Below are 57,671 nucleotides of genomic sequence, written 5' to 3'. Positions count from 1 at the left end.
CATCGCACAAAGCCTGGCCCCCTTCGGCAGCCTCGCACCGCGCAGCAAACCCGAGCAGGAGAAAAAGGATCACCTGAGCGAGTTGAGCCTCAGCGGCAGCAGCCAGCACTGCCATCTGCTGCTCACGCCGATCCTGCGCGAACTCGGCGATGCGACGGACAGCCGCTGGCTGACACTGATCGCGCCGCCCGCCTTCCTTTCACAGAACTTCCTGCGCAAGTGCGGCCTGAATCGCGAGCGCATCATCCTCCTGCAACCGCGCAATGCAGAAGGTGCGCTGGAACTGGCGTGCAAGGCACTGGCGTCCGGCTGCAGCCATACCGTCATCAGCTGGCTCGGCCACCTCGACGACGCGACACGCAGCAAGCTGCGCAACGCCGCCAGTCTGGGCGAAGCGCAGAGCCTGAATATTCGTCTGGGTTGTTGAGTGGCAAGCACAGGGACGTGCTGCCTGGCATGAAGCGATGGTGGAACCGCCGCGGCGCCGCAGCTGCGCTCAGTGCAGAACGCGTGGCTCGTCGTCATCGTGATCGAAATCGCCTTCCGTCATCCGACCCGCCATCTGAACACCCACATTGAACATCGCCTTGGCGATCTCCACGTGCTGCCCCTGCAGGAAGAGCTTGGCGTCGTCGGAAAAGTCGAGCGTGACCAACACCTCTTCGTCCTCGGCACGACGAAGCACGATGCGCCCGTCCGGTAGCTCGACGATTTCAAGAAAAGATGTAGGCATGGATCAGCTCCGCGTGAAAGGCGGCCATTGTAACAGCCGACCGGGATCGGGGCAGCCTTTGGCTTTCCAGACCACCCACGAGGGGGCGCTGCGGGACACATGTATCGAGCAATCCGTCCAAGAAAATGACGTGCCCCGGGCGGATCGGCAACGTAGCATGCGCTGAAAAAAGCGCGCGCATCTCTGCGCCGGGACAAGGAATCGTGCATGACCACCCGCACCTTGCTGCTCACCGCTCTGGCCATGCTGGCGTTCGCCGGCAATTCGATCCTCTGCCGGATCGCGCTACGGGACACCGCCATCGATCCGGCCAGCTTCACCGGCCTGCGGATCGCCGCCGGGGCGCTCACCCTCTGGCTGCTGTTGCGCTTCGACAGGACCGACCAACCACTAGGTGGTGACTGGATCAATGCCGCGGCGCTGTTCATCTACGCGGCCTGTTTTTCCTTCGCCTATATCGACCTCGACGCCGGCGCCGGCGCTCTGCTGCTGTTCGGTGCCGTGCAGCTGAGCATGCTTGCCTGGGGCTTGCTGAGAGGCGAGCGCTTCAGTGCCGGGCAGCTTGTCGGCTTGCTGCTGGCGGTGACCGGACTGGTGATCCTGTTACTTCCGGGGAGCAGCACCCCACCCCTGGGTGGCGCACTGCTGATGCTCCTGTCCGGCGTCGCCTGGGGCGTCTATTCGCTTCGCGGGCGAGGGACCGCCACACCGCTTGCAGCCACGGCGGGCAATTTTCTACGGGCGGTTCCGTTGGCCGCCTTGCTCTGCCTGCTCTTGCTGGGCCAGCAGACATGGGACTGGCCCGGCGTGATCTACGCGCTGCTGTCCGGGGCACTGACGTCCGGGGTCGGTTACGCTATCTGGTACGCCGCCCTGCCCGGCCTCGCGGCAATCCAGGCGGCCAGCGTGCAGCTCAGCGTTCCGCTACTCTCGGCTGTTGCCGGTGCCGTGCTGCTGGGCGAGGCGGTGACCACAACGCTTTTGCTGGCTGGTGCCGCGATTCTGGGTGGCATCGCCCTGGTGCTAAGCATCAGGCATCGCCGCTAGCACGGCGTTACCTGATCACCACTCGGTGAGCGACTCGCGGAAGCGCAGCGCCAGCCCCTTGAGGTTCTGCCGCCAGGCTTCCAGTTCGGCCCGGCTCAGCGGCGGAGTCTCATCCTCGACAGTAACCGCCTCGATCAGCGGCTGACGTGGGTCGGTCTTGACCTTGGCCGGGGCCCGTGGCGGCTGGGATAACTGACGGTAGGCGGCCAGCAACTGCCCAAGCCAGGTGCTCGGCTGCTCCGACAGTTCCAGCAGCTCGGCGAGCTCCGGACTCGGCGCCGCCTCTAGAACGCTGCGCGTCAGGAACGCCTCCACCACCGGCGCATCGGCGCCCGGCGAGCGATAGTAACCGGCGATCTCGTGGCACAGGCCGAGCAGCGCGCCGTACAGGTGAAACAGGCATGCCTCGCGCTCGGCCTGAATCAGCCCCTGGGAGTTCATCGAGGCAGTCTCTTCGGCCTTGCGCCAGCTTTCCAGCGAGAGGCCGGCAAAGAAGATCTTCTGGTTGGTACGGGTGTAGAGCTCGTGAGCCATGGCATGCTCTCCGGAAGAGAATGTGCAGAGAATGGACCTTCGACGAACGCTGCACCAGCGCGAACGACGAACAGACGGCGTGGCCGTGAGGCAATCAATCCGACCGACTCGCCTGGCGAGTCGGTCGAGTCGGGATCAGCGCTTGTCTTCGACCTGCCACTTGCCGCCGTCGTAGAACGCCTTCCAGCCGGTGGGCTTGCCGTCGACTTCGCTCTGCACGTACTGCTCCTTGGTCTTGCGGCTGAAGCGGATAACCGCCGGGCGGCCTTCCGGATCCTGCTGCGGCGCCTGGAGCAGGAAGTGGTACTTGGGATCGATCTCGTCCTTGTGCGGGATCAGCTCACGCACCAGCGGCGCGCGGGTCTCGCGGTTCTTCGGGAACTGGCTGGCAGCCAGGAACAACCCGGAAGCGCCGTCACGCAACACGTAGGTGTCATCGACCTTCTCGCACTTGAGCTCCGGCATCTTCACCGCATCCATCTTCGGCGGCGCCGGCTCGCCATTCTTCAGCAGCTTGCGGGTGTTCTTGCATTCGGCGTTGGTGCAGCCGAAGAACTTGCCGAAACGACCGGTCTTGAGCTGCATCTCGCTGCCGCACTTGTCGCATTCCAGGCTGGGCCCCTCGTACCCCTTGATGCGGTACTGCCCTTCCTCGATCTCGTAGCCGGAGCAGTCCGGGTTGTTGCCGCAGATGTGCAGCTTGTGCGTCTCGTCGAGCAGGTAGGCATCCATCGCGGTGCTGCAGATCGGGCAGCGATGCTTGCCCAGCAGCACGCGGGATTCGGACTCGCCCTCGTCATCGGCGGCGATCTCGTCACCCGGAATCAGGTTCACGGTGGACTTGCAGCGCTCTTTCGGCGGCAGGCTGTAGCCGGAACAACCGAGGAACACGCCGGTGGACGCGGTGCGGATCATCATCGGCCGGCCGCAGACCTTGCACGGGATGTCCGTCAGCGTCGGCTGGTTGGCACGCATGCCATTCTCGCTGGACTCGGCGACCTCGAGCTTCTTGCGGAAATCACCGTAGAACTCGTCCAGCACATGCTTCCAGTCGCGCTCGCCCTGGGCGACGTCGTCCAGATGCTCTTCCATGCCGGCGGTGAAGCCGTAGTCCATCAGGTTGTTGAAGCTCTCGGAGAGGCGTTCGGTGACGATGTCGCCCATCTTTTCCGAGTAGAAACGGCGATTGTGCAGCGAGACGTAGCCCCGATCCTGGATGGTGGAAATGATCGCCGCATAGGTGGATGGCCGGCCGATGCCGCGCTTCTCCATCTCCTTGACCAGGCTGGCTTCGGAATAGCGCGCCGGCGGCTTGGTGAAGTGCTGGCTCGGGTCGAGCTTGAGCAGCTTCATGGCGTCGCCCTTGCTCATTTCCGGCAGCACGTCGTCCTCACCAGCCTTGCTCTGCTGCGGCATGACCTTGGTGTAGCCGTCGAACTTCAGAATACGGCCCTTGGCGCGCAGCTCGAAATCACCGGCAGCCACCGTAACGCTGGTCGACAGGTACTGCGCCGGCGGCATCTGGCAGGCCACGAACTGGCGCCAGATCAGCTCGTACAGACGCTCGGCATCGCGCTCCATGCCGGACAGCTGGTTCGGCCGCAGGTTGACATCGGACGGGCGGATCGCCTCGTGCGCTTCCTGCGCGCCTTCCTTGCTCGAATACAGATTCGGCTTCTCGGGCAGGTACTTGTCGCCGAACTCGCCCTCGATGAAACCGCGCACCATGCTGATGGCATCAGCCGACAGATTGGTCGAATCGGTACGCATGTAGGTGATGTAACCGGCTTCGTACAAGCGCTGAGCCATCATCATGGTCTTCTTCACGCCGAAGCCGAGGCGATTGCTCGCTGCCTGCTGCAGGGTCGAGGTAATGAAAGGCGCCGAAGGCTTGCTGCTGGTCGGCTTGTCCTCGCGCTTGGCTACGCTGTAGCTGGCGCCCTTGAGCTGCTCCAGCGCAGCATTGGCCTGCGCCTCGTTCAGCGGCTTGAACGCCTCGCCCTTCTCGCGGGCGACTTCGAAGCGCACCTTGGCCTGCTGGGTAGTCGCCAGGTCGGCATGCACTTCCCAGTATTCTTCCGGAACGAACGCGCGGATTTCGCGCTCGCGCTCGACCACCAGCTTCACTGCCACCGACTGCACGCGACCGGCAGAGAGGCCGCGGGCGATCTTCGCCCAGAGCAGCGGCGAAACCATGTAGCCGACCACGCGATCGAGAAAGCGGCGCGCCTGCTGCGCGTTGACGCGATTCAGATCGAGCTCGCCCGGTTGGGAAAAGGCCTCCTGAATCGCCTTCTTGGTGATCTCGTTGAACACCACGCGCTTGTAGCGGCTGTCGTCGCCGCCAATCGACTCACGCAGGTGCCAGGCGATGGCCTCCCCCTCTCTATCCAAGTCGGTCGCGAGATAGATGGTGTCAGCTTCCTTGGCCAGGCGACGAAGTTCCTCGATGACCTTTTCCTTGCCGGGCAGGATCTCGTACTTGGCCTTCCAGCCATGCTCAGGGTCGACCCCCATGCGGGTAATGAGCTGACGCTTGGCCTTCTCCTTGGGCGACAGCGCTGGCGCCTCGGCCGCCGCAGCCTTGCCGCGCTTGACCGGCTCCTTGTTGGCCGAGCCGCTGGTGGGGAGGTCGCGGATGTGGCCGATACTCGACTTCACCACGTACTGGTTGCCCAAATACTTGTTGATTGTCTTGGCCTTGGCCGGTGATTCCACGATGACCAGCGATTTACCCATGGAGAGGAGAGTTCCTGAATCTAGAGGTGAACAGAGGCAATGCCTCCGGCAGTTTGAATACCCGTGCCGGCGGTAGACGGCAAGGCATCAGCGAACATTCGTGCGCGTTTTGCGAACGGGGCGACCTGACAGAACAATCGCCCTGCCCGGCTCCTTCTGGAGCGAATCAGAGCGGCGGTTCGATGCCATCAAGCGGACAGCAAGGTTTTCGCTCTGCCTGAAAAGCACCGCTATATATAGTGGCGATGGAGGTGAGGTCAAGCGTGGACCTGGTGGCCGGTGGCCAGCTCAACCGCCGAAAACACTCGTTTCGGCTTCGATCAATGCGAAACGCGGGACCGTTTCGCCGTTCACTTCGACGCTCTCGGTGAACATTGACAGCGGGCGTACCCAGAGTCCGCGCTCCCCATAAAGTGCCTGATAGAACACCACCGGCTCCTCCGTCTCGGAGTGCCGCGCAACAGCGAATACGCGATATTCCGGCCCCTTGTAATGGCGATAACGCCCCGGCTGCAACTGCATGCCTACCTCCACACAAATACAAAAAAGAAAAACCGGGGCACCAGGCCCCGGCTTCCATGCACCGGCTGACAATTCCTCCCGCCCAGTCGCGAGAATGGCTGTCAGCCTAGCGCAGTCATTTGCATCTGTCTGTTAGACGCGTTCGAAGACCGTACTGATCCCCTGGCCCAGACCGATACACATGGTAGCGATACCCAGCGTACCGTTGTTCTGCTTCATCACGTTCAGCAGGGTGCCGGAGATACGCGCACCGGAGCAGCCGAACGGGTGACCCAGGGCGATCGCGCCGCCGTGCAGGTTGACCTTCTCTTCCATCTTGTCGAGCAGCTTGAGGTCCTTGAGCACCGGCAGCGCCTGTGCAGCGAAGGCTTCGTTCAGCTCGACGTGGCTGATGTCGTCCATGGTCAGACCGGCGCGCTTGAGCACCTTCTGGGTGGACGGCACCGGGCCGTAGCCCATGATCGCCGGGTCAACGCCAGCCAGCGCCATGGCGCGAACCACCGCCATCGGCTGGATGCCGAGATCCTTGGCGCGCTGGGCGGACATGACGATCATGCAGGACGCACCGTCGGTGATCTGCGAGGACGTACCGGCGGTCACGGTGCCGCCCTTCGGGTTGAAGGCAGGCTTCAGCGCGGCCAGGCTTTCCAGCGTGGTATCCGGACGGATCGTCTCGTCGTAGTCGAAGACCTTGAGGAAGCCGTTCTCGTCGTGACCTTCCATCGGGATGATCTCGTCCTTGAACTTGCCCTCGACGGTAGCCTTGTGCGCCAGGCGGTGCGAGCGCTCACCGAACTGATCCTGGGCTTCACGGCTGATGCCGTGCATCTTGCCGAGCATCTCGGCGGTCAGGCCCATCATGCCCGAGGCCTTGGCCGCATGCAGCGACAGCTGCGGGTTCGGGTCGACGCCGTGCATCATGCTGACGTGGCCCATGTGCTCCACACCACCGATAACGAACACGTCGCCGTTGTTGGTCTGGATGGCCTGCACGGCAGTATGCAGGGCGCTCATGGACGAACCGCACAGGCGGCTCACGGTCTGGCCGGCGCTGGTGTGCGGAATGCGGGTCAGCAGCGAGGCCATGCGGGCGATGTTCCAGCCCTGCTCGAGGGTCTGGTTGACGCAGCCCCAGATCACGTCCTCGACCTCGGCCGGGTCGATCTTCGGATTGCGCGCCAGCAGGCCGTCGATCAGCAGTGCGGACATGGTCTCGGCGCGGGTGTTACGGTGCATGCCGCCCTTGGAGCGCCCCATCGGGGTGCGACCGAAGTCGACGATGACTGCATCTCTTGGATTCAGGCTCATGAATTCTCTCTCCCTCGATTAACCGTAGAAGCGCTGGCCGTTGGCGGCCATCTCACGCAGCTTCGCGGTCGGGTGGTACAGCGGGCCCAGGTCGGCGTACTTGTCGGCCATCGCGACGAACTCGGCGACGCCGATCGAATCGATGTAGCGCAGCGCACCACCACGGAAGGGTGGGAAGCCGATGCCATAGATCAGGCCCATGTCGGCTTCGGCAGCGGTCTCGACGATGCCGTCTTCCAGGCAACGCACGGTTTCCAGGCACAGCGGGATCATCATGTAGTTGATGATGTCCTCGTCGGACAGCTCGCGCGTCTCGGCAACGACCGGCTTGAGCAGCTCGTAGGCCTCAGGGTCGACCACCTTCTTCGGCTTGCCCTTCTTGTCCATCTCGTAGGCGTAGAAGCCCTTGCCATTCTTCTGGCCGAGGCGATTGGCGTCATACATGACATCGACGGCGGTACGGGTGTCGTCCTTCATGCGATCCGGGAAGCCTTCGGCCATCACGTCGCGGCCGTGGTGGCCGGTGTCCATGCCGACGACGTCCATCAGGTAGGCCGGGCCCATGGGCCAGCCGAACTTCTCCATCACCTTGTCGGCGCGGGCGAAATCGACGCCGTGGGCAATGGCGCGGGCGAAGCCGCCGAAGTACGGGAACAGCACGCGGTTGACCAGGAAGCCCGGGCAATCGTTGACCACGACCGGGCTCTTACCCATCTTCTTGGCGTAGGCGACGGTGGTAGCGATGGCGGTTTCGCTGGTCTTCTCGCCGCGGATCACCTCAACCAGAGGCATCATGTGCACAGGGTTGAAGAAGTGCATGCCGCAGAAGTTTTCCGGACGCTTGAGCGCCTGGGCCAGGTAGCTGATGGAGATGGTGGAGGTGTTGGAAGCGATGATCGCGTCTTCGCGAACGTGACCTTCCACCTCGGCCAGCACGGCGTGCTTGACCTTCGGGTTCTCGACCACGGCTTCGACGACGATGTCGACGTTGCCGAAATCACCGTAGGACATGGTCGGGCGGATCGCGTTGAGCGCCTGAGCCATCTTGTCAGCGGTCAGACGGCCCTTCTCGACACGCTTGCCGAGCAGCTTGGAGGCTTCGTCCAGGCCCATCTGGATACCCTCTTCACGGATATCCTTCATCAGGATCGGCGTGCCTTTTACAGCCGACTGGTAGGCGATGCCGCCACCCATGATGCCGGCGCCGAGTACGGCAGCGAGCTTCACGTCGCGCGCTTGCTTGTCGTAGGCCTTGGCCTTCTTTTTCAGCTCCTGATCGCTGAGGAACAGGCCAACCAGGCTCTGCGCAACCGAGGTCTTGGCCAGCTTGACGAAGCCTGCAGCCTCGACTTCGATGGCTTTGTCGCGGCCAAAGTTGGCGGCTTTCTGAATGGTCTTGATGGCTTCGACCGGGGCCGGATAGTTCGGACCGGCCTGCCCTGCGACGAACGCCTTGGTGGTCTCGAAGGCCATCATCTGCTCGATCGCATTGAGCTTGAGCTTGTCCAGCTTAGGCTGGCGTTTAGCCTTGTAGTCCAGCTCGCCCGAAATGGCGCGCTTGACCAGGTCCAGTGCAGCTTCCTGGAGCTTCTCCGGAGCGACGACTGCGTCGACCGCGTGCACCTTGAGGGCGTCTTCGGCACGGTTTTCCTTGCCGGAGGCGATCCACTCGACGGCGTTGTCCACACCGATCAGGCGCGGCAGACGCACGGTTCCGCCGAAGCCCGGGTAGATGCCCAGCTTGACTTCCGGCAGACCGACCTTGGCGGCTGTGGACATGACGCGATAGTCGGCAGCCATGCACATCTCGAAACCGCCACCCAGGGCGATGCCGTTGATGGCGACCACGGTGGGCACGCCCAGGTCTTCGAAGTCACTGAAGATCTTGTTCGCTTCGAGGTTGCCGGCAACCAGCTCTTCATCGGGCAACTTGAAGTTGTCGACGAACTCGGTGATATCGGCGCCGACGATGAACACGTCCTTGCCGCTGGTGACGATCACGCCCTTGACCGAAGCGTCGGCCTTGATGGCGTCGACAGCCTGGCGCAGATCGTTGAGAGTGAGGCGATTGAATTTATTGACGGACTCACCCTTGAGGTCGAAATTCAATTCGACGATGCCGCTCTCAAGAGCCTTAACCGTGATGGCTTTACCTTCGTAAATCATCAACTGATCTCCAGGTATGGAAGCTGAACGTTACGTGTCTCACGTCTTCGGCCCTGACTCGACCGCGCCTCGCGGCGAACGACACCCACCGACACGATAATCCGGGTGATCGGCATCTGCTCTGGCAAACGCTCGATTCATACGCCCGTTTGATTTGGGTCGGCACACCTTCGGGGAAAAGCGCAGCATTGTCAATCGGCTGCTTTGCCGAACCGAAAGGCACCCGCAAGCGGACATTTCGCGACTGCCCGGTCATCATCGACAACGCCGATCTGCCTGCATTCACCACAGCGATGAACGCGTCACCTAGTCGTTTCAAAAGCTGAAACCGGGCCGCACCAACCGGGTCAATCCTAGACGTAGTCGAGCAGGTACACTGCCGCAATTCGTTGCACGCCATGTACGGTCAACGCACCACCGAATCCGGAGTACTGCATGTCCCAAGCCCCCATCGCCCGCGCCGACACCGGCACCGACCCTTACCGCTGGCTGGAGAATCGCGACGCCGAGGACGTGCTGGCCTATCTCAAGGCGGAGAACGCCTACCTCGAGGAGCAGCTCGCCGATCAGGCCGAACTGCGTGAAGCCCTGTTTCAGGAGATCAAAGGGCGCATCCGCGAAACCGATCTATCGCTGCCCGCCCCCTGGGGGCCATGGCTGTACTACCAGCGCACCACCGCGGGCGATGAGTATCCGCGGCACTACCGCTGCCCGCGCCCGCTGGATGGTTCGCTGACCGTCGATGAGAGCGCCGAACAGCTGCTGCTCGACCCCAACGAGCTGGCCGGCGGCGGTTTTCTTTCGCTGGGTGCCTTCAGTGTCAGCCAGGACCACAGCAAGCTCGCCTACAGCCTCGACCGCGAGGGCGACGAGATCTACCGGCTGTACGTCAAGGACCTGGCCAGCGGCGCGGTCACCGAGCTGCCCTTCGACAACTGCGACGGCAGCATGACCTGGGCCAACGACAGCCAGACCCTGTTCTACGGCGAGCTGGACGACACCCACCGCCCGCACAAGATTTACCGCCACCGCCTTGGCGATACGGACAGCAGCGAGGTTTATCACGACCCGGACGGGCGCTTCTTCGTGCATTGCTACCGCGCCGGCTCCGAGCGCCAGCTGGTCATCCTCTCCCACAGCAAGACCACCAGCGAAGCCTGGGTGCTGTCGGCGGACCAGCCGGAGGGCAGTTGGACCTGTCTGGCACCGCGCCAGGAGGATCACGAGTACTTCCCCGATCATGGCCTGTACGAAGGCCAGTGGCGCTGGCTGATCCGCAGCAACCAGGCGGGCATCAACTTCGCCCTCTATTACGCCAGCGAGACCGAGCCGGGCCGCGAGCACTGGCAGGAGCTGGTCCCACATGACGACGCGGTGATGCTCGAGGATGTCAGCCTGAACGCCGAGGCGATCACCCTGACCCTGCGCGCAAGCGGCCTGCCGGTGATCGAGGTACGACCGCAGGGCGTCCAACCCTATCGCCTGCAATTGCCCGATGCGGCCTACAGCCTGCACGTGCAGAACTCGCTGGAATTCACCAGCACTGTGATCCGCCTGCGCTACGAGGCGCTGAATCGCCCGGCGCAGATCCGCCAGCTGACCCTGGCCGACGGCACGCAGGAGGTGCTCAAGGAGACCCCAGTGGAAGGCCCCTTCGATGCGGACGCCTATGAAAGTCGGCGCATCTGGGCCACCGCCCAGGACGGTACGCAGATTCCCATCAGCCTGGTCGGCCGCCGCGACAGCTTCGGCAAGCCCGCACCGCTCTACCTCTACGGTTACGGCGCCTACGGCCATAGCCTGGACCCCTGGTTCTCCCACGCGCGGCTGTCGCTGCTCGACCGCGGCTTCATCTTCGCCATCGCCCATGTGCGTGGCGGCGGCGATCTCGGCGAGGCCTGGTACCGCGCCGGCAAGCTGGAGCACAAGCCGAACACCTTCAGCGATTTCATCGCCTGTGCCGAGCAGCTGTTGGCCGACGGTTACACCACATCGCCGCGCCTGGCCATCAGCGGCGGCAGTGCCGGCGGCCTGCTGATCGGTGCCGTACTCAACCTGCGTCCGGAACTGTTCGGTGCGGCGATCGCCGAGGTGCCCTTCGTCGACGTGCTCAATACCATGCTCAATGCCGACCTGCCGCTGACCGTGACCGAGTACGACGAATGGGGCGACCCGAATCAGCCCGAGGTACACGAACGCATCCGCGCCTATGCGCCCTATGAGAACGTCCGGGCCCAGGCCTATCCGCCACTGCTCGCCGTGGCCGGCTACAACGACAGCCGCGTGCAGTACTGGGAGGCGGCCAAGTGGGTTGCCAAGCTGCGCGCCACCCGCACCGACGACAACCTGCTGCTACTCAAGACCGAGTTCGGCGCAGGTCACGGTGGCATGAGCGGTCGCTACCAGGCGCTCAAGGATGTGGCGCTGGAGTACGCCTTCGTGCTCAAGGTGTTCGGTATGGCCTGATCGGCCCATGCTCGCCGACCTGCGGTGGCGAACAGGCGGCTCCGGCAAGAGTCATTCATTGAGAATGTCTTCGTCGGAGCCCACCCATGAACAATTCTTCCAAGCACCTCGAACAGAACGTCCACGGCTGGGAGCGCGCCATGTCCCTGGCCGGCGGCCTGTACTTCCTCGCCAAGGGTTTGCGCCGCGGAGGCCTCGGTGGTCTGCTGCAACTGGGCATCGGCGGGATGGCCGTTGCCCGGGGCGTGACCGGCCACTGCGAGGCCAAGCGCGTGTTCAATGAAGTCAGCGAACAGGCTGGCATGGCCGAAGGGCGCTCGCACCATATGCCGTTTGAACGCTATGACTCGAACAAGGAGCAACTGCAGGCCAACGCGGCAGCTGCTACCAACGGCACCACGGTCACCGGCAACGACGATCTGAAAAGCCCGCCCGCCGGCGTCTGAGCATCGCCCTGCGGGCCTGTGGCAAGCGGAGTTGTCGGCGAACGAAGCTGCCAGGCGACCATGAGCCCGGCGAGTCGAGCGCTCGCCGGACGCCCTGAAGTTCAGCGCTGCTTCACCGCCTCATGGGCAGCGATCAACTGGTCGACGACGCCAGGGTCGGCCAGCGTCGAGGTATCGCCCAGGGTGTCGTAGTCGTCCGTGGCGATCTTGCGCAGCAGGCGGCGCATGATCTTGCCGGACCGTGTCTTCGGCAGCCCCGGCGCCCATTGGATGGTATCCGGCACCGCGATCGGACCGATCTCGTGCCGGACCCACTGCTGCAGCTCCTGGCGCAGCGTGTCGCTGGGCTCGGTACCAGCAACCAGAGTCACGTAAACATAGATGGCCTGGCCCTTGAGCGGATTCGGCACGCCAACGGCCGCGGCTTCGGCCACCTTGGCATGCGCCACCAGGGCGCTCTCGATTTCGGCGGTGCCCATGCGGTGTCCGGAGACGTTGAGCACATCGTCGACGCGCCCGGTGATCCAGTAGTAACCGTCCTCGTCGCGGCGCGCGCCGTCGCCGGTGAAGTACATGCCGCGGAAGGTCTTGAAGTAGGTATCGACGAAACGGTCGTGGTCACCGTAAATGGTGCGCATCTGCCCTGGCCAGGAGTCGAGAATCACCAGATTGCCCTCCGCCGGGCCTTCCAGCAGGTTGCCGAGATTGTCCACCAACCCCGGCACTACGCCGAACAGCGGCCGCGTCGCCGAGCCGGGCTTGAGCGCCGTGGCACCGGGTAGCGGGCTGATGAGGATGCCGCCGGTCTCGGTCTGCCACCAGGTATCGACGATCGGGCAGCGCGACCGACCGACCGTCTCGTAGTACCAGTGCCAGGCTTCCGGATTGATCGGTTCGCCCACCGTGCCGAGCAGGCGCAGGCTCGAACCGTCGGCACCCTCCATCGCCGCCGGCCCCTCGGCCATCATCGCGCGGATTGCCGTCGGCGCGGTGTAGAGGATGTTGACCCGGTGCTTGTCGATGATCCTGGCGATGCGGGTGACATCCGGATAGTTCGGCACGCCTTCGTACATCAGGGTTGTCGCACCGTTGGCCAGTGGGCCGTAGATCAGATAGCTATGACCGGTAATCCAGCCGATGTCGGCGGTGCACCAGTAGATATCGCCGGGGCGGTAGTCGAAGACCCGCTCGTGGGTCAGCGCGGCGTACAGCAGGTAGCCGCCGCAGGTGTGCAGCACGCCCTTGGGTTTCCCGGTGGAGCCCGAGGTGTAGAGAATGAACAGCGGCTCCTCGGCGCCCATTTCCTTCGGCGCGCAGACCTCGCCGGCCACCCGCATCAGGTCGTCGTAGCAGACGTCCCGGTGCGGGTGCCAGCGAATGTTCGCTCCGGTGCGGCGCACCACGATGATCTTCTGCACGCAACGGGTCTGCGGATTGGTCAGCGCCTCGTCGACGTTCTCCTTCAGGGCGATGGTCTTGCCGCCACGTATGCCCTGATCGGCCGTGATCACCACCTTCGAGCTGCCATCGATGATGCGCCCGGCCAATGCCTCCGGCGAGAAGCCGCCGAACACCACCGAGTGGATCGCACCGATGCGCGCGCAGGCCAGCATTGCCACCGCGGCCTCGGGAATCATGGGCATGTAGATGGTCACCACGTCACCGCGGTGCACATCCTGGCCACGCAGGGCGTTGGCGAACTTGCAGACCTCCTGGTAGAGCTCGCGGTAGGTGATCTCGCGGTGCTCCGAGGGGTCGTCCCCCTCCCAGATGATCGCCACCTGATCGCCGCGCTCGGCCAGGTGCCGGTCCAGGCAATTGGCCGACACGTTCAGCGTGCCGTCGGCAAACCACTTGATATCGACGTGATGGTCGTCGAAGGAGGTGCGCTTGACCTCGCTGAAGGGCCGAATCCAGTCCAGCCGTGCCGCCTGTTCACGCCAGAATCCTTCAGGGTTGATCACCGACTGCTGATACATGGCCCGATAAGCGGCCTCGTCGGTCAGGGAGTGCTTTGCAGCCTCAGGGGACACGGGATACACGGACGCAGCACACATGGCAGTCACCTCGGGTTATCTGGTTATTTTCCGGTCGCAGCCTTGTCTCGCAGGCGAACCCTCACCACCCGATCGATCCACGCTTCCCGTGCGGATCGCCAACCACGCGCCTGTCAGACGTCTGCATCAGCCGATGCCGAATACCGCAGCGGCCGCGACTAGCGGCCACTCTCCAAGCATAGACACTGTTTCGCGGCCATTTGCCGAGGGCTGCTGTCTCAATTCGTAATAGCCATCGCCGGGAGCCACCATGTCAGCACCAAGCAATGCCCTGTTTCGTCAGCTGCAGCGGATCCCCCAGAGCATCGTCTTCTACCCCACCGTGATTCCGGCCGGCTACTTCGTGTTGGGCGGTCTCGTCCTGCTCTTCGAAACGACCGACCTGGCTCACGCCTGGCGAAACATGCTGCCGCCCGGCCTGGCAGAGGCGGACAACGCCCGGGAAATCCTCGGCACGCTCATCACCAGCATCATTTCGCTGACCGTGTTCAGCTTTTCCATGGTCATGGTCGTGCTCAACGGGGCCGCCTCGCGACTCTCCCCGCGCGTGCTGCCCGGGCTGATCAGCGATCAGCGCAACCAGCTGATCCTCGGCAACTACCTGGGCTGCATCCTGTTCTTCCTGCTGATGATCGCCTTCATCAACAAGAACGAACCCGATAGCCTGCCTGCGCTCGGCGTGCTGCTCGCCGTACTGATGGGCCTGGGCTGTATGGCCCTGTTCGTCGTATTCATCCGTTCCATCTCGCAATCCATCCAGGTGGACTGGATCGTCGGCCAGCTCTACCGCAGCGCCTGCCATAACCTGACGCAGCGTTGCGAGCGCCTGGGGTCGATCACCGCGGCGCCAGATGACCGCGACTGGTACTGCATCGAAGCGGTCACGCCCGGCTATCTGCGCGAGGTCAACGAGCAACGCCTGCGGGAGCTCTTGGGGCCGGACGATCTGCAGGCAGTGCTACAGGTGGAGCCTGGCTTCTTTCTGGTCGAAGGGCATCCGTTGCTCAAGGTCAGCGCCGAACTGGATGCCCGGCGAACCCGGCAGGTACTCGACTGCTTCGATTTCCACGATGAAGAGTTCGCCGGCGCCAACGTTTTCTATGGCATGCGGCAGATGACCGAAATCGCGGTAAAAGCCATCAGCCCGTCGATCAACGACCCGGGCACGGCAATACGCGTGCTCAATCTGCACGGTGTGTTGCTCGGTCGCCTGGGTGGCGTTCCGCCGCTGGACGTGGGCTGCATCGACAATGGCAAGCCCAGGCTGTTCTATCCACAGCTGAGCCCGCAACGGCGGCTGACGCTTATCCTCGACCCGATTCGTACCTATGGCAGCAATGACCCGGCGATCGTCATGGCGCTGATGCAGTGCCTGAAGACTGCCTTGCACGGGCAGCCCTCCAGCGACCAGCTGGAGGCCTACGTGGATGAATTGGCGGCACTGCGCGACGCCGCGGATACGGACCTGCAGAACGACCGTGACCGCCGTACGGTCAACGATCTGCTGGAGCGCATCAACCGCCTGCATGACGAACTGGCGCCGCTGGCATTACTGCCAATTCCGGCGAAAAGCTGAAGGCAAAAAAAAAAGCGGCCTCAGGGGCCGCTCGGTCAACCATCCGGTTGGAATACACACTTGTCCGATCACGCAGATAGACGCCGCCATTCTGTGCAGCCAGCGCCGTGGCCGAAACTGCACATTGGTCTAACAGACCATTGGCGGGCTTGCCTCAGGGCGCAGAGTTGGCTGCCTGGGCCGCCTCTATGAGCTCCTTGCCGATCTCGCCCTCGAACTTCTTCCAGGCCGGTTGTACCGCCTCGCGCCAGCGGGCACGCTGCTCGTCGGTCAGCACCAGGATCTCGCTCTTGCCCGAGTCGATCACGCCCTGCTTGGCCTTCTCGTTCAGCGCCTCGGCCTGGCGGTTCACCTCCACGGTGACCTCGTCGATGATCGCTTCCAGCTCGCCGCGCACCTCTGCCGGCAAGCCGTTCCAGAACCTGGTGTTGGTGATCAGCAGGTAGTTGCCGATGCCGTGGCCGGACTCGGTGATGTACTTCTGCACCTCGTGGTACTTCTGGCTGTAGATGTTCGACCAGGGATTGTCCTGGGCATTGACCACGCCGGTCTGCAGGCCCTGGTAGATCTCGGCGAAGGCCATCTTGCGCGGCACCGCCCGCAGGGCGGTGTACTGGGCGGCCTGCAGGTCCGAGGGCTGTACGCGGAATTTCAGCCCGCGGGCGTCGGCCGGCTCGCGCAGCGGCTTGTTGGCAGTGAAGTGGCGCATGCCGTTGAGCCAGTAGGCCAGGCCGGTGATGCCCTTGTCCTCCATGGATTTGAGCATGGCGCGGCCCTTATCCGACTGCTGGAAGCGCTGCGCCGCGGCCATGTCGTCGAACAGGAACATCAGGTCGAACAGCTGCAGCTGCTTGGTGTACTGCTCGAGCTTCGACGGTGCCGGCGCCAGCAGCTGCACCTCGTTCATCAGCAGTGCTTCCATCTCCTTGCCGTCGCCGTACAGCGAGGAGTTGGCGAATACCTGCACTTCCACCTGGCCGGGCAGGCGCTCTTCCACGAGCTTCTTGAACATCAGCGCGCCCTGACCCTTCGGCGTGCTGTCGGCGGTGATATGGGAGAACTTGATCAGGATCGGATCGGCCTGGGCGCCGAGGACGCTAAACAGCGCTGAAGCGGCGAGCAGACGGGTGATGCCACGGGTGAGTCGTGCCATGGAGAGCTCCGTTTTGTAGTTGTGTGAGCCATGCAGCTGGTCCGACTCTACCCCGCCGCCCCCTCGGGCTGAATTGCTAATTGGCCAAGCGCGACTTCGCGTTTGGCGAAGGCCGTGACGCGATCGCGCCGCCAAACGGCTTCGCTCAGGCCTGGCCTTCGCGAAGCGTGAGGTGTTCGAGCATCTGCCGGGCAGTCACCGACAGGCTTTCCAGATTGCGCACGCCGAGCTTGAGTTCGCGCCGCGCCCAGACATCGGTCAGCGGCACCATGGCCACGTCCAGTGCCGGCAGGTAGTTGCGCACCACCTGCTCGGGCAGCACGCCGATGCCCATGCCGGTGTGGATCATCCGGCAGATCGCCTCGAAGCTGCGCACCTGGATGCGCAGGCGCAGCGGCGTGCCCATCTGCTGTGCCGACTGCTGCAGCAGGGCATGCAGCGAGGCGTCCTGCTGCAGGCCAATGAAGTCGAAGCCTGCCGCTTCGCGCAGTGCAATGCATCCGCGGCCGGCCAGCGGATGCTCGCGTGGCGTGACCAGCACCAGGCGATCCTCGCGGTAGGGAAACACCTGCAGGTCCTCGGCCGGCATGTGCCCGGCGAAGATGCCGATATCGGTCAGCCCCTCGCGCAGGGCGCGCAGGGTGTCACTGCTGACGCGCTCCTCCAGGTCGATCTTCACTTCCGGGTGCTGGCGAGCGAAGGCGCTCAGGTCTTCGGGCAGGAACTCGATCACCGCCGAGGTGTTGGCGTGGATGCGCACATGGCCCTTCACGCCCTGGCTGAACTCGCTGAGGTCAGCGTCCAGCTGCTGCAGGTTGTCCAGCAGGTTGCGCGCGTGGTGCAGCAGCGCGTGGCCGGCCGGCGTCAGCTCGACGCCCTTGGGCTGGCGATAGAGCAGGCTGACGTCGAGTTGCCCTTCCAGATCGCTGACGCGCTTGCTCACCGCTGCCAGCGCCAGATGCTCGCGCTCGGCGGCGCGGGTCAGGCTACGGGTTTCGGCGATGGCGACGAACAGCCGAAGGGTGACGAAATCGATGCGGCGCATGGGCAAGCTTCCGTATTCGCGGGTGACGAAGCATGCACCTATTCCCGCCGCTATTCCACGGCCCCACCTCTCATGGCTTCGTGGAGTGCGAAGCCATGCTTGGCCAACGACCAATTGTCCGCTGCCAATGTGTCGGTCATGCTCGGCACCATGAATCAACCGGCACAGGTGTCGTGATGAGCGAACAGACAGACAAGAACCTGCCGCTGCAGGGCCTCAAGGTGATCGAGATGGGTCAACTGATCGCCGGCCCTTTCGCCAGCAAGCTGCTCGGCGAATTCGGCGCCGATGTGATCAAGATCGAGCCGCCCAGGGTCGGCGACCCGTTGCGCAAGTGGCGCAAGCTCAAGGACGGCACCTCGCTCTGGTGGCATGTGCAGTCGCGCAACAAGCGCTCGGTGACGCTGGATCTCAAGGCCGCGGAAGGCCAGGAAATCGTCCGCCAGCTGGTGGCCGAAGCCGACATCCTGGTGGAGAACTTTCGCCCCGGCACGCTGGAAGAATGGGGTCTGGGCTGGGGTGAGCTGTCGAAGCTGAACCCTCGGCTGATCATGCTGCGCATTTCCGGCTACGGCCAGACTGGCCCCTATCGCGACCTGCCGGGCTTCGGTGTGGTCGGCGAAGCCATGGGCGGCCTGCGTCACCTCTCCGGCTATCCCGGCCAGCCGCCGGTGCGGGTTGGCGTCAGCATCGGCGATTCGCTGTCCTCGTTGTATGGCGTGATCGGTGTATTACTCGCCCTGCAGGAGCGCAACCGTAGCGGCCAGGGTCAGGAAATCGACGTGGCGCTGTACGAGTCGGTGTTCGCCATGATGGAAAGCCTCGTGCCCGAATACGACGCCTTCGGCTATGTACGCGAGCCGGCTGGCAGTGCCCTGCCCGGCATCACGCCGTCCAATTCCTATCTGTGCAACGACGGCGCCTACGTCTTGATCGCCGGCAATGGCGACAGCATCTACAAGCGCCTGATGACCCTGATGGGCCGCCAGGACCTTGCCGATGATCCGCGCTTCGCCCACAACGACGGCCGCGCCCAGCACGCCGAGCTGATCGATGCCGCCATCGGCGAATGGACCATCCAGCACAGCCGCGATGAGGTGATCGAAGCGCTCAAGGGCGCCCGCGTGCCGGCCGGCTATCCCTACACCGCCGCCGATATCGTCAAGGACCCGCACTACCTGGCGCGGCAGATGATCGAGCAGGTGCAGACCTTCGGCGGCCCGCTCAAGGTGCCGGGTGTGCTGCCCAAGCTGTCGCGCACGCCGGGGCGCATCGGCGAAGGCGGCCCGCAACTGGGCGAGCACACCGACGACGTGCTGGCCGGCCTTGGCCTCACCGATGAACAACGCCAGGGCCTGCGCGAACGCGGGATCATCTGAACAGTGCGTCATCCACCCTGCGCCATACGTAGGGTGGACAACGCGAAGCTTGTCCACCAGCCAGCAAACCACACGGTGGATGGGTAAAGCGTCATCCACCCTACGCCCAGGTCCAACCGACAGGATTCCCATGAGCAAACGCCTGTATATCCAGGAAGTCGCCACCCGCGACGGCTTCCAGATCGAAGCGGACTTCGTGCCGACCGAAGCCAAGATCGCTCTGATCGACCGCCTCTCGCAAACCGGGCTGGCGAAGATCGAGGTCACCTCCTTCACCTCGCCCAAGGCCATCCCCAACCTGCGCGACGCCGAGGACGTGATGCGCAGCATCCGCCGTGCGGAGGGCGTCGAGTACACCGTGCTGGTGCCCAACGTGAAGGGCTGCGAGCGCGCCCTGGCCTGCGAGGTGGACGAGATCAACCTGGTGATGTCGGCCAGCGATACCCACGGCCTGGCCAACCTGCGCATGACGCCCGAACAGTCGTTGGTGCAGTTCCGCGAAATCATCGAAGTCACTCGCGGCAGTGGCGTGTTCATCAACGCCTCGCTATCGACCACCTTCGGCTGCCCCTTCGAGGGCGACGTGCCCGAGCGGCGCATCTATGAGCTGGTGCAACGCCTGCTGGAAATCGGCGTGCAGGGCATCACCCTCTGCGACACCACCGGCATGGCCGACCCGGCGCAGGTCGAGCGCATCTGCCGCGAAGTGCTGAACAGCTGGCCGCAGGCAGCATTCACCGCACACTTCCACAACACCCGCGGCATGGGCTTGGCCAACGCGCTGGCAGCGCTGAACGCCGGCATCGACCGCTTCGATGCCTCTCTCGGCGGACTCGGCGGCTGCCCTTACGCGCCGGGTGCCAGCGGCAATATCTGCACTGAGGACCTGGTGCATATGTTCCAGCGCATGGAGCTGAACACCGGCGTCGATCTCGACCGTCTGCTGCAATGCGCCGCCGACCTGCCCCAACTGGTCGGCCACGACGTACCGGGCGCGGTACTCAGGGCCGGCAAGGCCGATCGTCGTTACCCGAGACCGAAGTGGATGGAGGAAGCTGGCGTTTGAAGAAACGCCTCGCTTTTTGCGAGTCGGACGCGCAGTGCGCACAAACTTGATGCGTTTGCTAGAGTTCATCTCCCGCGCCGTCCACGCTTGTTGCGAAGCTTGCCACCTGCGGCCACGAACTGCTCTTCGATCTCCTTTCTTCCAAACGCCACCGGAACAATCAGTATTGAAAGGCAGTCACTACATAACTTCGTCAGCGCAGCCTCAATTTCAGGAGTGAAGCCGCGTTTTGTGGTGGCGCGCTCAAAGCCGACGAAGTCACGGAACCTTTCTTCCCCAAGCGATCTCCTGAACGAATGATTCCTTGTTCTGAAAAGGTCTCCGATTCGCTCCTTCAGGCATCCGGACTCACCAACATAGACGAGCTCTTCGTTCTCGAATATCGCATAGATGCCCGGCGAGTCCGGCAAATCAGTCAGCTTTTCCTTGCTTAGAGGCAGTAGTGGTGGAGGATTGCGAATGGCCTCCGAGACTCTAGCGACATACGCCGAAAAAGTATCTGAGTGCTGCTGCTCGAGTCGGATATGATGAACAGTCATTCTGGTTTCTCTGAACTCTAACGTTTGGTTAAGGGTCGGACTTTAGCCCGTCCCAGTGAGCAGAGCGAACGGTTTGAAGCCGTTGTTAGGTATTTTTTATGCGCAGAGAATGGCTTTGTAGCGTTCGTCACTCTACTTCTCCTGGATGGTCTGTCCAATCGCAGACGCCGCAACTCATGTAGTACTCGCCATCTGGCGGGATTGCGATATCAAAATGCGTTCGGATGTCGCGCGATTTGCAGACCGGGCATTTCTTTGTTTTGTCTGCCCGGCTTCTCTCCAGTATTTGGATAAAGTGTCCGATAGTTGTTTGGCAGGAGTGAATAGCAACTGATGAAGCTGTTTTACTTGCACTTCTGGTATGAGTGAGCCAATTGACCAATTGCCAGCATTCTTTGGCAGTGTTCTTGAGATGCTGCCTTAGTTCTTTATTGCTGCCACCCCCACACAGCAGGTTCATAAGAGCCTCTGTCCAAGCGATAAAGTTTGCATCCTGCGGGCGCTCAAGATCGGCGGGAAGCTCAGTGCGGCGGCGAAGAGCTGCTATGAGTGATATGAGGCTTTCTCTGAGCAGCATTCCTACGGATTGGTACTCCTCCGCCTCCACTGCACCGTCATGTTTGCTTTGTGCCTGATCTATCCGTCTCAAAACTTCATCAAAGGGGCTGGGGTCATCTGCATCAACACGGCCGGAGCGACTTCTGAGTCGCATCATTAGACCGATATGGAAAGATAGAGTGTAGTCGAGACTTGGAAAGTGTTTTTGAGAATACAGATTCGTTAGATTTGTAATGACCCACCAGCGGTCCTTATCTGTCGTAACATCCCATATTTCATAAACGTTGCCTACGACGACCTCCCGTTTGATTAGCTCTACATGATGGACAACTTCATCGGGGGCTTGCCCTTCAACATAGCTCGGTCTCGCTCGGAGTGAGTGTCTCTCTCTATGCTATACCGAGCAAGCTCTGCAGCAGGAACAGGGTGGTTGTGTGTGACGCACTCATCTTCGAGAGGGATTTCTTCGCTATCGTTCTTCATGATGGGACTGAATACCTAACGTTTGGTTAAGGGGCGGGCTTTAGCCCGTCCCAGTGAGCGAAGCGAACGGTTTGAACCAGTTGTTAGCTGCCGAGCTAGTATGGGGCAGCGATTTCAACCTCACTTGCAAGCTCTTTAAGTTTGTCCGAGATGGCGCCATAGCGACCTTTTATTTTTAACCACGACCCTGCGGAACCAACTCTTTCTTGCCCGATGGCATTTAAGACGGCCCGCTTAGACTTAGCGCTTTCATGGGCGGCATAATTTCTAAGGGCAGATAGCCGCTCTAGAGTTTGTTTGTATTTATCTTTCTTTATTATGGCGATCAAGTAATGATTATCTGGAACAAATTTTTTGAGAGTTTTTATAAGTCCGTCCCGACCTTTGAAATCGAAATAGTTGCCGCCAAGTACAAGATACTCACACACCTCGTCCGTAAGATGTTTTGGGAACTCGACACCTGTTGTTGAAGAGATTGTTGCTGTGCTGTTGTTTATTGCGCCAACTATTGCCGACAGCATCATCTGCTCAAATTCACGATAAAGTCGAATAACAGCATAGTCGTGGCACCAAGAATTTTGCTGATCTGAAAGACCTTGCGCGGGTCCAGCTACGAACTGTTGTAGTTCATCGGCGTGCTCTATAAATTCCCGAGCAGACTTCTTGACACTCTTCTTTTTCGGCACGGTGCTTTCCTAGTAGCCAACTATAATTAGACGACAGTGGTATATAAGACGCCGAACGGGCTTGGTGTACAACATTCCACTCTCTGTTGTCTCCGAGCCTCTAGCTCGGGCCTCTCAGCGACGCCGGGTGTTTATACACCAGCTCCGGGAAGCATGAAATTGATGTCATCAAACCTTGCCTCGCCTGCGACCTTTCGCACACGCTCGACAATTGCCGTTTCGATAAGGCTTCGAGATTCCATGCCGTGTAGAGCTGCAAAAAAAAAAAGCTGGCTAGTACAAGCGGCAGACCTAGCAGAACCCGAGGAAAACCAACCACTGCAGGCCAGAGAAACGGTTAGGTCTCGCCGCCCGCAGCATGTAACAGCGGGCTCAGTCCCCTTGACAGAACTGCAGAATCGCCTCGGCCACCGCCTGCGGTGCCTCGCGCTGGGGGAAGTGGCCGACGCCTGGCAGCAACTGACGGTGGTATGGGCCGCTGAACAAGGCCTCACGCCCGGCCGAGGTTTCCGGCGCGTTGCAGGTATCAGCCTCGCCGTGCAGCACCAGCGTCGGCACGGCGAGCACCGGGGCCGGTTGCAGCAGCGCCTCGTCCGATGCATAGGCAGGGTCGCCATCGACGAAGCCCCAGCGGTGGCGATAGGAATGCAGTACCACGGCGGCCCAGTCCGGGTTGTCGAATGCCTCCAGTGCCTGGATTAAATCAGCCTCGGCGTACCAGCCGGCCGGTGACCAGGTATCCCACAGCAACCGCGTGAAGGCCGCGCGATCCTCGACTACTGTCTGCTCGCCGCGCGGGGTGGCCATGTACCAGTGGTACCAGTAGTTGCGCGCCTGGGTCAGGGAAATCTGCTGGTTCGGATCGTTGGTGCCGTAGCCCACCGCGAGCATCACCAGCCGTGCGGCGGCGTGATGGCGCAGCCCGCAGGCGTTCGCCACCGCCCGTGCACCCCAGTCATGGCCGACCAGCACCGGTTGGTCGAGGCGCAATGCGTCGATGAAATCCAGCAGGTCACGGCCCAGCGCGGCGAGCTGGCCGCTGCGTGGGGTCAGCGGATCAGTGAAGCGCGTCTGGCCGAAGCCGCGCAGCGTCGGGCAGAGCACGCGGTAGCCTGCTGCGGCCAGGCGCTCGGCGACATCGGTCCAGCTCTCGGCGCAATCCGGCCAGCCGTGTACAAGCACGGCCACTTGCTGGCCGCGGGGGTTCCATTCGAGATAAGCGATATCCAGCACGGGTGTGCTGACCTTGGCGTAACGACTCATGCCGGCGTCTCCTTGCGCGCTCTGGTCGGTCAGCATAAGCCTGGTTACAGGCATAAAAAAACGGGCCGGTCACATCGGACAGGCCCGTTCGTTCTCCGCCGCTTGGTGCCTTTGGAGCTCAGGAGCGGTTGGCCGCCTGCGCCGCTTCGATCAGCTCGGCGCCGATGTCGTTCTCGAACTTCTTCCACACCGGTTTCATCGCCTCGCGCCACATCGCGCGCTGCTCGGGGGTCAGCTCGATGACTTCGGTCTTGCCGGAGGCCGCGATGGCCTGGCGTGCCTGCTGGTTGAGGTCGTCGGCCTGGCGGTTCACCTCGGCAGTAACCTCATCCATGATCGTTTCCAGTTCGCCACGCACGTCTTCCGGCAGGCCGTTCCAGAACTCGGTGTTGGTGATCACCATATAGTCGATCAGGCCGTGGTCGGAGGCGGTCATGTAAGGCTGGACCTCGTGCACCTTCTGGCTTTCATAGTTCGACCAGGTGTTCTCGGTGCCATTGACCACGCCGGTCTGCAAGCCCTGGTAAACCTCGGCGAAACTCATCTTGCGGGGGTTGGCGCGCACCGCCTTGAACTGCTCGTCGAGCACTGCCGAGGCCTGTACGCGGAACTTCAGCCCACGGGCATCCTTCGGCTCGCGCAGCGGCTTGTTCGCCGAAAGCTGCTTCATTCCGTTGTGCCAGTAGGCCAGGCCGGTGATGTTCTTGTCCTCCATCGCGCGCAGCAGTGCCTTGCCCTGCGGGCCGCTCTGGAAACGATCGGCTGCCGCCAGGTCGTCGAACAGGAACGGCAGGTCATAGATCTGGATGGCCTTGGCGTAATGCTCGAACTTGGCCAGCGAGGGGGCCAGCATGTGCACGTCACCGAGCAGCAGGGCCTCCATTTCCTTGCCGTCGCCGAACAGCGAGGAGTTCGGGTAGACCTCGACCTTCACCTTGCCGGGCAGGCGTTCCTCGGCGAGTTTCTTGAACAGCAGGGCGCCCTGCCCCTTCGGTGTGTTGTCCGCCACTACGTGGGCGAATTTGATGGTCACGGGGTCGGCATGCACCAGCCCGGCGACGGTGAAAGAAAGCGCGCAGGCGAGTGCCTTGAGCTTGTTACTCAGCATGGAAGTACCCTCTTGTTTTTGTCGGTTGGTACGTTTCGCGGGCAAGCGTTGCGGTCAGGGCACCGCTTGCCCGGCACGTTGCAGCAGGCGACGGGCACGGCCGATGACGGGGGCGTCGACCATCTGTCCGTCCACCACGAAAACCCCATCGCCGGAAGCTCCGGCGGCGAGGATGCGTTGCGCCCAGTCTAGTTCCGCGGCACTGGGCATCAGGGTTTCGTGCACCACGGCCACCTGGCTCGGGTGGATGCACAGCAGGCCGCCAAAGCCCATGTCACGCGCGTAGGCAGCGGCACGGGCGAGGCCTTCGAGGTTCTTGATGTCGGGGAAGACGCTGTCCAGCGGTGCTGCCAGCCCGGCCAATCGCGACTGCAGCAGCAGCGCATAGCGTGCCTGGTCAAGCATGCGCTCGGCGCCGGCGGTGCCGTTGGCCAGGCCGAGATCGAGGCCCAGGTCCAGCGCGCCGAAGGACAGCCGCTCGACACCCTGGGCGTCGGCAATTTCCGCCAGATTGGCCAGCCCGCGGGCACTTTCAACGATTGGCCAGACCGGCTTGCCGCAGCTGGCCGCCAGCGCAACCTGCACCGCGCTTTCGACCTTTGGCAGCAGCACGCCGGCGACGCCGGCATGACGGGCACAGAGCGCCAGGTCCGCGGCCTGCTCGGCATGGGTTGGCGCGTTGATGCGCACCAGCAGGCACGCCGCCGGGTTGGCAGCGAGGAAAGCATCGAGGTTGCCCCTCGCCTCTGCCTTAAGGTTCTCCGCAACCGCATCCTCGAGGTCGACGATGACCGCGTCGGCGCCGCTCGCCAGCGCCTTGGGAATGCGCTCCGGGCGGGTCGCCGGGACGAACAGCGCGCTACGGATGATCGATGAGTTCATGGGCTGGCTCCTGGGCACGCTCATACCGCGCCCTGCTCGTGTAAGCGCTGAATGTCGCCGGGGGCGTAACCCAGCTCGGCCAGCAGGCTGTCGGTGTGCTGGCCCAAGGCGGGGATCGGGTCCATTCGCGGGGCGAAGGCGCTGTTGCGCCCCGGCGGCAGCAGCGCAGGCAAGCGACCGGCCGGGCTGTCCACCTCGCTCCAGCGCTGGCGCGCCTTTAGCTGCGGATGCGCCCAGACACCGGCCATGTCGTTGACATGCGCATTGGCGATGGGCGCAGCATCCAGCCGGGCGATCACCTCTTCGGCGCTCAGGTGGCTGAACGCCTCGACGATGAGCGCACGCAATTCGGTGCGATTCTCCGAACGCCGGGCGTTGCTCGAGAAGCGCTCGTCCTGCGCCAGTTCCGGCTGCAGCAGCACCTTGTCGCAGAACGCCAGCCACTCGCGCTCGTTCTGCAGGCCGAGCATCACCGTGCCGCCGTCACCCGTAGGGAACGGTCCGTAGGGATAGATGGTGGCGTGCGCGGCGCCAGCACGGGGCGGCGGCGTAGCGCCCTTGTAGGCGTAATACAACGGGTAGCCCATCCACTCCACCAGGCTTTCGAGCATGGAAACGTCGACGCGGCTGCCCTCGCCCGTCTTGTCGCGCAGCATCAGCGCCGAAAGCACGCCGGTGTAGGCGTACATGCCGGCGGCAATGTCGGCGATGGAGCAGCCGGCCTTGGCCATCTCGGTCTCACCCGGCCCGCCGGTGACGGAGAGAAAGCCGCCTTCGCTCTGGATCAGCAGGTCATAGGCCTTCTTCTGCTCGTAGGGGCCACCCTCGCCGTAGCCGGAAATGTCGCAGACGATCAGCCGCGGAAAGCGCTCGTGCAGCGCCTCGAAGGAGAGCCCCATGCGCGCGGCGGCGCCAGGGGCCAGGTTCTGCACCAGCACGTCGGCCTTGGCCAAGAGCTGGTCGAGCACCTGGGCAGCGGCGTCCTGCTTCACGTCCAGGCTCAGGCTTTCCTTCGAGCGGTTGGTCCAGACGAAATGCGAGGCCAGGCCGTCGACCCGCTCGTCGTAGCCGCGGGCGAAGTCGCCGGCACCGGGCCGTTCGATCTTGATCACCCGTGCGCCGAGGTCGGCCAGCTGGCGCGTGCAGAACGGCGCGGCGATGGCGTGCTCGAGGCTGACCACGGTGATGCCATCGAGTGGGCGGGGTTTGACTTGGGTGTCGTTCATGTTCGGTTCCTGCAATTTCGGCGTAGGGTGGAAATCGCCGAAGCCATTTCCACGCGTTTGTTCCAGCCCCTGGGGCTCTGGCGCCACATTGGTGGATAAGGCTTCGCCGTCATCCACCCTACGGTTCAGTTCAGGCCAACGCGTCCAGCCGCTGCAGCTCGCGCAGGCGCCAGACCGTATCGATCAGCGCGCCCGCCTCGTCATCGCTGCGCGCCGCGGAGAACTGCACCAGGCGGCGGAACTTGTCCTCCAGCTCGGCGCGGCTCAGCGTGTTGCCCGGGTCGCCCTTCGGCTCGTCGATGGCGCCGTGCAGCGTGCGGCCATCGGCGGTGGTCACTTCGACGCGACCGAGCCAGCGTGCCGGGTAGGCGTCGTCCACCTCGGGATCGAGGGTCATCGAGACCTTCGCGCGGAACTCGCCGACGCGCGGGTCGCTGAGCGCATGGTTGTGGAATTCGGTCAGGCCGGCCTTGCCGTACAGGGCGATCAGCCCCAGCACGGTGCCCATGGAGAATTTGGCCTGATGCACCGTCTGCGGCACCGTCACGCGGCCGAGCACGTCGATCGCGCCCTGGTGCACGCGGGTAGTGACGCTGGCAATGTCTGCCGCGCTCAACCCCTCACGCTGCATAAGGTCAAGCAGTGCATCGGCAGCCGGATGGGTATGGCGGCACGAAGCGTGAAATTTGAAGGATGTCTCGGCAAGCGCCCAGCGGCTGCCGAGCCGATCCGACAGCTTGCTCGGCTCGGCATCGCGGGACATGCCCGCCGCCATGCCCTGCTCGCCTTCGAGAATGTTCTGTGCGCCGGTCAGGCCATCGGCGGTCAGGTAGGCGGCGAGCAGGCCATCGGCGGCCGCCTTGGCGGTGTGCAGCTGCTTGGAGTCCGCCGCGTCACGGAGAAACTCCCACAGCCCCGCCGCTTGCGTACCAGCGCTGCCGAGCAGATGGGTGAACTGCTGCTGGTCGAACTCCATCAGCTTGCCAACGGCCACCGCCGCAGCCAGGGTGCCGACCGTCGCGGTGGTGTGGAAGATGCGGTAATGCGAGCGGCCGAGGAACTCGCCGATGCGGATGCCCGCCTCGTAGCCGGCCACCGAGGCCACCAACAGCTCGCGGCCGGACTTGCCGAGATCCTGCGCCGCCGCCAGCGCAGCGGGAAACACCACCGTGGCCGGGTGCAACACCGAGCTGTTGTGCAGGTCGTCCTGCTCCACCAGGTGCGAGCTGGCGGCATTCACCAGCGCGGCGAAATAGGCCGAGCTGCTCTGGCCGTTGACCAGAATGCGCGCCGGCCCGTCGGCCGGGCCCATCTTCTGCGCGTAACGCTCGAACAGCGGAATCGGATGCGAGCCTGCGCTGGCCAGGGCTGAGCCGAGCCAGTCGAGAAAGAGGTCTTCGGTGCGGGCGAGCACCGGTTCGGGGATCTGCTCGTAGGCGAGCCCGGCGAGGAATTCGGTCAGGGCACGGGTGTGCTGGCTCATGCGTTGGGCTCCAGCGAATTCTCTAACGGATTGGACAGTTCGATGAGGTTCTGGTCGGGGTCGCGCAGGTACACCGAGCGGATCGGTCCGGTCGCGCCGGTGCGTTGCACCGGACCTTCGATGATGGCGACCTGCTGCGCCTGAAGGTGTGCGATCACCTCGGCCAGCGGTGTGGCAACGATGAAGCAGAGGTCCGCCGACCCCGGGGTCGGCCGCTCGGCCTTGGGCTCGAATTCGCGCCCGGCCTGGTGCAGGTTGATCTTCTGGTTGCCGAAGACCAGCGCCTTGCGCCCTTCGCCGAAGGTCACCGCCTGCATGCCGAGCACGCGGGTGTAGAAGTCGATCGTTGCCTCAAGGTCGGCGACGGTCAGCACCAGGTGGTCGAGATGGCTGATATTCATGACGCACTTCCCTCTTTCGTAGGGTGGAAATCGCGAAGCATTTCCACCACTTGTATCGCCTGTTCGATACACGTGGAAAAGGCTTCGCTGTTTTCCACCCTACGTCTGGCTCCGTTAGAACGAGCGCGGCAGCTCGAGCAGGTGCTCGGCCACGTACGACAGGATCAGGTTGGTGGAGATCGGCGCCACCTGGTACAGCCGCGTCTCGCGGAACTTGCGCTCGACGTCGTATTCGTTGGCGAAGCCGAAGCCACCGTGAGTCTGCAGACAGGCGTTGGCGGCTTCCCAGCTGGCCTTGGCTGCCAGGTACTTGGCCATGTTGGCCGCCGCCCCGGCGTTGCGCCCGGCGTCGTATTCCTCGCAGGCGCGCCAGCGCATCAGGTCGGCGGCCTCGATCTCGATATGCGCTTCGGCGATGGGGAACTGCACGCCCTGGTTCTGCCCGATGGGCCGGCCGAATACCACACGGTCGCGGGCGTACTGCGCGGACTTCTCGACGAACCAGCGGCCATCGCCGATGCACTCGGCGGCGATCAGCGTGCGCTCGGCATTCAGGCCGTCGAGGATGTAGCGAAAGCCCTTGCCCTCCTCGCCGATCAGGCTACTGGCGGGAATCTCCAGATTGTCGAAGAACAGCTCGTTGGTCTCGTGGTTGACCATGTTGGCGATCGGCTGCACGGTCAGGCCGTTGCCGATGGCCTCGCACAGGTCGACGAGGAAGATCGACATGCCCTCGGACTTTCGTTGCACCTCGGCCAGCGGCGTGGTGCGTGCCAGCAGGATCATCAGGTCGGAATGCTGGATGCGCGAGATCCACACCTTCTGCCCGTTGATGACGTACTTGTCGCCCTGGCGCACGGCGGTGGTCTTGATCTTGGTGGTGTCGGTGCCGGTGGTCGGCTCGGTGACGCCCATGGACTGCAGGCGCAGCTCACCGCTGGCCAGCTTCGGCAGGTAGTAGCGCTTCTGCTCCTCGCTGCCGTTTCTGAGCAGGGTGAACATGTTGTACATCTGCCCGTGGATGGTCCCGGAGTTGCCGCCGCACCGGTTGACCTCCTCGAGGATCACCGAGGCCTCGGCCAGGCCCAGGCCCGAGCCGCCGTATTCTTCCGGGATCATCGCCGAGAGCCAGCCGGCCTCGGTCATGGCCGTGACGAAGGCTTCCGGGAAGCCCTTTTCCTCATCGATCTTGCGCCAGTATTCGGCGGGAAATTCGGCGCAGAGGGCGCGCACGCCTTCGCGGATGAAATTCAGTTCTTCGGTCTTGTTCGGGTTCATCTCGGTTTCTCGCTTGTGCGGCACGCGGCCTCAACGGTGGATAAGGCTGCGCCGTTATCCACCCTACGATTCAGTCGAATTCCACTTCGGCTTTCTGCGCCAGGCCGTTGTGGTCGCCGGCCCAGAGTTCGGCCTTTCCCGGCGCGACGATGCGACCGCCGACCTCGAACGGCTGCGGCGCGATCAGCGGGCGCAGGCCGCGGTAGGCGAAGCGGCGCAGGCGGGCGTCGGGATTGGCGCGGCAGAAGGCGCGCAGGTTCAAGGTTGCGATCAGCGGGCCGTGAACGACGAGGCCGGCATAGCCTTCGGTCTCGGTGACGTAGGGCCAGTCGTAATGGATGCGATGGCCGTTGAAGGTGACCGCCGAATAACGGAACAGCAGCGTCGGCGTCGGTGTGACCGCCTCGCGCCAGCCACCGGCGACCATGGGTTCGCCGCTGCTGGTCTTCGGCGGGGTGGGCTCACGGTAGACGATGTCCTGTTCCTCGCGGATCGCCAGCCGGCTGTCCTGCAGATAGTCATGCTGCACGGTGACGAACAGCAGCGCGCCGGTGCGGCCCTGTTTCTCCTCGATGTGCTTGATGGTAGACACGCGTCGCGCCTCGCCGCCGGCTTCCAGCGGACGAAGGAACTCGACCCGGCCGCCGGCCCACATGCGGTTGCGGTTATCCGCCGGAGGCAGGAAGCCACCGCGTGCCGGGTGGCCATCCTCGCCGAGGCCGCTTTCGGCAACCGGCTCCTGGAAGAAGCACCATTGCCACAGAGGTGGCAGCGCTTCGCCGTGCGCGGGAGTGCTTTCGCCGAAGGTCGCGGCAATGCGCATCAGCAGGTTGCGGCTGAGCTGGTCGTGGACTTCTTCGCTGCGGCCAATCCAGGCAGAGGTATCGGTCATCGTCGGGTTCCGCTGTTGTCTTGTTTTGCCGCAGGATGCTACGAAGCCAGCGTTCCGAGAATTTGTATTTACCGACACCAGCGTTCGGCTAAGCTGAACGCCTAGCCCAAACCGAGACGTCTATGCACTTCGATCTGGCCGACCTGCGCCTGTTCATCCATATTGCCGAGTCCCCCAGCCTGACCCAGGGCGCACGACGCGCACACCTCTCGCCGGCAGCCGCCAGCGCGCGCATCAAGGCGCTGGAAGGCCAGCTCGACAGCCGCCTGCTTTACCGCGACAGCCGCGGTGTCGAGCTGACGCCGGCCGGCCACAAGTTGCTGCAGCATGCGCGGCTGATCATGCGCCAGGTGGACTACCTGAAAAGCGAGTTCACCGAATACGGCACCGATTCGGCCGGACACATCCGTATCTTCGCCAACACCACGGCGGTGACCGAATTCCTGCCGGAGGTGCTGGCCGGCTTTCTCGCCGAGCGCCCCGGCGTAAGCGTTGACCTGCAGGAAAGGCTGAGCCGCGACATCGTCCGCGGTGTGCTCGACGGCAGCACGGACATGGGCATCATTGCCGGGCCGGTACGCGCAGAGGGGCTTCAGGTGCTGCACTTCAGCACCGACCGCCTGTTGTTGGCAGTGCCGATCGGCCATCCGCTGGCAGGCGAGCGACAGGTCACGCTGCGCCAGACACTGGCCTACCAGCACATCGGCCTGCACGAAGGCAGCACCCTGCTGACCTTTCTGCGCGACCAAGTGGAAAAACTGGGTGGCCAGCTCTCACTGCGCATCCAGGTCTCCAGCTTCGAGGCGGTTTGTCGGATGATCGAGGCCGGTGTGGGCATCGGCATCATCCCGGAGTCCGCCGCGAGGCGGCACAGCCGCACCATGCAGCTCGCGCTGGTGACACTGGACGAACCCTGGGCGGTGCGCGAGCGCAGCATTCTGGTTCGCGAACTGGACGCGCTGCCCGGCAGCGTGCGTGCGCTGATCGCGACCCTCGTGGCCGACGGCCCGGCCTGAAGCGAACGATAGTCGCCGCTTGCTGCCGAACGGCGGTAGACACGTATCGCCGGATCACCGCAGGGAGCTGCCATGCCATCACTGACCAACAGGCTGTTTCGCCTGTATCACCGCGTCACCGGCAGCATCGCCTTCTACCCGACCCTGATCGCGGTGGGCCTGGCAGTTCTCTGCGTCGTGACGATCCTGCTGGAGATGACCTGGCTGCAGCCGTACAAGGAAGATCTGGACCTCGGCCTGGTGAAGAACGCCGAGAATGCCCGACTGATCCTCGGCACCCTGGTCGGCGGAATCATTTCGCTGATGGTGTTCAGCTTCTCGATGGTGATGGTGGTGCTCAACTCGGCCGCCTCCTCGCTGTCGCCGCGGGTCATTCCCGGCCTGATCAGCAGCCGCAGTCATCAGGTGGTGCTCGGCGTCTATCTCGGCACGATCATCGATTCGCTGATGCTGATCTCGACCATTCAGGAAGGCGACGACATCAACGTACCGAGCCTGGGCATCTTCCTGGCGCTGGGGCTAGCGGTGATCTGCCTGTGTCTGTTCGTGTACTTCATCCGTTCCATTTCGCTGTCGATCCAGGTGGATTTCATCCTCAACCGCGTCTACAAACAGACCCTCGGCCAGCTGCGCGCACGCCGCCGTCAGCTACAAGACAGCCATGCGCCGGCCTGGCCGGACGACGCGCAATGGACAGTCGTGCGCGCGCGGCGCTCGGGCTACTTCAAGGCGCTGAACGTCGCCGCCGCCCAGGACCTCCTCGAAGAGCAGGACGCGCGCATGACCGTGCAGGTGCACTACGGCTTCTTCGTCATGCCCGGACATCCATTGATACGCATCGACCGTGAACTCGACGAGAACTGCACGAACCGTCTGCTCGACTGTTTCGACTTCTATGTCGAGGAGTACGCGCAGCGGCACTTCTTCTTTGGCTTCAAGCAGATCGTCGAAATCGCCGTGCGCGCCCTGAGCCCGGGGATCAACGACCCGGGAACGGCGATCAAGGCGATCGACATGCTGGGCGTACTGCTGGCCGAGCGCATGCAGATGCCCGACCACGAAGTCGCCCGCGCCGAGGATCGACCGCGGATTTTCATCCGCGAGCTGAATCTGCATCAGCTGCTGCAGATGACCTTCGGCCCGCAGCGCCGCTATGGCGCTGACGACCTACAGGTTCTGCAAGCACTGCTGCAGGCCTGCAAGAACCTGCTCTACGCCGCCGAGGATGCCGACACCGAACGGGTGCTGCTGCGCCATGCCCAGGCGGTGGTCGACCAGGCGGCGATCAGCCTGACCGGCGTGCTCGACCGCGAGGCGATGGTCGAAGCCGTGCAGTCGCTGAACCAGGCCGTGCGCCATGCCAAGCCATTGCAGTGCGCGACGCTGCGGGAATCCTGAATGGCCACGGCTGCCAAATGCACAACGCAGGGAGCGTCGGCCCTACCAGCCGCCGCTTCCCACGACTTTGTTATGAAAATTAGCAAGTTAGGTCACATCATCGGCCAGCGTCCGACGCACCTGGACTTGCCTTCACCGGCTTCGCTGCCTAGGGTTACCGCATGACGTCCTTGATCGCTCCCATCAGTTCACTGCTCGCCGGTGTGGCCCTGCTGCTGCTCGGCCACGGGCTACTCAACACACTCCTGACCCTGCGCGGCGTGGCCGAAGGCTATTCGACAGGGATGGTTGGCCTGCTGATGTCCGGCTATTTCGCCGGTTTTCTCGTCGGCACCTGGCTGGCGCCTTCGCTGATCCGGCGGGTCGGGCACATCCGCACCTTTTCCTTCTACGCTTCGCTGGCGGCCACCGCCGTGCTGCTGCACGTGATGATCGTCAATCCGTGGGTATGGCTGGTGCTGCGGGTGGTCTACGGCATCGCGCTGGTCACGCTGTACATGGTCATCGAGAGCTGGCTCAACGCCCAGGTCAGCGGCGAGAAGCGCGGCCAGGTATTTGCCGTATACATGGCCGTCAATCTGGGTGCCCTGGCGGCGGCGCAGCAATTGCTGGGGCTCGACAGCCCGATGGAATTCACCCTGTTTGCCCTGGCGACCATCCTCATCGGCGGCGCGATGATGCCCATCACCCTGACCCGCCAGCCGCAGCCGACCCTGCCCGACATTCCCCCGACCGACCTGCTGCAACTGGCGCGCATCGCCCCGCTGCCGCTGATGGCGGCCGGGGTATCCGGTTTCGTCCTCGGCGGGTTCTGGGGCCTGGCGCCGGTGTACGCCAGCGAGATCGGCTTCGATGGGGCCGGCGTGGGCCTGCTGATGAGCATCACCATCCTCGGCGGCGCCGTGCTGCAGTGGCCGATCGGGCTGTTTTCCGACAAACATGAGCGGCGCACCGTGCTGCTCTGGGTGGTGGCGCTGGCCGCCATTCTCGCGCTCGCCGTAGCACCGCTGATGGCCAGCCCGTTGCTGCTGGGGCTGATGTTCGTCTGGGGCGGGCTGGCCTTTTCCATCTACTCCATCGCCGTCGCGCAGATGGTCGATCAGCTCAATCCCGACGAGATTCTGTCCGGCTCCAGCGGCCTGCTATTGGCCAACGGCTTCGGCGCCGCGCTGGGCCCGGTGGCGGCCGGCGGCCTGATGCATCTGGCCGGCCCCATCGCCCTGCCGCTGTTCTTCGCGGTAGGCCTCGGCGTGCTGGCATTCTATGCGTTCTACCGGCCGCGCAAGGTGTTCGACTTGGTCACCGAACCGCACGGCCACTTCACGCCGATCCTGCGCACCAGTCCCACGGTCATGGAGCTGATGCCCGACACCCCGGAAGACGCTGCCAGCCACGAACCGGCCAACGAAAGCGAGCTGGACGACATGCCTCCCGCCGAGGCAACAGACGAGGTGCGCACCGGCACCTGAGGGCTTAGTAGTCCACCCGCCCGCGCCCGGCCTTGATCGCACCGCGTTTGCTCTTGCCCTCCAGGCGGCGCTTCTTCGAGCCCAGGGTCGGCTTGGTCGGGCGCCGGGCTTTCTCCACTTTGCCGACGCTGCGAATCAGCTCCGCCAGCCGCTCGAGCGCATCGAGACGATTCTGCTCCTGGGTGCGGTAGCGCTGCGCCTTGATGATGACTACACCCTCCGCGGTGATGCGACTGTCGCGCAGCGCCAGCAGGCGCTCCTTGTAGAACGCCGGTAGCGAGGACGCCTGGATATCGAAACGCAGGTGCAAGGCGCTGGACACCTTGTTGACGTTCTGCCCGCCGGCACCCTGGGCGCGTATCGCGGTCAATTCGATCTCGGCATCCGGCAGCTGCACGGTGTTGGAGATTTCCAGCATAGGTGGGCGCCATGGACGATTGAGCCGCGATTGTCCTATGCCATGCCCAGACACGACATACTTTTTCGAAATTTGCCGATCGGGTGCCGCCAGCGCTTCGGCTAAGGTAACTACCCGCCCCAAGGGACCTGCATATGGACTCGATCACCCAGGCCTTACTCGGAGCCAGCGTGCAGGGCGCGATGCTCGGACGCTGGCAAGGTCGCAAGGCGCTCGCCTACGGCGCCATACTCGGCACCCTGCCCGACCTCGACGTGGTCATCGACTACGGCGATGCGGTCGCCAACATGACCTATCATCGCGGCTTCAGCCATTCGCTGTTCGTCCTCAGCCTGCTCGCCGTGTTGCTGACCTGGCTGATCCGGCGATTCCGCCCCGACGAGCGATACTCCGGCACCCGACTATTCCTCACCATCTGGCTGGTGCTGATCACCCATGTGCTGCTGGACGCCTTCACCAGCTATGGCACGCAGCTGCTATGGCCGCTGACCACCCCACCGATCGCCTGGTCCAGCATCTTCATCATCGACCCGCTCTACAGCGTGCCGCTGCTGATCGCGGTGCTGGCCGGCGCGCTGTTCGGCCTGCATGGCCGCACCGCCCGATGGCCGGCGTACGCGCTGTTGCTGACCAGCTGCTACCTGGGCTTCACTCTTGCCGGCAAACAGATGGCCGAGCAGCGCGTGCAAGCGAGCATCAGCCGCCAGGGCATCGAGGTCGAGCGGATGTTCAGCACGCCGACGCCGTTCAACAGCCTGCTCTGGCGGGTGATTCTGGTGGACGGCGAGCACTACTACGAAACGCTGGTCAGCTGGCTGGACGCTGCGCCGCCGAGTCTGGTGCGTCTCCCGCGCAACGAGCACCTTGCCGACGCGCTGCAGGAATCGCCGCAGCACCAACGCCTGCGATGGTTCACCGGCGATGTACTGCGCTACGACAAGGATGGCGATCAGTTACTGGTCACCGATTTGAGACTCGGCATGACCGGGTTCCATCCGTTTCGCTTCCCTCTGGCCGAACGCAGCGCCGAGGGCTGGCAGCTGGTGGAGCGCCCCGAACGCCTGCCGGCCAATCGGGGCAATATGCGCCGCCTGGAGAGCATCTGGCAGCGCATCTGGCAGCAGGAACCCGCGCTCCCCCTGGCCGCCTGGGCGGCCGAGCTGAACGGCAAGGTGATCAGATAACGCGGCTCGAGCGCGAGCCGCGTCTGCCGCACGCCGTCAGGTACGGAACTGACGAACCAGTTCCTGCAGCTCCACGCCCAGGCGTGCCAGCTCGGCGCTGGCCCCGGCAGTCTGCTCCGTGGCACTGGCGCTCTGGTCGCCGATATCACGCACACGCGTCACGCTCTCGGAGATGTTGTCCGCGACCGCGCTCTGCTGCTCGGCCGCCGCGGCAATCTGCTGGTTCATCTGCTCGATGGTGGAGACCGACTCGGTGATCCGCCCCAACGCAACACCCGCTTCGTTAGCCAACTCGACGGTGCGCTGAGTGAGCGAACGACTGCTCTGCATCTGTTCCACCGCTTGCTGCGCAACGCGCTGCAGATTGCCGATCAGGCCTTCGATCTCTTCGGTGGAGTCGTGGGTGCGCCGCGCCAGGGCGCGCACTTCGTCCGCAACAACAGCGAAGCCGCGGCCCTGCTCGCCAGCGCGAGCCGCCTCGATGGCCGCGTTCAGTGCCAACAGATTGGTCTGCTCGGCGACCGCACGAATGACTTCGAGCACGCTGCCGATCCGCCCGCTTTCGGCGTGCAGCGCTTCGATGGCGTGTGCCGATTGGTCCACCTCGCCGGCCAGACTGCCGATCTGCCCGACTGCATCGCGCACCACCCGATCACCCTGGCGAGCCTGCTGGTCAGCCTGCCGCGCCGCGGTAGAAGCCTGTTCAGCGTTGCGCGCGACCTCCTGCACCGTCGCCGCCATCTCGTGCATCGCAGTCGCCACCTGCTCGGTCTCGACACGCTGGGTCTGCACACCAGTGCTGGTCTGCGCGGTCACTGCCGAAAGCTGGTCAGCCGCCGCGGCGATCTGGCTGACGCCGCCACCGATGCGCCCGATCAGGTTACGCAGGCTGGTAGTCATGTCGTGCATGGCGTTCTGCAGCTGACCAACCTCATCGCGACGCGTGCTCGCCTGGGAATGGGTCAGGTCGCCAGCAGCAACGCGCTGAGCTTGCTGGACGGTCGCTCGCAGGGGGCCAACGATCATCCGCGAAATCATTGTGGCGGCCAGCAGACCAACGAAGATCGCCAGTGCACCGATTACGCCGAGCAGCAGATAGCTGCTGCGCCGCTGCTCCTGCATGGCATTACTCGCGTTGTTCAGCGCCTCATTCGCCGCGGCGATCACCACCTCGGACTGTTGCGCCATCGAGCCTTCCAGGGCGATTCGCTCGGTACGATTCTGGCGGAACTCGTCAAATGCGCTGCGATAGTGCTCCAGTTCGACCAGCGCCTTATCCATCGAGGCCTGCTGATCGTCGTTCAGCCAGATCTTCAGGTTGCCGCCAATGGCGACCACGTTGGCGTGCAGCTCGCTCCAGCTCTTGGCCGCTGCATCGGAGCTGTTGGCTACGAACAGGTTTTCCTGGGTGCGCATGTCGAGAATCTGCTTGGTCAGGCCCGAGGTCGCCTCGGCCACCGTCAGCGGATCGCTGCCCTTGAGGCGATCACCTTCCAGGCGCAGCACGCGCACGGCGTCGTACATGTCCAGCTCGATGAATTCGAACTCTTCGCGGCTGACCTGAGCAGCCTCCTGCATGCGCGTGCGCAGCTTCACGCCACGCTCGATCAGCGCCATGTAACGGTCGAATTGTCGGCTGTACTCTTCTGCAGCCTGCTGAATACGTGTCAGGTAGGCCCGCTCCTGCGTACTTGAAGTACTCGCCAAGCCTGCCAGTTCGGTACCGAGCTGCTGCAATGATGCGTGCAGCGCGTCGGCCGAGGATTGCTGACGCGTCAGCGCGTAGTCACGCTCGGCGCCGCGCGCCGCCAGGATCGACGCGTTGACGCTGGACAGCTGCTCGATCTGCTGCGCCCGACCCAGAATCTCGTCGACCGCAACGAAGCCGGTCGCCGCGACGCCAAGCGTGAGCAGCAGTACCAGACCGAAGCCGCAGATAAGCTTTTTGGCAACCGAAAGATTGGTGAATAGGTTCTGCACTGGTTCCATCAGAAAGGTTCCACAAAAAGGGGCACGCTCGGGAAGTCGGCAGAGATTACTAATAGTTGAGTGCGGCGTCAGGATATTTTTGACGCCTTAAGACTGGCGGTCGCCGCCTGGCTCGGGGCGGCGATACAGTCATCGGCAGGCGAAACGGCGATGGTCCGGTACTGCGTGGGCAATCAGTGCTGCAGATGCCCATACAGGCGCGCATAAAGCCCGCCCTCAGCGATCAGTTGCTGATGATCACCATCCTCGGCGATCCGCCCACCGTCGAACACTAGCACTCGATCGGCCTGTTTCACCGCCGACAGACGATGGGCGATGATCAAGGTGGTGCGGTCGCGGAGGAACCGATTCAATCCCTGATGCAAGGCGTACTCGGTCGCGGCATCGAGGGCCGAGGTCGCTTCATCCAGAATTACCACCTTGGGTTCGGCGAGCACCATGCGCGCTACGGCCAGCCGCTGCCGCTGACCGCCGGACAGTCGCACACCGGAGCGCCCGACAATGCTGTCGAGCCCGCTCGGCAGCTGGCGAATGGTATCGGCCAGTTGGGCGATCTCCAGCGCCCGCCAGCACGACTCATCGTCCCGCTCGCGCCCCATGGTGAGGTTGGCACGCACGCTGTCATTGAACAGCGCCGGATGCTGCAGCACGACCGCCACATTGTCGCGCACCGTGGCCAAACCGATTTCCTCGAGCGGAACGCCGCCGAACCGAATCTGCCCCGATTGCGGCTGGTAAAGCCCCAGCAGCAGCTGCACCAAGGTGCTCTTGCCACCGCCGCTGGCGCCGACGATCGCGACCTTTTCCCCCGGCGCGATGCTCAGGTTCAACCCCTCGAGAACCGCTTCGTCCTGGTAGGCGAAGTGAAGGTCGCGCACATCGATCGCCACCGTCGCCTGATCGGCGAATGGGTTGCGACCGCCGACATATTGCGGCTCGTCCGCGCGGGCCAGCAGCTGATTGATCCGCCCCAAAGCGCCGCCGGCGGCATAGAAGGCGTATTGCAGGCTCAGCAACTGCTCCACCGGTCCGATCATGAACCAGAGGTAGCTGAATACGGCGAGCATCTGGCCAATCGACAGATCGGAGAACAGCACGGTCAGCATCGCCGCGGCACGGAACACGTCGATGCCGAACTGGAACAGCAGGCCGCTGGCGCGGTTTGAGGCGTCGGTCTTCCACTGCGAAGCGACGGCGTAGTCGCGGACCTCCCGCGCCCGTAGCCCCAGTCGACCAAGGAAGAATCCCTGGCGGTTGCCGGCACGGACTTCCTGTATCGCATCGAGGGTTTCGGTAAGCGCCTGGGTGAAGCGCGAGGTGCTGTCGTTCTCCAGCTTCTTCAGGTGCTTCACCCGCTTGCCCAGCTGCACGGTGGCGTAGATCACCAGTGGGTTGAAAAGCAGGATCAGCAGCGCCAGCTGCCAGTGCATCCATATCAGAATGGCCGCTGTGCCGATGATCGATAGCACTGCCACTAGCAGACGACTGAGGGTATCACCGATGAACTTGTCGATGGTCTCCAGATCGGTGACCAGATGAGTCGCAACCGTACCACCGCCGAGGCTCTCGTACTCACCGAGGGCGATGCGTTTGAGACGCTCGATCAGCCGCACGCGTATGCGATAGACGATGTCCTTCGACAGCCGGGCGAACAGCCGCGCCTGCAGGACGTTGAAGACCAAGGCCGAGGCCCGCAGCAGCAGGGTTATACCGAGCATCAGGCCGATATAGCCGGCCGCCGTTTCCCAGCTGGCGGGCAGGAAGCGATCCATCACGCGCAGTGCCGCATCGCCGGTGCCGAGCAGCACTTCGTCTACCAGCAGTGGCAACAGCAAGGGGATCGGCACGCTGCAGAGCGTGGCCAGAACCGCGACCAGGTTGGCCAGAATCAAGGCCTTGCGGTGGCGCAGCGCAAGGCGGCGAATCTCCGCCCAACTGAGCTGGTCAGGCATGCGCGTTGTGCTCCAGCCAGCGGCCAAGTAATGGGGCCAGTACTGTCAGCGGCTGATAGCCGTTGGTGAGCAGTGCCAGTTGGCCCTGGTGCTCGGCCAGCAGCGTCGGGAACCCGGCGATACCAAGATTCTCGGCCCAGCTGAAATCCGCCGACGTTTCGGCCTTGGTGGCCGGGTCGTCATAGCGCTCGGCGAAGCGCTCGCTGGAGAGCCCAGCCGCCTCGGCCAGCTCCACTAGCAGCGCGGCTTGCGTGACATCACGCCCGTGCTGGTAGAAGGCCTGCTGGATCAGCAGCGACAGCGGCCAGACCCGGCTTTCATCGAGCCCGCGCGCGGCGACCAGGGCTCGGCATGCAGGCTCGGTGTTGTAGATCAATCCCGCCGGCAAACCGCCCTCGAAATCGAATGGCTGTCCAGTGGCGTTATGCACAGCTTGCCAGTAGGACAGCGTGCGCGAGCGCCCGGCCTCATCCATCGCAACCTGTTCTCGGCGCAGGCCGCCGACCCTCAGCACGAGCGGCACACCGTGCTCCGCGGCCTGCTCGGCAAGCCCCTGCAGCACGGGAGCGAAGCCCCAGCACCATGAGCACATCGGATCCATCACATAGATCAGTCGGGCCACTTCGTTACTCCCCTTACTGCTTGGCGTGCTCGCGGGCTGGCGTTAATCAGCGATCCTGCTCCCGCGGATCACGGCCGATGGGGTGAGGCTGGTTGCGCTGGCGGGCCAGTTCGATCTGCTTCTGCCGCTCGCGCGCGCCGGCTCGCGTCTTCTCGCTCAGGTTGTCCCAGCAATGCGGACAGCTGATACCCGCAGCGTAGTGCTCCGATTGCCGGTCTTCCACGGACAGCGGGGCGCGGCAGGCATGACACAGGTCGAACTCACCGGCACTCAGGTCATGGCGAACGGTGACCCGGTTGTCGAACACGAAGCAGTCGCCCTTCCAGTGCGACTGGGCCTCGGGTACCTCTTCCAGGTATTTGAGAATGCCGCCCTTGAGGTGATAGACCTCTTCGAGCCCTTCGCCAAGCATGTAGCTCGAAGCCTTTTCGCAGCGAATGCCACCGGTGCAGAACATCGCGACCTTCTTGTGCTTCGCCGGGTCGTAATGCGCCTTGATGTAATCGGGGAATTCGCGGAACGACTTGGTCTGCGGATCGATCGCGCCCTCGAAGGTACCGATCGCCACTTCGTAGTCGTTGCGGGTGTCGATCAGCAGAACCTCGGGATCGTCGATCAGCGCGTTCCAGTCCCGCGGCTCGACATAGGTACCGACCCGCTGAGTGGGATCGACACCGGGTACGCCCAGCGTGACGATCTCCTTCTTCAACTTCACCTTGGTGCGATAGAACGGCTGTTCGTCGCAGTAGGATTCCTTGTGGTCGATGTCAGCCAGGCGAGGGTCGCGGCGAAACCAGTCGAGCAGCGCATCGATCGCCTCGCGGGTGCCGGATACCGTGCCATTGATGCCTTCCTCCGCCAGCAACAGGGTGCCCTTGATGCCGTTTTCGGTAAGCGTCGTGAGGAGAGGGTCGCGCAAGGCGACGTAGTCCGGCAGCGAAACGAACTTGTACAGCGCTGCCACAACGATTTTTCGTGTCATGGAGTTTTCCACCAGTGGTCACCCGCGTAAAGGGTGGACCGGATACAAACGAAAGCGCCGGCGTGGGCCGGCGCGAGCGCGATTCTAGCAAAGAACATCCGGGATGTTTCCCGTCCGTTGTCGCCTCTATTTATGCCCACCGGCGCAAACCGGTGATGCCGGAGCCACACGCTGCTGGGCCCACTCTTCCGGCGTGTAGGTGTGCAGAGCAAGTGCATGGATCTGCTGCATCAGCGGACCCATGGCGGCGTAGGCTTTCTGGTGCCGCTTGACCGAGTTAAGACCCGCGAACTGCTCGCTGACGATGACCGCCTTGTAGTGCGTCTCCAGGCCGCGGCTGTGAGTGTGGCTTTCATCGAGCACTTCCAGGTGCTCGGGCTGCAGAACCTGCAGGGCGTTTTGGATCAGATCAAGTTTGCGCATTGCCTGCTCTCTCAAGGCTTCTGTTTTTCGAGTTCGGCCGTCATGTCGGCCAACAGCTTGTTCACTTCCGGCACCGCGCTTTCGAGTTTGGCCTGGGTTAGCTGGGCAGACCGTGCATTGAGCTCCGGCAGCTTGGCGAGCATCTTCTTGCCCAGTGGCGACTGATAGAAATCGATCAGCTGATTCAACTCGGTTTCGGAAAACTGACTGGTATACAGGGACACCAGATCGGGCTTCAGCTTGTCCCACCCTATGGCCTTATCCAGCGCGGTGTTAGCCTGGGCTTGATAGCGCTCGAGCATCGCCTTCTTGCTCTCGGGCGCCTGAGCCTCGGCGAAACGCTGCGCAAACATCTGCTGTACTTGTGCATAGACAGGCACTGCTAGCCGATCGGCGTTCGCCAGCTTGAGGAAACGTTCCGCGCTGCTGGCGTGGCTGGCGGTGTCGGCCAATGCCGAAGAGCTGATGCAGACAAACAGCATTGCACAGCGCAACGCCCGGGTACGTAAGGTTGGCATTGGAAATCCCTTGGGAAGGCGATAGGTAGCCCTCAATGGACACATTCTGCGCCGAGAGTTCCAATGCCTCAAGCAACGACCGGCGGGCCATGGAACCGCCGGCACCGCAAGGCGGCCTAAACCAGCAATATCGAGCAGGAGCATGGCATGACGCGTATAGAAACCGACAGCCTGGGGCAGGTCGAAGTACCGGAGCAGGCTTACTGGGGTGCCCAGACGCAACGTTCGCTGAGCAATTTCGCAATCGGTGCCGAGCGCATGCCGATCGAGGTGCTGCATGCGCTGGCGCTAATCAAGAAGGCGGCAGCCAGGGTCAACAACCGCATCGGCGACCTGCCGCCCGACGTTGCGCGACTGATCGAACAGGCCGCCGACGAGATTCTGCATGCCCAGCACGACGACCAGTTTCCGCTGGTGGTCTGGCAGACCGGTAGCGGCACGCAGAGCAACATGAACGTCAACGAGGTCATCGCCGGACGCGCCAACGAGCTGGCCGGAGGCAAGCGTGGCGGCAAGTCTCCCGTGCATCCCAACGACCACGTCAATCGCGCGCAAAGCTCCAACGACTGCTTCCCCACAGCGATGCACATTGCCGCTGCCAAGGCGGTCCACGGTGAGCTGCTTCCGGCTTTGGCCGAGCTGTCCGGCGGGCTGGCCGAACTGGCCGCGCGGCACAACAAGCTGATCAAGACCGGGCGCACCCATATGATGGACGCCACGCCGATCACCTTCGGCCAGGAAATGTCGGCATTCGTCGCTCAGCTCGACATAGCCGAGCGGACGATTCGCCAGTGCCTTCCGGCTGTTTATGAACTGGCGCAAGGCGGCACCGCAGTAGGTACCGGTTTGAACTCGCCACATGGCTTCGCCGAAGCGATCGCAGCCGAGCTGGCCGCCCTTTCCGGCCTGCCGTTCGTCTCGGCACCGAACAAGTTCGCCGCCTTGGCCGGCCACGAGCCACTGGTCGCGCTGTCCGGTGCACTGAAGACGCTGGCGGTCGCCTTGATGAAACTGGCCAATGATCTTCGTCTGCTCGGCTCAGGACCTCGCGGAGGCTTCGCCGAAGTGAGATTGCCAGCCAACGAGCCCGGCAGCTCCATCATGCCCGGCAAGGTCAATCCGACCCAGTGCGAAGCGCTCTCAATGCTCGCCTGCCAGGTGATGGGCAATGACATGACCATCAGCTTCGCAGCGAGTCAGGGTCATCTCCAGCTCAACGTATTCAAGCCGGTGATCATCCATAACCTGCTCCAGTCGATACGGCTTCTGTCCGATGGCTGTCGCAACTTCAATACCCACTGCATCACCGGCCTCGAACCCGACCCGGCACGCATGGCAGAACATCTTGAGCGCGGTCTCATGCTGGTCACTGCGCTGAATCCGCATATCGGCTATGACCGAGCGGCCGAGATCGCGAAGAAGGCTTATGCCGAAGGCGCCACTTTGAGAGAGGCTGCGCTGGAGCTTGGCTATTTGACTAGTGAAGAGTTCGACGATTGGGTACGTCCGGAGACCATGCTGGGTTCGGGCAACAGCGATTAAAGCAAACGGCGGGCGGCTTGGAATCGAGGTTTGAACAGTGAGGTCTCGGTCAGTCCGCTGGCACGCTTCTGGCAGTTGCTGCGCTAACAGCTATAAGGCCCTATCCGCCCTGCTATGAATTAGGCATTGACCGAAGCAGTCAGGTCATGCACTCGCAATCTGATCATGGCGAAGCGTGCAATTTTACGCGTTTTGCCCGCGTGATTCATGCACAGAGGTTGCTACGCAGTGCAATCACCGCTAAAGGGAGCAGCTGCGGTGACTTATCGGCCTCAACAAACCAGTGGCGGTCCAAGCATTTTCTCTGCGCAAAAGCAAACCCCCGACCTGCGTATGCGGGTCGGGGGTTTGGGATAGGCGCTTGACGATGACCTACTCTCACATGGGGAGACCCCACACTACCATCGGCGATGCGTCGTTTCACTGCTGAGTTCGGGATGGGATCAGGTGGTTCCAACGCTCTATGGTCGTCAAGCAATTCGGTTGCTGCCTCGGGGTTGAGCCGCTGCAGCGAATTGGGTATGTGATCGAATCGGTATTGCGTGTTCGTGCAGATTTTCGGTCTGTATGTCGACTTACCGTCTAACAGCCAAATTGTTTGGGTGTTATATGGTCAAGCCTCACGGGCAATTAGTATTGGTTAGCTCAACGCCTCACAGCGCTTACACACCCAACCTATCAACGTCGTAGTCTTCGACGGCCCTTCAGGGAGCTCAAGGCTCCAGTGAGATCTCATCTTGAGGCAAGTTTCCCGCTTAGATGCTTTCAGCGGTTATCTCTTCCGAACATAGCTACCCGGCAATGCCACTGGCGTGACAACCGGAACACCAGAGGTTCGTCCACTCCGGTCCTCTCGTACTAGGAGCAGCCCCTCTCAAATCTCAAACGTCCACGGCAGATAGGGACCGAACTGTCTCACGACGTTCTAAACCCAGCTCGCGTACCACTTTAAATGGCGAACAGCCATACCCTTGGGACCGGCTTCAGCCCCAGGATGTGATGAGCCGACATCGAGGTGCCAAACACCGCCGTCGATATGAACTCTTGGGCGGTATCAGCCTGTTATCCCCGGAGTACCTTTTATCCGTTGAGCGATGGCCCTTCCATACAGAACCACCGGATCACTAAGACCTACTTTCGTACCTGCTCGACGTGTCTGTCTCGCAGTCAAGCGCGCTTTTGCCTTTATACTCTGCGACCGATTTCCGACCGGTCTGAGCGCACCTTCGTACTCCTCCGTTACTCTTTAGGAGGAGACCGCCCCAGTCAAACTACCCACCATACACTGTCCTCGATCCGGATAACGGACCAGAGTTAGAACCTCAAGGTTGCCAGGGTGGTATTTCAAGGATGGCTCCACGCGAACTGGCGTCCACGCTTCAAAGCCTCCCACCTATCCTACACAAGCAAGCTCAAAGTCCAGTGCAAAGCTATAGTAAAGGTTCACGGGGTCTTTCCGTCTAGCCGCGGATACACTGCATCTTCACAGCGATTTCAATTTCACTGAGTCTCGGGTGGAGACAGCGCCGCCATCGTTACGCCATTCGTGCAGGTCGGAACTTACCCGACAAGGAATTTCGCTACCTTAGGACCGTTATAGTTACGGCCGCCGTTTACCGGGGCTTCGATCAAGAGCTTCGCTTGCGCTAACCCCATCAATTAACCTTCCGGCACCGGGCAGGCGTCACACCCTATACGTCCACTTTCGTGTTTGCAGAGTGCTGTGTTTTTAATAAACAGTCGCAGCGGCCTGGTATCTTCGACCGGCATGGGCTTACTGAGCAAGTCATTCACCCTCACCGGCGCACCTTCTCCCGAAGTTACGGTGCCATTTTGCCTAGTTCCTTCACCCGAGTTCTCTCAAGCGCCTTGGTATTCTCTACCCAACCACCTGTGTCGGTTTGGGGTACGGTTCCTAGTTACCTGAAGCTTAGAGGCTTTTCCTGGAAGCATGGCATCAACCACTTCGCTTTCTAAAAGAAAGCTCGTCATCAGCTCTCGGCATTAAGATCCCGGATTTACCTAAGATCTCTGCCTACCACCTTAAACAAGGACAACCAACGCCTTGCTGGCCTAGCCTTCTCCGTCCCCCCATCGCAGTAACTAGAAGTACGGGAATATTAACCCGTTTCCCATCGACTACGCTCTTCAGCCTCGCCTTAGGGACCGACTCACCCTGCGTCGATTAACGTTGCGCAGGAACCCTTGGTCTTTCGGCGTGCGAGTTTTTCACTCGCATTGTCGTTACTCATGTCAGCATTCGCACTTCTGATACCTCCAGCGAGCTTCTCAACTCACCTTCACAGGCTTACAGAACGCTCCTCTACCGCTCATCTTGCGATGAACCCGTAGCTTCGGTACCTGGTTTGAGCCCCGTTACATCTTCCGCGCAGGCCGACTCGACTAGTGAGCTATTACGCTTTCTTTAAAGGATGGCTGCTTCTAAGCCAACCTCCTAGCTGTCTAAGCCTTCCCACATCGTTTCCCACTTAACCAGGATTTTGGGACCTTAGCTGACGGTCTGGGTTGTTTCCCTTTTCACGACGGACGTTAGCACCCGCCGTGTGTCTCCCGTGCTGACACTTGCTGGTATTCGGAGTTTGCATCGGTTTGGTAAGTCGGGATGACCCCCTAGCCGAAACAGTGCTCTACCCCCAGCAGTGATACACGAGGCGCTACCTAAATAGCTTTCGAGGAGAACCAGCTATCTCCGAGCTTGATTAGCCTTTCACTCCGATCCACAGGTCATCCGCTAACTTTTCAACGGTAGTCGGTTCGGTCCTCCAGTCAGTGTTACCTAACCTTCAACCTGCCCATGGATAGATCGCCCGGTTTCGGGTCTATTCCCAGCGACTAGACGCCCTATTAAGACTCGCTTTCGCTACGCCTCCCCTATTCGGTTAAGCTCGCCACTGAAAATAAGTCGCTGACCCATTATACAAAAGGTACGCAGTCACCTAACAAAGTAGGCTCCCACTGCTTGTACGCATACGGTTTCAGGTTCTATTTCACTCCCCTCTCCGGGGTTCTTTTCGCCTTTCCCTCACGGTACTGGTTCACTATCGGTCAGTCAGTAGTATTTAGCCTTGGAGGATGGTCCCCCCATGTTCAGACAAAGTTTCTCGTGCTCCGTCCTACTCGATTTCACTTCTAAGATCCTTTCGCGTACAGGGCTATCACCCACTATGGCCGCACTTTCCAGAGCGTTCCGCTAAAATCAAAGAAGCTTAAGGGCTAGTCCCCGTTCGCTCGCCACTACTAAGGGAATCTCGGTTGATTTCTTTTCCTCAGGGTACTTAGATGTTTCAGTTCCCCTGGTTCGCCTCACACACCTATGTATTCAGTGTGTGATAACCATCTTATGATGGCTGGGTTCCCCCATTCAGAGATCTCCGGATCAAAGTCTGTTTGCCGACTCCCCGAAGCTTTTCGCAGGCTACCACGTCTTTCATCGCCTCTGACTGCCAAGGCATCCACCGTATGCGCTTCTTCACTTGACCATATAACCCCAAGCAATCTGGTTACTGTCTATAACGTGAAGACGACATTCGCCGAAAATTTGCATAGAGAACACGCAAATTTTACCTTGACGCGACATGCTGCCAGTGAAAGCAACACATCGGTCTACTTCTATCACATACCCAAATTTTTAAAGAACAGTTCTGGCGCAAAGTCCAGAAATCAATGCTCAACCCAGGCGATCAACAACCGTCCTGGTAAACACTCATTTCTGAGCTTTCGGCGACTAGAGTTAATGGTGGAGCCAAGCGGGATCGAACCGCTGACCTCCTGCGTGCAAAGCAGGCGCTCTCCCAGCTGAGCTATGGCCCCTTCGATTGGTGGGTCTGGGCAGATTCGAACTGCCGACCTCACCCTTATCAGGGGTGCGCTCTAACCAACTGAGCTACAGACCCAATCGTTACTCTCGGGTCTAAACCCAATCGCCTTTCGCAAGTGAATCAAGCAATTCGTGTGGGAGCTTATGACGAAGCCGGTGTCTTCGATTAAGGAGGTGATCCAGCCGCAGGTTCCCCTACGGCTACCTTGTTACGACTTCACCCCAGTCATGAATCACTCCGTGGTAACCGTCCCCCCGAAGGTTAGACTAGCTACTTCTGGAGCAACCCACTCCCATGGTGTGACGGGCGGTGTGTACAAGGCCCGGGAACGTATTCACCGTGACATTCTGATTCACGATTACTAGCGATTCCGACTTCACGCAGTCGAGTTGCAGACTGCGATCCGGACTACGATCGGTTTTATGGGATTAGCTCCACCTCGCGGCTTGGCAACCCTTTGTACCGACCATTGTAGCACGTGTGTAGCCCAGGCCGTAAGGGCCATGATGACTTGACGTCATCCCCACCTTCCTCCGGTTTGTCACCGGCAGTCTCCTTAGAGTGCCCACCTTAACGTGCTGGTAACTAAGGACAAGGGTTGCGCTCGTTACGGGACTTAACCCAACATCTCACGACACGAGCTGACGACAGCCATGCAGCACCTGTGTCAGAGTTCCCGAAGGCACCAATCCATCTCTGGAAAGTTCTCTGCATGTCAAGGCCTGGTAAGGTTCTTCGCGTTGCTTCGAATTAAACCACATGCTCCACCGCTTGTGCGGGCCCCCGTCAATTCATTTGAGTTTTAACCTTGCGGCCGTACTCCCCAGGCGGTCGACTTAATGCGTTAGCTGCGCCACTAAGATCTCAAGGATCCCAACGGCTAGTCGACATCGTTTACGGCGTGGACTACCAGGGTATCTAATCCTGTTTGCTCCCCACGCTTTCGCACCTCAGTGTCAGTATTAGCCCAGGTGGTCGCCTTCGCCACTGGTGTTCCTTCCTATATCTACGCATTTCACCGCTACACAGGAAATTCCACCACCCTCTGCCATACTCTAGCTCGCCAGTTTTGGATGCAGTTCCCAGGTTGAGCCCGGGGCTTTCACATCCAACTTAACGAACCACCTACGCGCGCTTTACGCCCAGTAATTCCGATTAACGCTTGCACCCTTCGTATTACCGCGGCTGCTGGCACGAAGTTAGCCGGTGCTTATTCTGTCGGTAACGTCAAAACAGCAAGGTATTAACTTACTGCCCTTCCTCCCAACTTAAAGTGCTTTACAATCCGAAGACCTTCTTCACACACGCGGCATGGCTGGATCAGGCTTTCGCCCATTGTCCAATATTCCCCACTGCTGCCTCCCGTAGGAGTCTGGACCGTGTCTCAGTTCCAGTGTGACTGATCATCCTCTCAGACCAGTTACGGATCGTCGCCTTGGTGAGCCTTTACCTCACCAACTAGCTAATCCGACCTAGGCTCATCTGATAGCGTGAGGTCCGAAGATCCCCCACTTTCTCCCGTAGGACGTATGCGGTATTAGCGTTCCTTTCGAAACGTTGTCCCCCACTACCAGGCAGATTCCTAGGCATTACTCACCCGTCCGCCGCTGAATCATGGAGCAAGCTCCAATCATCCGCTCGACTTGCATGTGTTAGGCCTGCCGCCAGCGTTCAATCTGAGCCATGATCAAACTCTTCAGTTCAATACTGCTTGGGTTTTGAGAAAACCCTAAACTTGGCTCAGCAATCGCAAATCTCTTTACTAGAAAGAGTAACTCTCGAATAAACGAGTGTTGCTTTGTGATGCTGATAATCTTGCGACTACCAGTCTTACATTCACAAGCACCCACACGAATTGCTTGATTCAGTTGTTAAAGAGCGTTTCGATCAAGCCTTTCGTCTCAACCGAGGCCGCGCATTCTACAGCAGCCTTTCTTACTGTCAAGCTGTTTTTCGAAAATTTCTTTTCTACTCAACCGCTTGCCGCCTCGATCAATCTGCATCTCTCGTCAGCGGGAGGCGAATCATACAGCGATCAGAACCGCTGTCAACCACCTCTTTCAACCGCTTTCGATCGATCCGACCGAAGCCACCAACCGGGCTCAACCACCACCCTGTCAGCGCGGCGCATTCTACTCGAATCCGCCACCGGTGCAACCCCTTTATTTAGCTAACCTTTTGATTTACAAGAGGTTTTGTTTGAGGACTGCGCCGGAAGTGGTGCGCATTATAGGGGTCTGAAAACAGCCGTCAACCGTTTATTTCGATTCTACGGGAAGTAGTGCAGACCGCATTGCTTCGCACCGAGTGAGCGGCTCGGCGCGGGCAACCAGTTCAGAACAAGGTGAACGTATAGCTCAGAATCAGACGGTTCTCGTCGATATCGCTGCGGTAGTTCGAGCGCGCCGCTACGTTGCGTAGGCGGATACCCACATTCTTGAGCAGACCGCTCTGCACGGTATAGCCAATGTCCAGATCGCGCTCCTGCGCCGTACCTTCGAAACCCATTCCCGTGCTTACGTTATCGCTGGTGATATAGCGCACCGTCGCAACCAGACCGGGCCAACCGAGCGCGGCGAAATCATAGTCGTAGCGAGCTTGCCAGGAACGCTCGTCCCGCTCGGCGAACTCGTAGGTGGGCACCTCGTTGCCCAACGGCGTGACGTTGGCGAAGACGCGGGGCAAAGCACTGTCGCCATACATGGCCTGATAGCCTATATAGAAGGTATGCCCGCCTCGCTTCGCCGACAGCAGCGAGTAGAAAGCCTGGTTGTCCACGTTGCCGGCCAGCTTGCTGCCGTCGGCCTGCGAATCGTAGTAGCCGAGGTTGGCGCCCAGGGTCCAGTCGCCGAGCGGCTCGCTATGCTTAAGGCCTATGTAGCGCTGGTTATAGATGTCCTCGAGCTGCGCATACCAGAGGCCGAAAGACGTGCGCTTGTCATTGAACGTGTAATCGCCACCGGCGTAGTTGAAGGCATCGCTGAATGCCGCCTGAGGCGTTCGGCCCAGCATGGCCCGCATCCGGTCGTCGCCAGCCTCGTTGCGCAGGCTGGTCGAGCGTAAACGGCCGGCCTGCAGCGTCAACCCATCAACTTCGCTGGAGACAATGCTGGCGCCCTGATAGGTGGGCGGGAGCAGCCGAATATCGCTGAAGGTCAGTACTGGCAGATTGGGCTGCAGCTCACCCACCCTCAGTTCGGTCTTCGACACCTTTGCCTTGAGTGCCAACCCCATGCGGCTGTACTCATCCGGCGCGCGGCCATCGCTCCCAACCGGGAGCAAGCCGGTACCAATGCGATCACGGCTGCTGTCGAGCTTGATTCCCAGCTGCCCGATAGCATCGACGCCGAAGCCGACAGTTCCAAGGGTGTATCCCGATCTGAAATTGAGAATGAACCCCTGCCCCCACTCCTCCGCCTTCGATTGCCGACTTGGGCCGACGATGTCGGAGAAGTCTCGGCTGAAATAGTAATTACGCGCCTGCAGTGTTGCCGTCGCGTCCTCGACGAAACCGCCGTCAGCGGCGAACGACTGAGTAATCATCGACGTCATGCCGGCGGCCAGGGTCAGTCGGGAAATGGATATTTTCTGCATCATCTAACTCGCTCTTGTTGTTGTTTTTCAGTTGCACGCAGCCGTTCCCCCGGCAGCAACCGGAGAAAGCGACTAACTCGTTATGGGTGAATCGTTACGATTGTCGGCCGGTCACCGCGCCGGCTGTTCCTTGCGACCGGCCGCCACTGCTGGTGCCGGCTTGCGCAGGCTGAGCAACAGGTGAGCGGCGATGCCAAAGATCAGCCCCCAGAACGCCGCCGATAGGCCGAGAAAGGACATTCCCGAGGCGGTGACCAGGAAAGTGATCAAGGCCGCCTCGCGATCGGCTGGCACTGCCATTGCCGCGCTCAATGCCCCGCCTATGGCCGCTAACAGCGCCAGCCCGGCCAGGGCGGCGATCAAGGCGGCCGGGAACGCGGTGAAGATCGAGACCAGCGTCGCCCCGAAGATGCCCAGCAGCAGATAGAAGACACCGCCGGAAACACCCGCGACGTAACGCTTGGACGGATCTTCATGGGATTCCCGGCCGGTACAGATCGCCGCCGTGATCGCCGCCAGGTTCAGCCCGTGACAGCCGAACGGTGCCAGCAGCAGCGAACCCAGTGCGCTACTGCTGATCAGCGGACTGGCCGGCGTCTCGTAGCCGTCGTTGCGTAGCACCGCCATGCCAGGCACGAACTGTCCGGTCAGCGCCACCATCACCAGCGGAAAGGCAATATTGAGGATGACCTGCCAGCTGAACTCCGGGGTGATCCATACCGGCGTCGCCAGCCCGATGACCAGTGCGTCACTGCGCAGCTCACCCGAGGCGATGGTGATCGTCATACCGACGACCAGCACGGCGAGCACGGCGTAACGGGGCAAGGCACGCTTGAACAGCAGATAGGTGCCGAACATCGCCAGCACCAGCCAGGGCTGTTCCTTGACCGAGACGAACAGCCCGGTACCGAAACGGAACAGGATGCCAGCCAGCATGCCCGCGGCGATGGCGGCCGGTAGACGATTGATGATCCGGTCGAACGCGCCGGACAGCCCTACCAGCAGCACCACCACACTGCTGACGATATAGGCGCCGACGGCCTCGTTCAGCGTGATGTCGGGCAACAGGGTTACCAGCAGCGCCGAACCGGGCGCCGACCAGGCGATGATGATGGGAACCCGGTAGCGCACGCTGAGCAGAATGCCGAGCACGCCGCTACCGATGGAGATGGTCCAGACCCACGACGAGAGCACCTCGTGCGGCATGCCCCCAGCCTTGGCGGCCTGGAAGATGATCACCAGCGGACCGGCGTAGGAAATCACGGTCGCGATGAAACCGGCGACCACGGCGGAGAGCGAGAAGTCTTTCATCAGAGCTTTCATGTCGCCTCGCAAGACAGGCCTGGCGATCCGTGGTCGATGCCCGGATCACTCTTGTTATGAATGAAGCGGCTGCATTACCGGTGCAGCACCGCGGTGCCCGGCTAATACCGGGCACCGCGGCAACCCTCAGGCTTGCTGGAGCGCGCGCGGGCGCTTGCTGCGCTGCTCGGCTTGCGGGGCAGGCGCCTTCTGCAGCTGGAAGTCGAAATCCACTTCGGCGAAACGACCCTGCACGCCCCGTGCACGTGCGGCTTCGGTATCGTCGATGAAGCGGATGTCGCCGACCAGACCATCGCGCGTGGCGTAGGCGAAGTCGTCCCAGAGGTATTTGTCGCCCGCCAGGTTGATCTGCGTGGTCAGGTGACGATGACCGGGCGCGGAGATGAAGAAATGAATGTGCGCCGGCCGCTGGCCGTGGCGACCGAGCATGTCCAGCACCTCCTGGGTCGGCCCGTCGGGCGAGCAGCCATAGCCGGACGGCACGATGCTGCGCGCGCGGTAATAGCCGTTCTCGTCGGTGACGATACGACGGCGCAGGTTGTACTCGGACTGGCTCTTGTCGAAGTAGGAATAATTGCCCTTGGTGTTGGCGTGCCACAGATCGACCACCGCACCGGCCAGCGGCTTGCCGCTCGGATCGAAGACACGGCCTTGCAGGAACATCACGGTCGCGACGTCGTCTTCGCTGCCATCATCCATGCGCGTGACACCCTGCGCGATCGGCGCGCCGGCGACATACAGCGGGCCCTCGATGGTGCGCGGGGTACCGCCGACCAGGCCTTCCTGTTCGTCCTTGGCGTCCTGCAGCAGGTCGAGATAATGCTCCAGCCCGAGTCCGGCGACCAGCAGGCCAGCTTCGTGACGACCGCCGAGGCGATTGAGGTAGTCCACCGCCTTCCAGAACTCGTCCTGGGTGATTTCCAGGTCTTCGATGATCTTCGCGGTGTCGACCAGGATGCGGTTGATCACCGTCTTCATGCGGCTGCTGCCTTCGTCATTGTTGAAGCCGCTGGCTTCCTTGAAGAACTGCTGCACGTCGCTGGTGTGGGAGATTTTCACAGTCATGGCTCAGGCCTCGTCTTGTAATTGTCGTTACGCGGGTTAACCAGCCGGGCGGGGCCGGCTTCGAAACGGGATCAGCGGTCGTCGTCATGAATCGAGGACGGGTGGCGGCACAGCGCGTTGACCTCGATCTCCATGTAGGGGAACAGCGGCAGCTGCATCAGGGTGTCGTGCAGTTCCTGCACGCTGGCGACGTCGAACACGCTGTAGTTGGCGTACTGGCCGGCAATGCGCCAGAGGTGGCGCCACTTGCCTTCACGCATCAGGCTCTGCGCCAGTTCCTTCTCGTCGGCCTTGAGCTTGGCAGCCTGGGCCGGATCCATGTCGACCGGCAGTTTCACGATCATCTTCACGTGGAAGAGCATCTCGGGTCCTCCTCTTACTTACGGGCGAAGAACGCCAGGCGCTCTTCATCCAGGGTCAGGCCAAGACCGGGTGTGCGCGGCACTTCCAGCCGGAAGTCGCGATAGACCGGCGCCTCGGTGACGATTTCTTCGGTGAGCAGCAGCGGGCCGAACAGCTCGGTGGCCCAGGTCAGCTTGTTGAGGGTGACGAAGGCATGCGCCGAGGCCAGGGTGCCGACGGAACCTTCGAGCATGGTGCCGCCGTACAGTGCGATACCCGCCGCCTCCGCGATCTGCGCAGTGCGCAGTACGGCTCGTGGACCGCCGTTCTTGGCGATCTTTAAGGCGAAGATGCTGGCCGCGCCGTCGGCTGCCAGGCTGAACGCATCCTCGACGCTCTCGATGGACTCATCGGCCATGATCGGTGCCGGGCTGCGCTGATTCAGGCGCACCTGCCCGCCGCGGTTGATCCGCGAGATCGGCTGTTCGATCAGGTCGATGCCGTTGTCGCCGAGGATGCGGCAGGCGCGCAGCGCCACCGATTCGTCCCAGGCCTGATTGACGTCGACGCGCACGCTGGCACGCTCGCCGAGGGCCTGCTTGATAGCGATGACGTGCTTGAGGTCGGCATTCACCTCGCCGGCGCCAATCTTCAGCTTGAAGATGCGATGGCGGCGGAAATCGAGCATGCGCTCGGCCTCTTCGATGTCTTTCGCGGTGTCGCCGCTGGCCAGGGTCCAGGCCACTTCCAGACTGTCTCGTACCCGGCCGCCGAGCAGCTCGCTGACTGGTAGACCAAGACGCTTGCCCTGGGCATCGAGCAATGCGCTCTCGATACCGGACTTGGCGAAGGTATTGCCCTTGGCCGCCTTGTCCAGGCGCAGCATGGCGGCGTTGATGTTCGCGGCCTCCTGGCCCACCAGCAGCGGGCCGAGGTGGCTGTCGATGTTCTGCTTGATGCTTTCTGGGCTCTCGTTGCCGTAGGCCAGGCCGCCGATGGTGGTGGCCTCGCCGATGCCTTCGATGCCGTCGCTGCACTGCACACGGACGATCACCAGCGTCTGCTGCTGCATGGTGTGCATCGCCAGCTTGTGCGGGCGGATGGTCGGCAGGTCGACGATGATCGTCTGGATGCGTTCGATCAGGATGGGGCTCATGGCGTTATCCGTGTTGAAGTTTTGTGATCAGGCCTTGGCCGCTGCTGCCATCACCACCGGCGCAGGAGTGCCGCTGCGCTTGCTGGAAATGGCGAAGGCGGTCATAGCCAGGGCGGCGATGACGCCCGGGACGGCGAAGGCGATGAAGTTCAGTTGCAGCGGCAGGTTGATGCCCAGCAACGCACCGCCGAGCAGCGGGCCGACGATGGCGCCGTTGCGGCCGATGCCCGAGGCCCAGCCGAGACCGGTGGAGCGGATCGACAGGCCGTAGAACTGCGCGGCGGTCGCGTACAGCAGAATCTGCGTGCCGATCACGGTGGCACCGGCGATGAAGATCAGTGTGTAGAGGACCGGCATCGGCGTCTTGAAGCCCAGCAGGCTGATGGAGGCCACCGACACGGCGAAGAACACCACCACCACTTTCGACAGGTTGAAGCGATCGCCCAGCCAGCCGCCGAGGATGGCGCCGGCCATACCGCCGAAGTTCAGCGCGAGCAGGAACGACAGGCTCGAACCCAGGCTGTAGCCGGCGTTGGCCATCAGCTTCGGCAACCAGGAGCCCAGCGCGTAGACCATCAGCAGACAGCAGAAGAAAGCCAGCCACAGGGAGAAGGTGCGCACGCCACGGCCTTCGCGGAACAGCTCCAGCACCGAGGCACTCTTGCCCTTCACGTCGGTCATCACCAGCTCGTCGGCCGCGCTCAGCTGGCGGCTCGGGTCGACCTTGTTCAGCAGCCCCCGGGCCTGCTCGCCCCGGCCCTGGCGAACCAGGAAGCCAACCGATTCCGGCAGGTACCAGAGAATCACCGGCAACAACAGCAGCGGTACGGCGGCGGCGAAGAACATCGCTTCCCAGCCGAAGCGAGGCAGCATGTAGATCCCGAGGCCGGCCGACAGCATGCCGCCCAGCGAATAGCCGCTGAACATGACGGCCACCAGCGTGCTGCGTAGCCGCTTGGGCGCGTACTCGTTCATCAGCGCCACCACGTTGGGCATCAGCCCGCCGCAGCCGAGGCCGGCGAGAAAGCGGAAGATGCCGAACTCGGTAGGGGTGCTGGCGAAGCCGTTGAGCACGGTGGCGCTGCTGAATAGCACGAAACAGATGGCGATGCCCTTCTTGCGGCCGATGCGGTCGGCCAGGGTGCCGAACGCCAGTGCGCCGAACATCATGCCGAACAGCGCATAGCTGCCCAGCGCGCCCGCTTCCAGCGGGGTCAGCCCCCACTCCTTCATGATCACCGGCAGCACCACGCCGTAGATGAACAGGTCGTAGCCGTCGAAGATCAGCAGCAGTGCGCAGAGGCACACCACCAGCCAGTGGAAGCGGTTGAAGCGCGCGTTATCGATGATGTCGTGAACGTCTACTTTTCGCATGGCAAGACTCTCTATTGTTTTTGTTAGTCGCGGATCGGCTGCAGCGGTGGGTCACCGCGCCGCCGATGTGCCTTGGCCTTGACCGGTCGAGCCGGCCCGGGTACTGCTCAACCGAGATCGCCACCACCCACCGGCAGGGTCACGCCGGTGATGTAGGAGGCCTCATCGGACGCGAGAAAAAGAATCGCGCCGGCCTGCTCGTCGATGGTTCCGTAGCGCTTCATCAATGAGGAATCCACGGTCTGATCGACGATCTGCTGGTACCAGGTCTTTTCCTGCTCGCTCTGCTCGGCGCTGTTGCGTGGAATGCGGCGCGGCGGCGCCTCGGTGCCGCCCGGTGCGGTGGCGTTGACGCGGATGCCACGCTGGGCGTTCTCGAAGGCCAGGCACGCGGTCAGCGCATTGACGCCGCCCTTGGCCGCGCCGTAG

At 62.3% G+C, this 57,671-nt stretch carries 46 protein-coding genes, 2 tRNA genes and 3 rRNA genes (2 of these 51 cut by a window edge); 12 read left to right on the top strand and 39 right to left on the bottom strand.

Annotation, left to right across the window (positions count from 1 at the left end; all coding sequences use genetic code 11):
* Nucleotides 1-427, top strand: partial view of an SOS-induced cell division inhibitor SulA gene (gene sulA, locus OUY36_RS08965; RefSeq protein WP_063543637.1) — the 3' portion only. 53 nt of this gene lie to the left of the window's left edge; 427 of the gene's 480 nt are visible here — the last part of the coding sequence; its start codon lies off the left edge, out of view; the stop codon is at nucleotides 425-427.
* A gap of 69 nt (nucleotides 428-496) precedes the next feature.
* On the opposite strand, the gene OUY36_RS08960 is transcribed toward sulA, so the two are convergent.
* Entirely contained in the window at nucleotides 497-733 is a 237-nt protein-coding gene (locus OUY36_RS08960; RefSeq protein WP_102841404.1) for a hypothetical protein, read from the bottom strand.
* Between the two features lie 207 nt (nucleotides 734-940).
* Here OUY36_RS08960 and OUY36_RS08955 point away from each other — a divergent pair, with 207 nt between their 5' ends.
* Nucleotides 941-1,780, top strand: coding sequence for a DMT family transporter (locus OUY36_RS08955; RefSeq protein ID WP_267937664.1), 840 nt, complete (start codon nucleotides 941-943; stop codon nucleotides 1,778-1,780).
* A 15-nt stretch (nucleotides 1,781-1,795) separates the two neighbouring features.
* On the opposite strand, the gene OUY36_RS08950 is transcribed toward OUY36_RS08955, so the two are convergent.
* The 5 genes from OUY36_RS08950 to fadB form a co-directional block, all read right to left on the bottom strand.
* A complete protein-coding gene (locus OUY36_RS08950) occupies nucleotides 1,796-2,314 on the bottom strand; it encodes a DUF6586 family protein (protein ID WP_267937662.1) in 519 nt (172 codons plus the stop codon).
* Between the two features lie 135 nt (nucleotides 2,315-2,449).
* Nucleotides 2,450-5,053 (bottom strand): type I DNA topoisomerase, encoded by a 2,604-nt coding sequence (topA, locus tag OUY36_RS08945; protein WP_267937661.1) that lies wholly within the window; start codon nucleotides 5,051-5,053, stop codon nucleotides 2,450-2,452.
* Between the two features lie 288 nt (nucleotides 5,054-5,341).
* Complete coding sequence (locus tag OUY36_RS08940) at nucleotides 5,342-5,575, bottom strand: DUF1653 domain-containing protein (RefSeq protein WP_152481131.1); 234 nt, start codon at nucleotides 5,573-5,575, stop codon at nucleotides 5,342-5,344.
* Nucleotides 5,576-5,707: 132 nt separating this feature from the next.
* Nucleotides 5,708-6,883 carry an acetyl-CoA C-acyltransferase FadA gene (fadA, locus tag OUY36_RS08935; protein WP_102841408.1) on the bottom strand — a complete coding sequence of 392 codons (1,176 nt, stop codon included), beginning with the start codon at nucleotides 6,881-6,883 and terminating at the stop codon, nucleotides 5,708-5,710.
* Between the two features lie 18 nt (nucleotides 6,884-6,901).
* On the bottom strand, nucleotides 6,902-9,049 hold the full coding sequence (gene fadB / locus OUY36_RS08930; protein WP_152481130.1) for a fatty acid oxidation complex subunit alpha FadB: 2,148 nt from the start codon (nucleotides 9,047-9,049) through the stop codon (nucleotides 6,902-6,904).
* A 435-nt stretch (nucleotides 9,050-9,484) separates the two neighbouring features.
* Here fadB and OUY36_RS08925 point away from each other — a divergent pair, with 435 nt between their 5' ends.
* Nucleotides 9,485-11,515 (top strand): S9 family peptidase, encoded by a 2,031-nt coding sequence (locus OUY36_RS08925; RefSeq protein ID WP_152481129.1) that lies wholly within the window; start codon nucleotides 9,485-9,487, stop codon nucleotides 11,513-11,515.
* An 86-nt stretch (nucleotides 11,516-11,601) separates the two neighbouring features.
* Nucleotides 11,602-11,961 (top strand): YgaP-like transmembrane domain, encoded by a 360-nt coding sequence (locus OUY36_RS08920; protein WP_013982476.1) that lies wholly within the window; start codon nucleotides 11,602-11,604, stop codon nucleotides 11,959-11,961.
* Nucleotides 11,962-12,062: 101 nt separating this feature from the next.
* Here OUY36_RS08920 and acs read toward each other — a convergent pair whose 3' ends face one another.
* Nucleotides 12,063-14,018 (bottom strand): acetate--CoA ligase, encoded by a 1,956-nt coding sequence (acs, locus tag OUY36_RS08915; protein ID WP_267937657.1) that lies wholly within the window; start codon nucleotides 14,016-14,018, stop codon nucleotides 12,063-12,065.
* Between the two features lie 250 nt (nucleotides 14,019-14,268).
* Here acs and OUY36_RS08910 point away from each other — a divergent pair, with 250 nt between their 5' ends.
* Nucleotides 14,269-15,594, top strand: coding sequence for a DUF2254 domain-containing protein (locus tag OUY36_RS08910; RefSeq protein WP_267937656.1), 1,326 nt, complete (start codon nucleotides 14,269-14,271; stop codon nucleotides 15,592-15,594).
* A 154-nt stretch (nucleotides 15,595-15,748) separates the two neighbouring features.
* On the opposite strand, the gene OUY36_RS08905 is transcribed toward OUY36_RS08910, so the two are convergent.
* Both OUY36_RS08905 and OUY36_RS08900 read right to left on the bottom strand, forming a co-directional pair.
* Entirely contained in the window at nucleotides 15,749-16,747 is a 999-nt protein-coding gene (locus OUY36_RS08905; RefSeq protein ID WP_020306080.1) for a TRAP transporter substrate-binding protein, read from the bottom strand.
* 145 nt (nucleotides 16,748-16,892) lie between these two features.
* Complete coding sequence (locus tag OUY36_RS08900; RefSeq protein WP_267932600.1) at nucleotides 16,893-17,792, bottom strand: LysR family transcriptional regulator; 900 nt, start codon at nucleotides 17,790-17,792, stop codon at nucleotides 16,893-16,895.
* 176 nt (nucleotides 17,793-17,968) lie between these two features.
* Here OUY36_RS08900 and OUY36_RS08895 point away from each other — a divergent pair, with 176 nt between their 5' ends.
* Complete coding sequence (locus OUY36_RS08895) at nucleotides 17,969-19,171, top strand: CaiB/BaiF CoA transferase family protein (RefSeq protein WP_267937651.1); 1,203 nt, start codon at nucleotides 17,969-17,971, stop codon at nucleotides 19,169-19,171.
* A gap of 130 nt (nucleotides 19,172-19,301) precedes the next feature.
* Complete coding sequence (locus OUY36_RS08890; protein WP_267937648.1) at nucleotides 19,302-20,237, top strand: hydroxymethylglutaryl-CoA lyase; 936 nt, start codon at nucleotides 19,302-19,304, stop codon at nucleotides 20,235-20,237.
* Nucleotides 20,238-20,302: 65 nt separating this feature from the next.
* Here the strand turns inward: OUY36_RS08890 and OUY36_RS08885 are convergent, their stop codons facing one another.
* The 11 genes from OUY36_RS08885 to OUY36_RS08835 form a co-directional block, all read right to left on the bottom strand.
* Nucleotides 20,303-20,776, bottom strand: a complete 474-nt coding sequence (locus OUY36_RS08885) for a hypothetical protein (protein ID WP_267937646.1) — start codon at nucleotides 20,774-20,776, stop codon at nucleotides 20,303-20,305.
* A gap of 127 nt (nucleotides 20,777-20,903) precedes the next feature.
* On the bottom strand, nucleotides 20,904-21,491 hold the full coding sequence (locus OUY36_RS08880; RefSeq protein ID WP_267937643.1) for a hypothetical protein: 588 nt from the start codon (nucleotides 21,489-21,491) through the stop codon (nucleotides 20,904-20,906).
* A 421-nt stretch (nucleotides 21,492-21,912) separates the two neighbouring features.
* Nucleotides 21,913-22,503, bottom strand: a complete 591-nt coding sequence (locus OUY36_RS08875; protein WP_267937640.1) for a hypothetical protein — start codon at nucleotides 22,501-22,503, stop codon at nucleotides 21,913-21,915.
* A 372-nt stretch (nucleotides 22,504-22,875) separates the two neighbouring features.
* Entirely contained in the window at nucleotides 22,876-23,766 is an 891-nt protein-coding gene (locus OUY36_RS08870) for an alpha/beta fold hydrolase (RefSeq protein ID WP_267937637.1), read from the bottom strand.
* A gap of 118 nt (nucleotides 23,767-23,884) precedes the next feature.
* Nucleotides 23,885-24,874: a TRAP transporter substrate-binding protein gene (locus tag OUY36_RS08865; RefSeq protein WP_267937634.1), complete on the bottom strand. Its 990-nt coding sequence runs from the start codon at nucleotides 24,872-24,874 to the stop codon at nucleotides 23,885-23,887.
* A 54-nt stretch (nucleotides 24,875-24,928) separates the two neighbouring features.
* Nucleotides 24,929-25,756, bottom strand: a complete 828-nt coding sequence (locus OUY36_RS08860) for an HpcH/HpaI aldolase/citrate lyase family protein (RefSeq protein WP_267937631.1) — start codon at nucleotides 25,754-25,756, stop codon at nucleotides 24,929-24,931.
* Between the two features lie 20 nt (nucleotides 25,757-25,776).
* Nucleotides 25,777-26,982 (bottom strand): CaiB/BaiF CoA transferase family protein, encoded by a 1,206-nt coding sequence (locus tag OUY36_RS08855; protein WP_061340777.1) that lies wholly within the window; start codon nucleotides 26,980-26,982, stop codon nucleotides 25,777-25,779.
* Between the two features lie 130 nt (nucleotides 26,983-27,112).
* The gene (locus OUY36_RS08850; protein ID WP_267937626.1) at nucleotides 27,113-28,465 is read right to left on the bottom strand and encodes an MmgE/PrpD family protein; all 1,353 of its coding nucleotides are present in this window, start codon (nucleotides 28,463-28,465) and stop codon (nucleotides 27,113-27,115) included.
* Nucleotides 28,462-28,866, bottom strand: coding sequence for a VOC family protein (locus OUY36_RS08845; protein ID WP_267937624.1), 405 nt, complete (start codon nucleotides 28,864-28,866; stop codon nucleotides 28,462-28,464). The genes OUY36_RS08850 and OUY36_RS08845 overlap by 4 nt, the downstream gene beginning before the upstream one ends.
* A 114-nt stretch (nucleotides 28,867-28,980) precedes the next feature.
* On the bottom strand, nucleotides 28,981-30,144 hold the full coding sequence (locus OUY36_RS08840; RefSeq protein ID WP_267937623.1) for an acyl-CoA dehydrogenase family protein: 1,164 nt from the start codon (nucleotides 30,142-30,144) through the stop codon (nucleotides 28,981-28,983).
* A 70-nt stretch (nucleotides 30,145-30,214) separates the two neighbouring features.
* Entirely contained in the window at nucleotides 30,215-31,036 is an 822-nt protein-coding gene (locus OUY36_RS08835) for an FAS1-like dehydratase domain-containing protein (protein ID WP_230724843.1), read from the bottom strand.
* Between the two features lie 122 nt (nucleotides 31,037-31,158).
* Here OUY36_RS08835 and OUY36_RS08830 point away from each other — a divergent pair, with 122 nt between their 5' ends.
* The 3 genes from OUY36_RS08830 (at nucleotide 31,159) to OUY36_RS08820 (ending at nucleotide 34,919) form a co-directional block, all read left to right on the top strand.
* Nucleotides 31,159-32,052 carry a LysR family transcriptional regulator gene (locus OUY36_RS08830; protein WP_152481122.1) on the top strand — a complete coding sequence of 298 codons (894 nt, stop codon included), beginning with the start codon at nucleotides 31,159-31,161 and terminating at the stop codon, nucleotides 32,050-32,052.
* A 72-nt stretch (nucleotides 32,053-32,124) separates the two neighbouring features.
* On the top strand, nucleotides 32,125-33,450 hold the full coding sequence (locus OUY36_RS08825; protein ID WP_267937620.1) for a DUF2254 domain-containing protein: 1,326 nt from the start codon (nucleotides 32,125-32,127) through the stop codon (nucleotides 33,448-33,450).
* A 161-nt stretch (nucleotides 33,451-33,611) separates the two neighbouring features.
* Nucleotides 33,612-34,919: an MFS transporter gene (locus tag OUY36_RS08820; protein ID WP_161612630.1), complete on the top strand. Its 1,308-nt coding sequence runs from the start codon at nucleotides 33,612-33,614 to the stop codon at nucleotides 34,917-34,919.
* A 4-nt stretch (nucleotides 34,920-34,923) separates the two neighbouring features.
* Here OUY36_RS08820 and arfB read toward each other — a convergent pair whose 3' ends face one another.
* Nucleotides 34,924-35,337, bottom strand: coding sequence for an alternative ribosome rescue aminoacyl-tRNA hydrolase ArfB (gene arfB / locus OUY36_RS08815; RefSeq protein ID WP_063541835.1), 414 nt, complete (start codon nucleotides 35,335-35,337; stop codon nucleotides 34,924-34,926).
* A 134-nt stretch (nucleotides 35,338-35,471) separates the two neighbouring features.
* On the opposite strand from arfB, the gene OUY36_RS08810 reads away from it, so the two are divergent.
* Nucleotides 35,472-36,521, top strand: a complete 1,050-nt coding sequence (locus tag OUY36_RS08810; RefSeq protein WP_063541837.1) for a metal-dependent hydrolase — start codon at nucleotides 35,472-35,474, stop codon at nucleotides 36,519-36,521.
* 36 nt (nucleotides 36,522-36,557) lie between these two features.
* Here OUY36_RS08810 and OUY36_RS08805 read toward each other — a convergent pair whose 3' ends face one another.
* From OUY36_RS08805 to OUY36_RS08780, 6 genes are all read right to left on the bottom strand, one after another.
* On the bottom strand, nucleotides 36,558-38,510 hold the full coding sequence (locus tag OUY36_RS08805) for a methyl-accepting chemotaxis protein (RefSeq protein ID WP_267937617.1): 1,953 nt from the start codon (nucleotides 38,508-38,510) through the stop codon (nucleotides 36,558-36,560).
* Between the two features lie 173 nt (nucleotides 38,511-38,683).
* The gene (locus OUY36_RS08800; protein WP_267937616.1) at nucleotides 38,684-40,462 is read right to left on the bottom strand and encodes an ABC transporter ATP-binding protein; all 1,779 of its coding nucleotides are present in this window, start codon (nucleotides 40,460-40,462) and stop codon (nucleotides 38,684-38,686) included.
* Nucleotides 40,455-41,054, bottom strand: a complete 600-nt coding sequence (locus tag OUY36_RS08795; RefSeq protein WP_267938134.1) for a DsbA family protein — start codon at nucleotides 41,052-41,054, stop codon at nucleotides 40,455-40,457. The genes OUY36_RS08800 and OUY36_RS08795 overlap by 8 nt, the downstream gene beginning before the upstream one ends.
* A 76-nt stretch (nucleotides 41,055-41,130) precedes the next feature.
* A complete protein-coding gene (trhO, locus tag OUY36_RS08790; protein WP_267937614.1) occupies nucleotides 41,131-42,066 on the bottom strand; it encodes an oxygen-dependent tRNA uridine(34) hydroxylase TrhO in 936 nt (311 codons plus the stop codon).
* Nucleotides 42,067-42,192: 126 nt separating this feature from the next.
* The gene (locus OUY36_RS08785) at nucleotides 42,193-42,489 is read right to left on the bottom strand and encodes a BolA family protein (protein WP_013982451.1); all 297 of its coding nucleotides are present in this window, start codon (nucleotides 42,487-42,489) and stop codon (nucleotides 42,193-42,195) included.
* Between the two features lie 11 nt (nucleotides 42,490-42,500).
* Nucleotides 42,501-43,007 (bottom strand): DUF2059 domain-containing protein, encoded by a 507-nt coding sequence (locus OUY36_RS08780; RefSeq protein WP_110777507.1) that lies wholly within the window; start codon nucleotides 43,005-43,007, stop codon nucleotides 42,501-42,503.
* 147 nt (nucleotides 43,008-43,154) lie between these two features.
* On the opposite strand from OUY36_RS08780, the gene OUY36_RS08775 reads away from it, so the two are divergent.
* Entirely contained in the window at nucleotides 43,155-44,549 is a 1,395-nt protein-coding gene (locus OUY36_RS08775; RefSeq protein WP_267937611.1) for a class II fumarate hydratase, read from the top strand.
* 359 nt (nucleotides 44,550-44,908) lie between these two features.
* Here OUY36_RS08775 and rrf read toward each other — a convergent pair.
* The 12 genes from rrf to OUY36_RS08715 all read right to left on the bottom strand — a co-directional run.
* Nucleotides 44,909-45,024, bottom strand: a 5S ribosomal RNA gene (gene rrf, locus OUY36_RS08770).
* A gap of 134 nt (nucleotides 45,025-45,158) precedes the next feature.
* Nucleotides 45,159-48,049, bottom strand: a 23S ribosomal RNA gene (locus OUY36_RS08765).
* Between the two features lie 255 nt (nucleotides 48,050-48,304).
* Nucleotides 48,305-48,380 (bottom strand) — tRNA-Ala (locus OUY36_RS08760).
* Between the two features lie 6 nt (nucleotides 48,381-48,386).
* A tRNA-Ile gene (locus tag OUY36_RS08755) sits at nucleotides 48,387-48,463 on the bottom strand.
* A 91-nt stretch (nucleotides 48,464-48,554) separates the two neighbouring features.
* Nucleotides 48,555-50,091: ribosomal RNA gene (locus tag OUY36_RS08750) — 16S ribosomal RNA — on the bottom strand.
* Together the 16S, 23S and 5S rRNA genes with 2 tRNA genes alongside form the textbook arrangement of a ribosomal RNA operon.
* Nucleotides 50,092-50,722: 631 nt before the next feature.
* Entirely contained in the window at nucleotides 50,723-51,985 is a 1,263-nt protein-coding gene (locus OUY36_RS08745; RefSeq protein WP_081253792.1) for an OprD family porin, read from the bottom strand.
* A 108-nt stretch (nucleotides 51,986-52,093) separates the two neighbouring features.
* Nucleotides 52,094-53,305 (bottom strand): benzoate/H(+) symporter BenE family transporter, encoded by a 1,212-nt coding sequence (locus OUY36_RS08740; RefSeq protein ID WP_063544001.1) that lies wholly within the window; start codon nucleotides 53,303-53,305, stop codon nucleotides 52,094-52,096.
* Nucleotides 53,306-53,431: 126 nt separating this feature from the next.
* The gene (gene catA / locus OUY36_RS08735) at nucleotides 53,432-54,370 is read right to left on the bottom strand and encodes a catechol 1,2-dioxygenase (RefSeq protein WP_063544000.1); all 939 of its coding nucleotides are present in this window, start codon (nucleotides 54,368-54,370) and stop codon (nucleotides 53,432-53,434) included.
* Between the two features lie 71 nt (nucleotides 54,371-54,441).
* A complete protein-coding gene (catC, locus tag OUY36_RS08730; protein WP_011912834.1) occupies nucleotides 54,442-54,732 on the bottom strand; it encodes a muconolactone Delta-isomerase in 291 nt (96 codons plus the stop codon).
* 14 nt (nucleotides 54,733-54,746) lie between these two features.
* Nucleotides 54,747-55,868 (bottom strand): muconate cycloisomerase family protein, encoded by a 1,122-nt coding sequence (locus OUY36_RS08725; RefSeq protein ID WP_253752636.1) that lies wholly within the window; start codon nucleotides 55,866-55,868, stop codon nucleotides 54,747-54,749.
* 27 nt (nucleotides 55,869-55,895) lie between these two features.
* A complete protein-coding gene (locus OUY36_RS08720; protein WP_267937606.1) occupies nucleotides 55,896-57,242 on the bottom strand; it encodes an MFS transporter in 1,347 nt (448 codons plus the stop codon).
* 107 nt (nucleotides 57,243-57,349) lie between these two features.
* A protein-coding gene (locus OUY36_RS08715) for a 1,6-dihydroxycyclohexa-2,4-diene-1-carboxylate dehydrogenase (RefSeq protein ID WP_267937604.1) crosses the window boundary here: on the bottom strand, nucleotides 57,350-57,671 show its 3' end. It continues 455 nt past the right edge of the window; only the last 322 of its 777 coding nucleotides appear in the window; its start codon lies beyond the right edge, outside the window; its stop codon occupies nucleotides 57,350-57,352.

The sequence above is a fragment of the Stutzerimonas sp. R40042 genome (genome assembly GCF_026642215.1).
Taxonomy (GTDB): domain Bacteria; phylum Pseudomonadota; class Gammaproteobacteria; order Pseudomonadales; family Pseudomonadaceae; genus Stutzerimonas; species Stutzerimonas frequens.
This window is presented reverse-complemented; position numbering and strand designations above follow the sequence as displayed.

Bases quoted from the DNA above. Each gene is read 5' to 3' on its own strand.
- OUY36_RS08920 (WP_013982476.1), top strand. From the start codon at position 11,602: ATGAACAATTCTTCCAAGCACCTCGAACAGAACGTCCACGGCTGGGAG.
- OUY36_RS08940 (WP_152481131.1), bottom strand. From the start codon at position 5,575: ATGCAGTTGCAGCCGGGGCGTTATCGCCATTACAAGGGGCCGGAATAT.
- fadA (WP_102841408.1), bottom strand. From the start codon at position 6,883: ATGAGCCTGAATCCAAGAGATGCAGTCATCGTCGACTTCGGTCGCACC.
- OUY36_RS08835 (WP_230724843.1), bottom strand. From the start codon at position 31,036: ATGACCGATACCTCTGCCTGGATTGGCCGCAGCGAAGAAGTCCACGAC.
- OUY36_RS08825 (WP_267937620.1), top strand. From the start codon at position 32,125: ATGCCATCACTGACCAACAGGCTGTTTCGCCTGTATCACCGCGTCACC.
- fadB (WP_152481130.1), bottom strand. From the start codon at position 9,049: ATGATTTACGAAGGTAAAGCCATCACGGTTAAGGCTCTTGAGAGCGGC.
- OUY36_RS08805 (WP_267937617.1), bottom strand. From the start codon at position 38,510: ATGGAACCAGTGCAGAACCTATTCACCAATCTTTCGGTTGCCAAAAAG.
- OUY36_RS08780 (WP_110777507.1), bottom strand. From the start codon at position 43,007: ATGCCAACCTTACGTACCCGGGCGTTGCGCTGTGCAATGCTGTTTGTC.
- OUY36_RS08850 (WP_267937626.1), bottom strand. From the start codon at position 28,465: ATGAGCCAGCACACCCGTGCCCTGACCGAATTCCTCGCCGGGCTCGCC.
- OUY36_RS08800 (WP_267937616.1), bottom strand. From the start codon at position 40,462: ATGCCTGACCAGCTCAGTTGGGCGGAGATTCGCCGCCTTGCGCTGCGC.
- OUY36_RS08840 (WP_267937623.1), bottom strand. From the start codon at position 30,144: ATGAACCCGAACAAGACCGAAGAACTGAATTTCATCCGCGAAGGCGTG.
- topA (WP_267937661.1), bottom strand. From the start codon at position 5,053: ATGGGTAAATCGCTGGTCATCGTGGAATCACCGGCCAAGGCCAAGACA.
- OUY36_RS08845 (WP_267937624.1), bottom strand. From the start codon at position 28,866: ATGAATATCAGCCATCTCGACCACCTGGTGCTGACCGTCGCCGACCTT.
- OUY36_RS08955 (WP_267937664.1), top strand. From the start codon at position 941: ATGACCACCCGCACCTTGCTGCTCACCGCTCTGGCCATGCTGGCGTTC.
- OUY36_RS08950 (WP_267937662.1), bottom strand. From the start codon at position 2,314: ATGGCTCACGAGCTCTACACCCGTACCAACCAGAAGATCTTCTTTGCC.
- OUY36_RS08720 (WP_267937606.1), bottom strand. From the start codon at position 57,242: ATGCGAAAAGTAGACGTTCACGACATCATCGATAACGCGCGCTTCAAC.
- OUY36_RS08795 (WP_267938134.1), bottom strand. From the start codon at position 41,054: ATGTGCTCATGGTGCTGGGGCTTCGCTCCCGTGCTGCAGGGGCTTGCC.
- OUY36_RS08890 (WP_267937648.1), top strand. From the start codon at position 19,302: ATGAGCAAACGCCTGTATATCCAGGAAGTCGCCACCCGCGACGGCTTC.
- OUY36_RS08785 (WP_013982451.1), bottom strand. From the start codon at position 42,489: ATGCGCAAACTTGATCTGATCCAAAACGCCCTGCAGGTTCTGCAGCCC.
- OUY36_RS08900 (WP_267932600.1), bottom strand. From the start codon at position 17,792: ATGCGCCGCATCGATTTCGTCACCCTTCGGCTGTTCGTCGCCATCGCC.
- OUY36_RS08775 (WP_267937611.1), top strand. From the start codon at position 43,155: ATGACGCGTATAGAAACCGACAGCCTGGGGCAGGTCGAAGTACCGGAG.
- catC (WP_011912834.1), bottom strand. From the start codon at position 54,732: ATGCTCTTCCACGTGAAGATGATCGTGAAACTGCCGGTCGACATGGAT.
- OUY36_RS08885 (WP_267937646.1), bottom strand. From the start codon at position 20,776: ATGACTGTTCATCATATCCGACTCGAGCAGCAGCACTCAGATACTTTT.
- OUY36_RS08810 (WP_063541837.1), top strand. From the start codon at position 35,472: ATGGACTCGATCACCCAGGCCTTACTCGGAGCCAGCGTGCAGGGCGCG.
- OUY36_RS08725 (WP_253752636.1), bottom strand. From the start codon at position 55,868: ATGAGCCCCATCCTGATCGAACGCATCCAGACGATCATCGTCGACCTG.
- OUY36_RS08830 (WP_152481122.1), top strand. From the start codon at position 31,159: ATGCACTTCGATCTGGCCGACCTGCGCCTGTTCATCCATATTGCCGAG.
- OUY36_RS08895 (WP_267937651.1), top strand. From the start codon at position 17,969: ATGAGCGAACAGACAGACAAGAACCTGCCGCTGCAGGGCCTCAAGGTG.
- arfB (WP_063541835.1), bottom strand. From the start codon at position 35,337: ATGCTGGAAATCTCCAACACCGTGCAGCTGCCGGATGCCGAGATCGAA.
- acs (WP_267937657.1), bottom strand. From the start codon at position 14,018: ATGTGTGCTGCGTCCGTGTATCCCGTGTCCCCTGAGGCTGCAAAGCAC.
- OUY36_RS08925 (WP_152481129.1), top strand. From the start codon at position 9,485: ATGTCCCAAGCCCCCATCGCCCGCGCCGACACCGGCACCGACCCTTAC.
- OUY36_RS08905 (WP_020306080.1), bottom strand. From the start codon at position 16,747: ATGGCACGACTCACCCGTGGCATCACCCGTCTGCTCGCCGCTTCAGCG.
- OUY36_RS08855 (WP_061340777.1), bottom strand. From the start codon at position 26,982: ATGAACGACACCCAAGTCAAACCCCGCCCACTCGATGGCATCACCGTG.
- OUY36_RS08865 (WP_267937634.1), bottom strand. From the start codon at position 24,874: ATGCTGAGTAACAAGCTCAAGGCACTCGCCTGCGCGCTTTCTTTCACC.
- catA (WP_063544000.1), bottom strand. From the start codon at position 54,370: ATGACTGTGAAAATCTCCCACACCAGCGACGTGCAGCAGTTCTTCAAG.
- OUY36_RS08860 (WP_267937631.1), bottom strand. From the start codon at position 25,756: ATGAACTCATCGATCATCCGTAGCGCGCTGTTCGTCCCGGCGACCCGC.
- OUY36_RS08820 (WP_161612630.1), top strand. From the start codon at position 33,612: ATGACGTCCTTGATCGCTCCCATCAGTTCACTGCTCGCCGGTGTGGCC.
- OUY36_RS08910 (WP_267937656.1), top strand. From the start codon at position 14,269: ATGTCAGCACCAAGCAATGCCCTGTTTCGTCAGCTGCAGCGGATCCCC.
- OUY36_RS08960 (WP_102841404.1), bottom strand. From the start codon at position 733: ATGCCTACATCTTTTCTTGAAATCGTCGAGCTACCGGACGGGCGCATC.
- OUY36_RS08870 (WP_267937637.1), bottom strand. From the start codon at position 23,766: ATGAGTCGTTACGCCAAGGTCAGCACACCCGTGCTGGATATCGCTTAT.
- OUY36_RS08745 (WP_081253792.1), bottom strand. From the start codon at position 51,985: ATGATGCAGAAAATATCCATTTCCCGACTGACCCTGGCCGCCGGCATG.
- OUY36_RS08740 (WP_063544001.1), bottom strand. From the start codon at position 53,305: ATGAAAGCTCTGATGAAAGACTTCTCGCTCTCCGCCGTGGTCGCCGGT.
- trhO (WP_267937614.1), bottom strand. From the start codon at position 42,066: ATGACACGAAAAATCGTTGTGGCAGCGCTGTACAAGTTCGTTTCGCTG.
- OUY36_RS08880 (WP_267937643.1), bottom strand. From the start codon at position 21,491: ATGATGCGACTCAGAAGTCGCTCCGGCCGTGTTGATGCAGATGACCCC.